17 protein-coding genes (2 of these 17 running past the window's edge) are annotated in these 57,671 nt (G+C 67.0%); 10 read left to right on the forward strand and 7 right to left on the reverse strand.

Going from position 1 to position 57,671, the window contains the following annotated elements; translation table 11 throughout:
• Nucleotides 1–394, forward strand: the 3' portion of a protein-coding gene (locus ACWESM_RS16045; protein ID WP_355079045.1) for a barstar family protein. It extends 101 nt beyond the left edge of the window; only the last 394 of its 495 coding nucleotides appear in the window; the start codon falls outside the window, past its left edge; the stop codon is at nt 392–394.
• Nucleotides 395–403: 9 nt separating this feature from the next.
• Here the strand turns inward: ACWESM_RS16045 and ACWESM_RS16050 are convergent, their stop codons facing one another.
• Nucleotides 404–1,039, reverse strand: coding sequence for a TetR/AcrR family transcriptional regulator (locus ACWESM_RS16050; RefSeq protein WP_452492319.1), 636 nt, complete (start codon nt 1,037–1,039; stop codon nt 404–406).
• 102 nt (nt 1,040–1,141) lie between these two features.
• Here ACWESM_RS16050 and ACWESM_RS16055 point away from each other — a divergent pair, with 102 nt between their 5' ends.
• The 3 genes from ACWESM_RS16055 to yhjD all read left to right on the forward strand — a co-directional run bounded on the left by ACWESM_RS16055 (nt 1,142) and on the right by yhjD (nt 4,271).
• The gene (locus ACWESM_RS16055; protein WP_452492321.1) at nt 1,142–2,110 is read left to right on the forward strand and encodes an oxygenase MpaB family protein; all 969 of its coding nucleotides are present in this window, start codon (nt 1,142–1,144) and stop codon (nt 2,108–2,110) included.
• 21 nt (nt 2,111–2,131) lie between these two features.
• The gene (gene trpS / locus ACWESM_RS16060) at nt 2,132–3,163 is read left to right on the forward strand and encodes a tryptophan--tRNA ligase (protein ID WP_355079051.1); all 1,032 of its coding nucleotides are present in this window, start codon (nt 2,132–2,134) and stop codon (nt 3,161–3,163) included.
• A gap of 79 nt (nt 3,164–3,242) precedes the next feature.
• A complete protein-coding gene (gene yhjD / locus ACWESM_RS16065) occupies nt 3,243–4,271 on the forward strand; it encodes an inner membrane protein YhjD (protein ID WP_355079118.1) in 1,029 nt (342 codons plus the stop codon).
• 5 nt (nt 4,272–4,276) lie between these two features.
• Here the strand turns inward: yhjD and ACWESM_RS16070 are convergent, their stop codons facing one another.
• Nucleotides 4,277–5,578 (reverse strand): D-alanyl-D-alanine carboxypeptidase family protein, encoded by a 1,302-nt coding sequence (locus tag ACWESM_RS16070; protein ID WP_397277190.1) that lies wholly within the window; start codon nt 5,576–5,578, stop codon nt 4,277–4,279.
• A 120-nt stretch (nt 5,579–5,698) separates the two neighbouring features.
• Between ACWESM_RS16070 and ACWESM_RS16075 the strand changes: the two genes are divergently transcribed.
• Nucleotides 5,699–7,213: an MFS transporter gene (locus ACWESM_RS16075; RefSeq protein ID WP_452492323.1), complete on the forward strand. Its 1,515-nt coding sequence runs from the start codon at nt 5,699–5,701 to the stop codon at nt 7,211–7,213.
• Complete coding sequence (locus ACWESM_RS16080) at nt 7,203–7,814, forward strand: TetR family transcriptional regulator (RefSeq protein WP_355079057.1); 612 nt, start codon at nt 7,203–7,205, stop codon at nt 7,812–7,814. The genes ACWESM_RS16075 and ACWESM_RS16080 overlap by 11 nt, the downstream gene beginning before the upstream one ends.
• Before the next feature lie 19 nt (nt 7,815–7,833).
• Here ACWESM_RS16080 and ACWESM_RS16085 read toward each other — a convergent pair whose 3' ends face one another.
• The gene (locus ACWESM_RS16085; RefSeq protein WP_452492324.1) at nt 7,834–8,730 is read right to left on the reverse strand and encodes a phenylalanine 4-monooxygenase; all 897 of its coding nucleotides are present in this window, start codon (nt 8,728–8,730) and stop codon (nt 7,834–7,836) included.
• 128 nt (nt 8,731–8,858) lie between these two features.
• The gene (locus tag ACWESM_RS16090) at nt 8,859–9,380 is read right to left on the reverse strand and encodes a DUF4396 domain-containing protein (RefSeq protein WP_452492326.1); all 522 of its coding nucleotides are present in this window, start codon (nt 9,378–9,380) and stop codon (nt 8,859–8,861) included.
• A gap of 107 nt (nt 9,381–9,487) precedes the next feature.
• On the opposite strand from ACWESM_RS16090, the gene ACWESM_RS16095 reads away from it, so the two are divergent.
• Nucleotides 9,488–9,685: a type II toxin-antitoxin system VapB family antitoxin gene (locus ACWESM_RS16095; protein ID WP_364437770.1), complete on the forward strand. Its 198-nt coding sequence runs from the start codon at nt 9,488–9,490 to the stop codon at nt 9,683–9,685.
• Between the two features lie 23 nt (nt 9,686–9,708).
• On the opposite strand, the gene ACWESM_RS16100 is transcribed toward ACWESM_RS16095, so the two are convergent.
• Nucleotides 9,709–10,008, reverse strand: a complete 300-nt coding sequence (locus ACWESM_RS16100) for a DUF6881 domain-containing protein (RefSeq protein WP_364437767.1) — start codon at nt 10,006–10,008, stop codon at nt 9,709–9,711.
• A 196-nt stretch (nt 10,009–10,204) separates the two neighbouring features.
• Here ACWESM_RS16100 and radC point away from each other — a divergent pair, with 196 nt between their 5' ends.
• From radC to ACWESM_RS16115, 3 genes are read left to right on the forward strand one after another with little or no spacing between them, the layout of a single operon-like run.
• Nucleotides 10,205–10,876: a RadC family protein gene (radC, locus tag ACWESM_RS16105; protein WP_452492328.1), complete on the forward strand. Its 672-nt coding sequence runs from the start codon at nt 10,205–10,207 to the stop codon at nt 10,874–10,876.
• A gap of 38 nt (nt 10,877–10,914) precedes the next feature.
• Nucleotides 10,915–11,601, forward strand: a complete 687-nt coding sequence (locus tag ACWESM_RS16110) for a HEAT repeat domain-containing protein (protein ID WP_452492346.1) — start codon at nt 10,915–10,917, stop codon at nt 11,599–11,601.
• Nucleotides 11,595–12,623, forward strand: a complete 1,029-nt coding sequence (locus tag ACWESM_RS16115) for a HEAT repeat domain-containing protein (RefSeq protein WP_452492330.1) — start codon at nt 11,595–11,597, stop codon at nt 12,621–12,623. Before ACWESM_RS16110 ends, ACWESM_RS16115 begins: the two co-directional genes overlap by 7 nt.
• A gap of 6 nt (nt 12,624–12,629) precedes the next feature.
• Here the strand turns inward: ACWESM_RS16115 and ACWESM_RS16120 are convergent, their stop codons facing one another.
• Both ACWESM_RS16120 and ACWESM_RS16125 read right to left on the reverse strand, forming a co-directional pair.
• Nucleotides 12,630–57,140 carry a sigma-70 family RNA polymerase sigma factor gene (locus ACWESM_RS16120; RefSeq protein ID WP_452492332.1) on the reverse strand — a complete coding sequence of 14,837 codons (44,511 nt, stop codon included), beginning with the start codon at nt 57,138–57,140 and terminating at the stop codon, nt 12,630–12,632.
• Between the two features lie 163 nt (nt 57,141–57,303).
• Nucleotides 57,304–57,671, reverse strand: partial view of a YbaB/EbfC family nucleoid-associated protein gene (locus ACWESM_RS16125; RefSeq protein WP_355079073.1) — the 3' portion only. It continues 67 nt past the right edge of the window; only the last 368 of its 435 coding nucleotides appear in the window; its start codon lies beyond the right edge, outside the window; its stop codon occupies nt 57,304–57,306.

The following is a 57,671-nucleotide window of genomic DNA, read 5'->3' on the forward strand; positions in this document are numbered from 1 at the left end:
GCTCGCGGTGGACGCCGCCGACTTCAGCGGGGTGCGGGACAAAGCGCCTTCGGGCTACCTGGTGCGTGAACTGCGCGGCGCGAAGATGACCACCACCGCGCGCCTGTTCGACGAGTTCGCCGCCGCGTTCCAGTTTCCGTACTACTTCGGGGAGAACAAGGACGCGTTCGACGAGTGCCTGCGTGATCTGGACGATTTCCTCGGCGAAGGGGCCGGATACGTTGCCGTGGTGCGCGACTCGGCCGGATTGCTCGCCGACGAGCCCGTCGAGCGTGACTGGTTCGCCGAGGCCATGCGCGATTGCGCGGCCTACTGGTCGCGGCGGGACGTGCTCTTCCGGGTCGTCCTGCAAGGCGAAGCGCCCGATCTGGAGGACGTGTCCCTGCGGCTGTGACCAGGGCTGTTACCGCAGTTTGCCGGCCATGTCCTCGCCGAGCAGGACGAACACGTCGACTGTCTGCTCGATCAATTCGTCGCGCGTGAGATCCAGGTCGCCTTGGAGCCAGGCGGTCAGCGTCTGCACCAGCCCCCCGACCAGGTAGAGGGCCCGGAACTCGACCACCGCGGCCGGGCCGGAATCCGGAATCCGGTAGAAGTCCGTGCCCTCGGTGGCCACCATCCGCGCGAACGTTCGCACCGTCTCGGTGGTGCGGGCGCGCAGTTCCGGCGTCGCCATGCCCGCGATCAGGGCGGCTTTCGCCTTGCGTGGGTCATCGGTGAGCAGGTGCACGCCCGCGGTGATCGCGGCGTGCGCGGTCGCGCGCGTGTCCGGCGCGGCGGTGCGCACGGCCGTGAGGATGGCCGCCGCCAGTTCCGCGGCGATCCCGTCGATCAGGGCGGTGAGCACGGCGTCGCGGCTGTCGAAGTTCTCGTAGTAGTACCGCTCGTTGAGACCCGCCCGCGCGCACAACCCCGACACGGTCAGTTTCGCCAGCCCCTCCGTGCCGATGATCTCCAGCGCGGCCTCCAGCAACGCCGCACGCCGCTGCGCCCGGCGCTCCTCGGCGGAGATGCCCCCGTAAGTCCGCTGCGCCGTCACCCTTCGATTCTTACAGGTCCGCTTAACACCGTGGTTGTCGCCCGATCGACCCGCGCGCAACATTCTGGCATGGAGTATTGCCAGAAAGGTAGGTTCTGGTGGATGCTATTGCCAGATGTGCTCGATGAGGAGGCGGCGATGTCCGAGCCCGGCTATTTCAGTGACCACTCGATGGTCCGGCGGGTGATGAGCAAGCGGGCGGTGGGACTGACCTACGGCTTGCGCGCCCTGGTGATCGGGGCGGTGCACCCGCTGCTCTTTGTCGGCACGGCGGAGAACACCGAGCACCGCATGACCCCCTACACCCGGCTCGCGCTGACCGGCCGCCTGTTCGAGGCGGTGTTCCTCGGTAGCAGAGCCGAGGCCGACCGCGCGCTGGCGTTCACCAGGAAACGGCACGTCAAGGTGCGTGGGACGCTGCCGGAGGACGCCGGTGACCAGCACCCGGCGGGGACGGGATACTCCGCGCTCGACCCGCACCTCATGTTCATGACCATGGCCTTCACGTTCGACTCGGCCGAGGTGATGTACGACCTGCTGGTGCGCACCATGACCGACGGTGAGCGCGAAGGGCTCTACCAGGACTACGTGCGCTGGGGCGAGCTGTTCGGCATGCCCGCGGACGCGGCGCCCGCCAGTTATCCGGAGTTCCGTGCCTTCTTCGACGGCTACCTCGCCTCCTGCGAACTGTTCCTCACCGACGAGGCGCGGCTGGTCGGCTCCTACCTGGCCGGACAGCGCGTCCCCTACTCGCAGGGTGTGCCGTTGCAGCAGGTCACCTCCGCGTTCTACCTGCTGGTGCAGGGCAGCCTGCCGACACGCATCCGCCGGATGTACGGGATGCGCTGGGGTGTGGCGGAGGAGGTCGCCTACCAGGGACTGTCCCGAGCGGTCCGCACCGCGCACGTGTCGGTTCCGCTGGTGCCCCCGGTGCTGCGTGGCACGCTCGCCGGGCCGAGCGCGCCGGTCTACAAGATGCTGTCCAAGCGGGAACACGAACTGGTCAGCGGCGGACGGCCGAGCATGCCCGGGGTGGACCCGCGCAACTGGGTGCAGCGAAATTCGGCTTGAGCCGCATGCGAAAATCGGAGTATGTCGAGTCCTGCGCCCAGCCCGGCCGCCGAACGCAAACAGCGGGTTCTGTCCGGGATCCAGCCGACCAGCTCCTCGTTCCATCTAGGGAACTACCTTGGCGCGCTGCAGTACTGGGTGACCATGCAGGACGACTACGACGCGCTGTATTTCATCCCGAACATGCACGCGATCACGGTGCCGCAGGACCCCAAGGAACTGAAACTCCGCACCAACGCCGCCGCCGCCCAGTTGCTCGCGCTGGGCATCGACCCCAAGAAGTCGACCCTGTTCGTGCAGAGCCAGGTACCCGAGCACGCGGAGCTGACCTGGGTGCTCAGCTGTCTCACCGGTTTCGGCGAGGCCAGCCGGATGACCCAGTTCAAGGACAAGTCGGTGAAGCAGGGCGCGGAGAACGCGACCGCAGGCCTGTTCACCTACCCGATACTGATGGCCGCGGACATCCTGCTCTATCGCGCCCATCAGGTGCCCGTCGGCGAGGACCAGCGTCAGCACTTGGAACTGACCCGTAACCTTGCCCAGCGCTTCAACTCTCGGTTCAAGAAGACGTTCGTGGTGCCGGAGGCGCACATCGTCAAGGGCACGGCGAAGATCTACGACCTGCAGGACCCGACCGCGAAGATGAGCAAGTCGGCCTCCACCGACGCGGGTCTGATCAACCTGCTCGACGACCCGAAGGTCACCGCAAAGAAGGTGAAATCCGCGGTCACCGACACCGAACGCGAGATCCGCTACGACCCGGAACTCAAGCCGGGCGTCAGCAACCTGTTGGTGATCCTCAGTTCGCTGACCGGTGCGCCGATCGTCACCTTGGAAAAGGATTTCGAGGGTAAGGGTTACGGCGAGCTGAAAGCCGACGTGGCCGACGCGCTGGTCGAATTTGTCACGCCGTTGCAGGCCAAGGTGCAAGAGTACATGTCGGATCAGGGTGAACTCGACCGCGTACTCGCGGCCGGCGCCGAGCGTGCGCGAGAGATCGCGGGCAACACCCTCGCGCAGGTCTACGACCGGGTGGGCTTGCTGAGTCGCTAGGCGGCCGCTCGCCTGGGCGGTTGTCGCGCGCCCGACCGGGTACCACCGGTGTGAGGTCTCTCGGTCGAAGGGGCGAATGGTGCAGGTGATCGACAATGTCAAAGCCGGGATCCAACGCCGGATCCAGGCGCAGCCGTGGCTGGACCATCTGGTTCGCGCGGCGGGGCGCTATCAGCGGCAGCGGGGCGACTACTACGCGGCGGGCATCACGTATTTCACTGTGCTGTCGTTGTTTCCGCTGCTCATGATCGCTTTCGCGGTCGCGGGCGTGATCTTGTCCAGCAATCCGGATCTGCTCGGGGAGTTGCAGGCCAAGATCGTCGAGAACATTCCCGGCTCGTTCGGCACCCAGCTGAACGATTTGATCGAGCAGGCGGTCGACTCCCGGCGCACGGTCGGCGCGCTGGGCCTGATCACCGGCGTCTACAGCGGCCTCGGCTGGATGGCCAATTTGCGCGCCGCGCTCACCGAGCAATGGGACCAGAAGTCTCCGGACGGCAACTGGCTGATGACCAAGCTCTCCGATCTGGGTGCGCTGGTCGGTCTCGGCCTCGCGTTCACGGTCTCGCTGGGCTTGTCGGCCTTGGCGTCGAGTTCGCTCGGCAGTCAACTGCTGGACAATCTGGGCCTCGGCGATTTGCCGGGCGCGGACCTGCTGTTGTCGCTGTTGTCGATCGCGCTCGGGTTCCTCGCCTCCTGGGCGGTGTTCGCCTGGGTCATCGCGCGGTTGCCCCGGGAACCGGTGACGCTGGCCAGTGCCGCCAAGGCGGCCGGTCTGGCCGCGCTGGTCTTCGAGGTGTTCAAGATCGTCGCCTCGATCTACCTGCAATCGGTGCTCAGCAGCCCGGCGGGCGCCACCTTCGGCTCGATCATCGGTCTGATGGTGTTCAGTTACGTCACCTACCGCATCGTCCTGTTCGCCACGGCCTGGGCCGCCACCGCCGCGGAGAACGAGCCGGAAGCCGAGATTCCCGCCCCCGGACCGGCCGTGATCGCGCCGCGGGTCGGTGCGCGTGACGTCTCGATGGGGGTGGGCGCCGCCTTCTTCGGCGCGGGCGCGCTTGCCGCCCTGACTCTTTCCGGATTACGCAGGTCGGACCGGCGGTGATCGATTCAGCGTCGCCGGGTGGCCCGCCGTGCCCCTAGGACGAGCGCGGCGATCACGAGGACACCGCCGATGATCAGTACGGTGCGCGCGCCGGTGCGGCGATCTCCGGTGTGTGGCATGGCGGACGGGTCGCTGCCCGGCGACGAGGACATCGCCGGGTCGTTTCCCGATGTGGGCGGCGCGGCGAGGGTGGCTCCGCTCTGGTCGCGCTGGGGTACCACCGCGCCGGGCAGATTGCCGATCGAGGCGCCGCGGGGCAGCGCGAATCCGTAGTCGAGCAGGCGGGCCGCCTGCTCCCATGGGCGCACCGGCCGCACGTCGGCCTTGAGGAGAGTGACGGCGAGCCTGCGGCCGCCCCGCTGGGCGGCGGCGACGAAGGTCTGGCGCGCGTCATCGGTGAAGCCGGTCTTGCCGCCGAGGGCGCCGTCGTAGTTGTAGAGCAGCTGGTTGTCGTTGCCGATCGGGTAGCCGGGGCGGTCGGTGTCGCCCGGAACGGCAGGGTCGGCGGGGTAGCCGGGGAAGTCGACCTGCTCGGTATGGATCAGCTCGGCGAACAGCGGGACCGTCATGGCCTCGCGGAACAGCACGGCGAGGTCGTAGGCCGAGGTGCTCATGCCCGGGCCGTCCAGCCCGGACGGAGTGGCCGTGCGAGTATCCATGGCGCGCAACGACTTCGCCAGGTCGTTCATCTTCGCGACGGTCGCGGCGTCGCCGCCGAGCTGCGCCGCGATGGCATGCGCCGCGTCGTTGCCCGAAGCCATGATCAACGCCTGCATGAGCTGTCGGTTGGTGTAACGGCCGCCGGGGCCGATGCCGACCCGGGTGCCGTCGGCGTCGGCGTCGGCCTGCGTGCCGACGACCACCTTGTCCAGATTCAGCGTGCGCAGCGCCAGCGTGGCCAGCAGCACCTTGATCGTGCTCGCGGGCCGGTAGCGACCGTGCGGGTCCTTCGCGGCCAGCACCTCTCCGGTATCCAGATCCGCCACCAGCCAGGCCGTCGCCGAAATGTCCTGCGGAGCGGGCGGCGCGGCTTTGGGAAGTACGACTCCGCACTCGCCGAGGCGGGTTCCCCCGATCGGCGGGGAAGGGACCGGCAGCGGCGTGGGGGTCGGCTGTCCGGGCGCGGGCACCTCGGAAGTGTCGATCGGTGCGGGCGGCGATGTCTTCTGCGGGCACCCGTCGGTGTTCGGGGTGGTGAACGGCGTGGTGGTGCTCGGCGCTGCGAGGGACGGCGCGGCCGTCGCTCCGATCACGGCGACGGCGAGGACGGCGCCTGAGCAGAGCAAGGCACGGCGAGTGATCTTCATCGCCGATGAGCCTAGCGAGCGGTCCGGTGATCGGGCAGTTCATCCCCGCGACGGTATTGACAGTATCTACTAAATGAGAGCTACTATCAAAAAGATGTAGCTACCATTTCTGGAGGCGTCATGAAGAACGACTCGTCCCGTCGCTGGCTCGCCCTCGGCGCGCTGGCCGTGGCGATGCTGACGATTGGGCTCGATGTCACCGTGCTGACCGTGGCGCTGCCCACGCTCGCCGTCGACCTGAACGCGAATACCGCCGCGCTGCAATGGTTCAGCAGCGCCTACACGCTGGCGCTGGCCGCCGTGATGCTGCCCGCGGGCGCGCTCGGCGATCGCTACGGCCGCAAGAAGTTCCTGCTCGCCGCGCTGGTGCTGTTCGGCGTGGCGTCCATCGCGTGCGCCGTGGCCACCTCGCCCGGCGAGCTCGTCGCGGCGCGCGTCGTGCTCGGCATCGCGGCCGCGGCGATGATGCCGCTGTCGATGTCGGTGCTGCCCGCGATGTTCCCCGAACCGGCCGAACTCCAGCGGGCGCTCACCATCTGGATCACCTCCACCGCGATCGGCCTACCGCTGGGCCCGATCGTGGGAGGTTGGTTGCTGCGGAACTTCTGGTGGGGTTCGGTGTTCCTGATCAACGTGCCGATGGTCGTGATCGGTGCGTGCGCCGTCGCCGCGTTGGTGCCCGAATCGCGCAGCGCGCAGCACTTCCGGATCGATCTGCCCGGCGTCGCGCTGTCCGCCGCGGGCATGCTGGGGCTCACCTACGGCTTCATCCGGATCGGCGAGAAAGGCTGGGGCGACGGCCCGGCCTGGGCGATCATCGCGGCCGGTGTGCTGCTGTTCGGCGCGTTCCTGCTCTGGCAGCGCAGGACCACGCATCCGCTGGTCGATCTCGGGCTCTACGCCGCCGACGGGTTCCGCTGGGGGACCGCCTTCTCGATCGTGGTGAACTTCGCCATGTTCGGCATGTTCTTCACCGTTCCGCAGTACTTCCAAGCGGTGCTCGGCGTGGACGCGCTCGGCAGCGGCCTGCGATTGCTTCCGTTGATCGCCGGGTTGCTGGTCGGCAGCAGGCTGGTCGACAAAGCGCTGCCGAAACTGGGCGTGCGCGTGGTGGTGGCCGCCGGATTCGCGCTGCTGGCCGGCTCGCTGGCACTGGGGGCGTTGACCACCGTGGACAGCGGTTACGGCTTCGCCGCCCTGTGGTTGACGCTGCTCGGCGCCGGTATGGGGCTGGTGATGCCCGCGGCCATGGGCATGGCGATGGGCGATCTGGATGCCGAGCGCTCCGGGTCCGGCTCCGCGCTGTTGCAGGCGCTGCGCCAGGCAGGCGGCACCATCGGCGTCGCGGTGCTCGGCACCGTGCTGTCCACTCGGTACCGGTCGGAACTGGGCGAGCTGAACCGCGAACCGATCTCCGACGGCGTGAACGCGGGCGTCGCCACGGCGGGCAAGCTGGGCGATCCGTCGATGCTGCACCAGGTGCAGGTGGCCTTCCTCGGCGGCATGGGCGCGATGCTGTGGGCCTGCGCCGCGCTATGCGTGCTGGCGGCGGTGCTCACGGCGACCTTGGTGCGCACACGGCAACCCGCACGGGCGCCGGAGCCGGGTGCGGCAGAATCGATCCATGTCGGTTGAGCTACCCGCGAGCGGGACGGCGCAGGGTCTGCGCGAGCGGAAGAAGGAACGGACCCGCCGGACGATTCGCCTCGAGGCCTTCCGGCTGTTCCGCGAGCAGGGTTACAACGAGACGACGATCGAACAGATCGCCGCTGCCGCCGATGTCTCGCCCAGCACCTTCTTCCGCTACTTCCCGACCAAGGAACAGCTGGTGCTCGCCGACGACCTCGATCCGGCGATGATCGAGGCGTTGCGGCGTCAGCCGCGCGACATCGGGCCGATGGCGGCATTTCGTAACGCGGTGCTGGAGGTCTTCGGCAATCTGGCCGCCGCCGAGCTGGCGTTCGAGCAGGAGCGGCAGGCGCTGCTCTATCACGTGCCGGAGCTGCGCTCGGCCATCGGCCTGGAGATCATCCGCAGCATCGACCTCATCGCGAGCCTGCTGGCCGATCATCTCGGCCGGGCCGCCGACGATTTCGAGGTGCGAGTGGCAGCGGGCGCGATGGCGGGCGCGGCTCTCGGCATGGCGACGATGACGCCGTTGAACGTCGAGAACATCACCCGCACATTGGATTTCCTGGATGCGGGCATGCCGCTCGCGCCGAAGCGCGAGTCCTGAAAGTTCCCCGGCCGTACTATCACGCGCCTGCCGGACTGGCTTGCCGCAAACGGTCGGGCGTGTCGTCGTCCATGGTCGCGAAGAAGCCGCCGATCACGTCCTCGATCTCGGCGATCGAGTCCGCGCAGTAGAGAGTCGGCTGATAGTGGGTGATGTCGTAGGTCGCGGTACCCATCCGGGCGATGTCGAGCGGGCGTAGTTCGGCGTGCCGGAACTCCTCGATCTCGCCGTAGGACGACAGCAGGCCCGCGCCGTAGCACCGAATCTCGCCGCGCTCCCGGACGACGCCGAATTCCATCGAGAACCAGAAGACGTCGGCAAGGAATTTCAACACGCGATCGGTGCTCAGGCGCGCCACCGCCGCGCCGACGGTCGCGTAGATCGCGGCGAAGCGCGGGCTGGCGATCTGGGTGGCATGCCCGATGATCTCGTGGATGGCATCCGGCTCCGGGGTGTACAACGGCGCGGAATGATGCCGGATGTACTGCGTGGAGTGGAAGATCCGATCGGCGAAGGAGCCGAAGAACTGTCGCAGCGGCACCAGTCCGGCGGCCGGTGCGTACCGGAATCCGGTCAGCGGGGCGAGCGCCGCGGACACCTCGTCCAATTGCGGGATGTGATCGGTGGGCAACGACAGCGCTTCGGCGGCCGTCAGCACCTCCGCGCTGGCGTAGGTGCGATGTTTGCGCGCGAGTTCGGCCGACACGATCCGCCACACCTGCTGCTCCTCGTCGGTGTAGGCGATGTGGGGTGTCGGCTTTCCCGGTGCATGGTCCAGTGCCAGCGCGGCGATGGCATTGCGCCGGGCCCGATATTCCGGATCGTGCACACCGGGGTGCTCATCGCTCAGGTGCACGGTCACGTCGCCGTCGCCGGTGCGGGTCACCGGCGAGTACAACTGCGCCTCGCTGAACATGACTCGATGCAAGCACCGCAGGCACCCGCCGACAACAAAAGCCCGTTCAGCTGAGCAATCTGCCTAGCTGAACGGGCTTTCCCGGGGCCATCCTGACAACCGAAGGCCGGGATCGGACGGCGTGCTGATCAGTGCGCGCCGTGCAACGAATGCACCACCGCGTGGCCTTTACCGCGTCCGATCATCCACTTGTTGACCGGCGTGGTCAGCACGAAGGCCACCGCCAAGGCGAAGCCGAGGGTGGTCCAGAACAGCACCGTGTCCAAGTGGGCGTCCATCGCGCCGGGAACGGCGAGGATCACGGCGTTGTCCACGATCTCCATCACCGTGATGGACACCGTGTCGGCGGCAAGCGCGGTGCCGACGGCGGCCGCCAACGGGAGGCCCGCGCGCAGCACGCCGCGCATGGTCAACGCATAGCCGAACACGAACGCCAGCACGATGGCCAGCACCATCGTCGAGGTGTTGTTCCAGCCCAGCGCGGTGCCGATCACCATGCCGAGGATTTCGCCGATGGCGCAGCCGGTGAGGCAGTGCAGGGTCGCCATCGCCGCCATCCGCCAGGTAGCGGGGCCGTGGTGCGCGCTGTGTTGTCCGGCGGGTGCGGCGTGCGAGACGTGTTCGGCCGACGGGTGGTGCCTGTGTTCCATGACTGGAACTATACCCCCGTAGGGTATTTGCGCAAGGCCGAGTTCTCGATTTGCCGGACATGAACGGGCGTTATGCCGCAAGATGGCGAAAGTATGAAGGAGGGCGCATGAAATCCGTGCGGATCGATCTCGACCAGGACCTGCTCGCCGCGGCCGCCGCCATCATGGGCACGTCGACCAGTGACGCCACCGTCAACGAGGCCTTGCGCCGGATCGTCGTGCACGAGCGCCAGCTGCACAATCTGCAGCGGCTCGCCGCTAAGGCGTTCGTCGGGCTACCGGACGTCGCGGTGATGGACCGCTAGCGGTATCGCGGCCGGTCTCTCGGTTATCTGGGAGAGGCGGGCCGTTGCTCGTCCAGAGCGCGCTGCCAGACCTCGTCGAACTCCCTGGCGTCGATCTGGAGTGCGGTGAACTCGGTCTCGGCGTTCAGTTCGTCCGGCGTGGGAACCGGGATCTGCCCGAGTTCGGTGGTGCCTGTGCCGCGACCGGAATCGGCCCAGTCGCGGTGGCCGTCCCGGAACACCTCGACCTTGCGCACCTCGAAACCGTCGTCGCCGATCTCGCTGAACAGCTCCACCGGCTCGTCGTCGAAATCGTGGTGCCATTGCGCCTTCAGGTACCACATCGCCCATCAACTCCCCAGTTCGTGACCGACTCGGTTGCCGAACCGCATATCAGCCAGCATATGGGTGTCGCGGGTCGGCGTCCCGCTGCTGAGCTGACGGGGTGCGTGAGGTGAGGGTCGGTCGAGTTCTGGCCTGAGTGTCGGTGGCCCCTGGCAGAATCCCTGGCACTGTTGGCGTGACCGAGGGGTGGGAGTCATGGCGGTCTCTCTAGTCGACGTGCCGGTGACGCAGCGGCCGCGTGAACGGTTGCTGGCGCTCGGGCCGCACGCGCTGAGCGATGCGGAGTTGCTGGCTCTGCTGTTACGCCAGGGCAGGCGCGGTGCGAGCGCGCTGGACCTGGCGGTGGAGTTGCTGGTCGAGCACGGCGGTCTCGCCGGGCTGGCGTCCGCGCGGCCGGAGGAGTTGTCGCGCCGGGCGGGCATCGGCGTCGCGAAGGCCGCCGCGATCATCGCCGCCTTCCACCTCGGCGCACGAGCACGTGGCAGGCCGGACACGTCGATCCGACTCACCAGCCCCGCCGACGTGGCCGCCGCCGCCCTCCCGCTGTTCGCGGGCGCCAGGGTGGAGCGTCTTCTCGTCCTGATCTGCGACGCCCAGAATCGCCTCCGTCAGAAGGTCTTCGTCGCCGAAGGCGCTGTCGACCAGGTCGCCGTCCCCGTCCGGGAAATCCTGAACACCGTCCTTCGCCACGACGGCCGAGCCTTCGCCATTGTGCACAACCACCCTTCCGGCGACCTCACCCCCAGCCCCGACGACCGCCACACCACAACCCTCCTCACCGAAGCCGCCCACACCGTAGGCCTCCGCTTCCTCGACCACGTGGTCATCGCGGGGGAGAGGTGGACGAGCGCACCGAAGTTCGCTTGACCTTCTCACTGTGTGAAGGCTTTCACTGGCTGTCGGAGGTGGTCCCCATCAATTCGACACACAGAAATACACAGCACACCCGGCTGCTCGACGCATTGGCGGCCGCGAATTCGTCGACGCGGCTGCAGGCGGCGCTGGCGGTAGGCACGCATCCCGAACCCGGTTTCATCGAGGCGCTGGTAGAGCGGTCCGCGATCGAGCCGGACTTCTTCGTGCGCGACATGCTCACGTGGGCCCTGACTCGGCTCCCGGCGGAGCTCACGGTGCCGAGACTGCTCACGGAGGTGCGTTCCGAGCGTGCGCAGGCCCGGAGCCAAGCGTTGCACACGTTGTCCAAGATCGGCGATCCGAGCGCGTGGCCGGCGATCACGAGCTCGTTGCTCCAGGATGCCGACGTTGAAGTCGCGCGAAGTGCCTGGCGTGCTGCCGTCGTTCTCGTGCCCCACGAAGCGACGGAATGGCTGGGCGCGGAGCTGGCCAGGCAATTCGGCCGGGGAGACCGGGAGGTACGGTTGAGCTTGAGCCGCGCTCTGGTCGCGCTCGGGGAGGTGGTCGAGCCGGTCCTCCGGACCGCGATGGCTGATCCCGATCCAACGGTGCGGGCGCATGCGCGCGCCACGGAGCGGCTCCTGCGCGATCCGGACGCCGGATTCGACCTCGCCGTCGACGAGGCACGGCGGGTCGTCGCGCTCGGCCCGGATCGGGAGGAGACGACTGCGTGCTGATCGGTGAGGTGGCGCGCCGCTCGGGAGTGAGCGCCCGCATGCTCAGGCACTACGACTCACTCGGGCTGGTCCGACCGACCGGCCGCACCGTGGGCGGTTACCGGGAATACTCGCCGGAAGACATCCGGCGGATCTTCCATGTCGAGGGCCTGCGCTCCCTGGGGCTGTCACTGAGCCAGATCGGGCGCGCTCTCGATGATGCCGCATTCACCCCGTCCGCGCTGGTCGGAGACCTCATTCGGAAAACCGGAGAACGACTGGACCGGGAGCGAGAACTCCTGGAGCGGCTTCGTACGGTCGATTCCACCGAGCCCTCCCGCTGGCAAGACGTCCTGCGCATCATCGAACTGCTGCACGGACTCGGTTCGCAGAGCCCCGCCCGGCGGCAGCAGGCCGTCTTGGCGCCGGCCGAGGACGTAGCGGTGCCTGCCGAACTGCTGGCCGAGGCGTTGCTCACCGAATCCGATCCGTATGTGGCCGGGGCTTTGCGGTGGGCGCTGGCACGGGCCGGCGGTGACGGGGTGGCGAGCGTGGCGTCCGGCCTGGGCTCCGAGGACGTCGACGTCCGGCGGCGCGCGGTCCTCGCGCTCGCCGAGCTGCCGGGCGACGAGGCGACCGCGGCGCTCACGGACGCCCTCGAGGACCCGGACACGACGGTCCGCAGACACGCTGCTCTCGCCCTGGGTGGGCGCGGCGTGACCCGGGCCGTGCCCGCGCTTGTCGACACGGTGGTCGAAGGCCCGAACGACGTCGAGGCGGCCGAACTCTTGGGAACGCTGGCGCAGGACGCGGAGTGGGCGGATCGGATCATCAGTGCGCTGGTGGAACAGCTCACCGCATATGCGGCGGACTCGGCGGTGCGAATCCGACTGACCCAGGCGCTCGCTGAAATGCCGGGGACCATCGCGCTGGATACCCTGCGGCAACTGTCCTGCGATGAGGATCGCGCTGTGGCGGCCATAGCCTCGGCCCTCGTGGAAACCCTCGTAGCACGACCGGGCGAGGAGCCGGGGCAACCCTGACAGCTCTCACGGCGTGGTGTGGCCGATCCAGTGGAATCCCTTCAAGAAGTCGGCCGCGTGCATTCCCCTCGGCAGGTGGCGGTCGATTTCGGCGAGGGTGGGGTAGCGGTCGTTCGGTGAGGCGTCGTTGGGTGGGTAATCCAGTTCGTCGAGGAGTTGTCGCAACTCCCGGGTGATCACAGCGTCCGGTTCCAGGGCGAGATCCGCACGGATGCGGCTGCTCAGCGCCCGCATGCCTGCGGCGAGATGGTCGGGATCGGTGACGCCGTTCCAGTCGAGGTCGTGCCTGATCGCGGCGCGAGCCCCGCGGCGACCGTGCACCGTGAAGGTCACATCTTCCACCTCGGACCGACGGAGGTAAGCGCGGAGTGGGGAGACGACCTGGTCACCGGCTCTGGTGTGGGCTTGCCACGGTTCTATCCACAGCTTGTCGAATCGTGCGGTGAGCCAGCCGTTTTCGTCGAACTCGATGGAGAGATCCAGATCGCCCGCCTCGGCCGGATTCTCGCCACGGCTGACGAACACGCCGCGGATCCGTATCCCGGAGATGGACTCGTCGTCGGCGCGCAGATAGTTGACACGGGTCAGCCGGAGCTCGAGCTCGAGGCCGTACTCCCGTTGCAGGCCGGACAATCTCGGTAGCAACTCGCTTTCGGCCGGGGGTTCGGCGAGCAGATCCGGTATGGCCGGCACCTCCGACAGATTCGGGTCCGGTGCGACGGTGGTCCGCCGAGTCGAGTGCGTTGTGGTGTCGAGACCGGTGCTGGGCAGGTCGGGGCGGGGCCGGCTCGGGTCGGCTGCATGCAGCATGAGGTCGCGGACCTGCTGATAGGTCAGTTGCGTTCCCCGTGACGGCCACTGCCCGGTCGTCTCGGCGTAGCTCCACAGGGCGAGGTAGTCGGAGTAGAAGCGACGTGTCAGGGGGCCGGCTGTGGCGGGGTCGATGCTGATCTTGCGCACGAAGTATCGGGAGTCGGTGTACAGCGAGTCGAGGGCGGCCATGGCGCGCAGCCGCTGGAACTCCCGAACTCCGGATTCACCGTGCTGGTCGCGAATTTCGTCCTCCACCATGATCGTCACCCGGGCCAGGGCCTCCGGCGGCCATGAGTTCCAGAAGACGGTCACGTAGTCCCACAACCGGTGCCGGACGCCGGTGAGATTCCAGTTGTCGAGGCGTACTTCGCCGTCGGGCCGGACCCACAGGTTGCGGAAGGTGGCGTTGCCGTGGCTCAGCCCGGCCGTCCAGGTGGTGTCGCCCGGCACCCAGATCTCGTGCGGCAGCGGTACTCGCATGCTGTGCAGGAACGGATGAGATTGTTCCTGCTTGATCCGCTGCATGCTCAGGTACAGCTGTTCCTGGTCGGCTACGGTGCGGACCGACAGATCGTCGGGCAGCTCGACCGCCTGCAACCGCCGCAACTGTCGGAGCAGGGCGCGCAAAGTCCGTGGCCAGTCCGGGTCACCGGTCGTGGGGACGCGGCCGGGGCCCATTTCGCGGAACGAGTAGTCGTCGGAGTGGGCCATCGTCGTCGGTACGTCGACACCTGCCTGCCGGGCCAGACCTTCCGCGCGTTCGTCGTCCAGGGCGACCTGGTCGACGAGCCGGTCTCCGGCGAGCAGTTTCGGATGCGTGGGATTGGCGGCCAGATCCTTGTCTCCAGGCGTGGCGACGATGCGCCGCACCTTCACCGGCTTTCCGCCGCCGTCGGTGACGCACCAGACCTCCGTGTAATGGCCGGCGACATCGGGGGAATTCGTCACGACGGTGATCAGCATGCGGGCCGCATCGTCGAGCTGCAAGCCGCCGTCGTGGACCGGTTCGGCGATGTCGAGCAGGTAATCGGTGCCCTGCGGGCGGCGCAGGGCAGGGCGGAATGTGATCGGGGTGGTCGGCAGCGCCGGATCGGTGAGGTCCTTGTACGCCCATCGCCGGGCGAACCACGCACTCGGCCCGGCCTGCCCGCCGGGCTCGGCGACCCAGCTGTAACCGCACCGCGCCGCTCGGACGCCGTCTTTGCGCGAAACCTCGACCTCGATCGCATCGGCGCCCATCCGCCGGGCCAGGTCTTCGGCCGGTCCGAGGAGGTACGGGCCGCCGTAGTCGGCGGCGAGGCGATCGAGGTCGGCGCCGATGGGTTCCGGACGTGCGGTGACTCGTCCGTACTCGTCGAGGTCGAAACGCACAGTGACTTCGCCGTATTCGCGGGTGCCGTCCATCAGCACGGTGCGCAGCCGAATGCGGCTCACCACGCCCGGGTCAGCGTCATCGAGCGGCTCGTATTCCGCCGCGAGAGCTTCCAGCCTGGCAGGTCCGTCGGCACACCGCAGGGTGGCGATGGCTTCGGACAGGCCGGCCTCCGCTGCGGCGCGGTCGTGCCCGATCGTGGCCCGCATCAGCAACTCGCGCACCGACAGCCGCGGCAGCCAGGACGTGTCCGGATCCGTCGCCTGGGTAACCGGTTCGACGGCTGCCGATCGGTCGGTAGCCGAATCCGACGCCGTCAGGTGGTTTTCGCGTTGCCGTACGAATTGGCGAGACCATCGCTGCAAGAGGCTACGCACCTGGGTCTCATCCGGTGCCCGTCGACCCGCGGCCGCGAACACGACCTTCAGGTTGCGGTGCAACGCATCCGTCGCGTCGGCGAGGAAACTCGGGTCGCGGGCGATCAGCAGCGGCAACCGGAAGCTGTCTCCGGCAACGGATTTCCATGCTTCCAGCACCAGATATCGGTCGAAGTCCGCAGCAGCGTCCGCGCCGTGGTCGCGCCGCAGCCGCGCCCGGCACCAGTTCATGACCTTGTTCCGGACGGTGGGGGTACGCCACGGGTTCCTTGTCGCGAACGCCACGTAATCCCACACCGGCGATCCCGGCTGGGTCAGTTCCAGGTCGAGCAGCCCGGCCCCATCGGGGCCCAGCTTCATATTGAGGAAGGTCGGATCGCCGTGCAGTACACCGAGCTGGATATCGTCGTTCGTCGCGGGCCGCACGGCGAAGATCTCGTACAGGCCGGGCAGACCCAGTTCGCCGTGCAGCCGATCATCGGTGTCGAACTCCAGGGGGATCCGTGCCACCTCGCGAACCAGTCGCTGCTCCCATTCGACGCGGGTGGTGGGTACTTGTTGCTCGGGTTCGGCCTCGGCCCAGTGCTCGGCGTGCAAGGCGTGCAGGCGATCGAGCGCCGGGAACACGGTCTCCGCGACGTCTTGCCACGGATCATCCGGTGTGGGGTGTTCCCCGTCGAGGTACTCGTGGAACAGGTAATGCTCGGGATAGGACTCCTGGGCACCGACGTGATACAGCGCCGGTACCCGGACACCGGCCTTCCGGCACAGCTGGACCGCGGCGGATTCCCCGAACGTGAGGCCGATCCGGGGATCGAAATTGGGATTCGGCGTATTGATCGACGCCCGGATGACAACCTTCCTGCCGTTCAGCTCGAAGATCCAGACCCCGTGATGATTCCCGGCGAAGTGGGCTCGGTTGCGGAACAGCGTGGTGAGAAGTTCGATGTCGGTTCCGGTCAACGCGGGATCCTCGGTCTCGGCACCGATGGACGCCATCCGGGCTGTCGGTCGCGGAGCCGCACCGGGGAGTGGATCGGAAACGTCCGTGGACGCACTGTCCAGCACGCCCCACCACCTGCGGTCCTGCGGCCACTGCTGTGATGACGGCTCGAGATACGCGGCCAGCTCCGTGAAGGTCGGTCGTGCCTCGGCGGGCCGGTCGAACCGGTCGAGCATCGGGTCGGCGATGAGTTCCCGCGGGTCGGTGCTCAGCAGGTGCGCCGTGCTCTCCCGCGATTCGGCCAGATGGTCCGGATCGGAATCCAGCCGAAGACCGTGCTGTGCCGCAATCGTGAAGCCGGTCGGGCCGTTGACGGGCACGATGACCCGGCCATCCGTGCCGACACACTGGCGCAGTTGCGGAACGAAGTGCTGCGCGAAGTGTCCGCCCGCGAAGGCCGGGTCGACCACCAGGTGGTCGAAAGTCACCGTGACCCGGCCATTTTCGTCTCGGCGAACATGGAAACGCATATCGCCCGCTTCATCGACGCCCGGTAGGCCCTCGGCGGCTCCGCCCTGGCTGACATGGAAACGCATGTCGCCCGATTCGCCGACGCGCCACGTGCCCCCGGCGACAATGGTGGCTGATACGGTCAAGCACCGATTCCCGGCGTTGTCGGTGTACCGTGCGGCGGTCGGTGTCACGGCGTAGTCGCGAGGACCGTACCGTCGATCCAGCAGACCGTTCACGACAGCCAGGAGTTCGGTGTCGCCTGCGACCTCGGCGGCCGGCAGAGCCGGATGCGGACGTGCCGTGGGCGCGACGGCCTCCGGACGTTCCGCGGATGATGGTGCCTGCCGGATCGGCTGCGCCGCAGGCTCATTCGGCAGCGTCGGCAGCCCCTGCCTCGTGCACACCTCGTTCACTGCTTCCAGCATCAGCGTGCGAACGACATTCGGCGACTCCGGCTCCCATCCGCGCAGGCGGCACAGCCGTCGATAGTCGGAGTAGAACCGTCCGGTGAGCCGGTCGGCCTTGCCGGCATCCTCCGCGATCTGCTGGACGAAATTGCGCGAATCGGCGTAGAGCGAGTCGAGGCAACCCATTGTCAGCAGCCGATCCAGTTCCGCTTCGGCGCCCGGTCCGACCAGCCCGTTGGCCTCGAGGTCGCGAACCTCGGTTCTGATCTTGTTCTCGACCTGTTCGGAGATCTCCGGCGGCCAGTTCGACCACAGCATCGTCACGTAATCCCACAGCGGGTGGGTGACGGCGGCATTGTCCCAATCGATCAGCGTCGCGGTGTCGTTCTCGTCGTCGATTCGCAGGTTGCTGAGCGTCATGTCGTTGTGATTGAGGCTCGGCCGCCAAATCGCGTCGTCGGTATCCGGCGACCAGGCCTGATGCGGGGCGAGGCGGAACAGCCGATCCAGCCAGGGCGCGCGGCGACGGTAGTTGCGGCGCTGCTGATCCAGGTAGAGGTGGAGGTGTTCGGTCACAGGCCGCACCTGCAGATGCGGGGGTAGCCGCATATCCAGCAGACGTCGCTTCGCCTCGAACATCTTGTTCAAGATCAGATCCCAGTTCGGATCATCCGGCTCCGGGGTGCGTCCGTCGGCATACTCCTCCACGTAGTAATCGCGCCACCGGTATACCCGTGCGGGAACATCGGTCACAGTTCCGGCAAGCTGCACGGCATCGGGTGCATCGAACAGAAGCCAATGGAACCAGCGGACATTCCGATGCGACGGATCGGGATTGCGGGTGAGGTCTTTTTCACCTGTGGTCGTCGGCAGTACCTGGTGCACGACTATCCGGTTGCCGTTGTCGTCTCGATAACGCCACGCCCGCTTGTTGTTTCCCTCGTAGTCGGGTGCTCGGAGTCGGGCCCGCAGGATCTGCCTGGCGGCAACCTTCGAGTCCAGGGTGCCGCGGCCTTCTCGTTTGATGTTGTCCAGCAACGTTTCCTGTGCGGGCGGGTCCGTGGGGATGGCTACGACCGGCCGCGCTTCGGGTTGGCTCCATTCGATATCCGCGGCAGTAGGTGCGTCGGCCATGTCGATGCACGCGGCCCACGGTACGAGGATCTCCTCGAGCGGAACACCGGCGTCGACCAGCCCGGCATCCCACAGTTCCCTCAGCGTAGGGAGGTCACCTGCTCGCAACCTTCGGCCTATTTCTGCGACGCCGGGCGGGACGGTCGGCACGCGCTGTTCGAGGTCGTCTATGGCGTCGCACAAGGCCTCGCGGATTGCTTCTCTCTCACCGGGATGCTCCCTGTTCAAGTCGAATCCGGCCCGAGCCGCCGCCGCCCAGTCGCTGATCAACGTCACCCGGAGCCGGTCCGCGCCCGCGTCACGAACGAAGTCGAGCACGAGAGGTTCGACCTTCTGGGCTTCCACGTCGCCGACGCAATCTGCGACCATCCGGCCGGAGGCATCCGTGACAAAGGTGAAATAGACCTCGCCGCTGATGCGTGTGCCTTCCACGACCGCAGCCGTGACGACGGCGGTGAGGAAGCCCTCCGGGGAGCCCAGCCACCGCAGCCTGACCGGCTCCAGCCGTCGCGGTCCGTCCCAGCGTTGGACGGCGGCCAGTGCCGCCGACTTGTCCACATCGTGGTGACCGGCACCGAGCTCCCTGTCGGCCGCGTTCAGCAACCGCCGCATCCACCGGCGTGGTTCCGTCGCGTGAGCCGGCGGAATCTCCCAGGCAGTCGTCGCGGCGGCGGACGTGTCCAGCAGTTCCAGCTCACGTAGCGCCCATTCCGCCAGCAGATCGTGAACCGCTTCCTCGGAGATTGGGTCCTGCCCGGCAGCGCGGCGGATGAGGGCGACGTTCCGGTAGAAGTCCGGAAGCACCTCCTCGATGGTCGCGAATCCGGTGGCGATCTTCTTGGGTAGCCGGTAGGCGTCGCCGATGATCGACTTGCGTGCCTCCAGCAGCACGTAGCGCTCGAAGTCCGCTACCAGTTCGTCACCGACACCGTCTCCGTATCGGTATTGCAGAATCGTGCGGATTTCGGAGTGCACAGCACGTCGTTCGGCGTCGTCGGCCCAGTCGTTCACGAGGTAATACCGGGCCCAATCCCATGCGATCGGCGCGTATTGCGCGAGTTTCGAATCGGTGAACCCGATGCGGCCGTCGGCGCCGCGCCGCATCTTGCGGCGGATCGGGTTGCCGTGCGTGAAGCCCATCAGCTCGCTGCCCTCGTTGAGGAGCGTCGGCTGCCACAAGACGAAGAGCGGGACGCCGCCGATCAGCGTGTCCAGCCTGTGGTCGAAGTCGCCGTGCTCCAGTGCCAGCACCCGGTGTTCTTGCTCCCGGTCCCATAGATGCTTCGTGTGGGGAGTGGAGGACAGGCCGTGTAGTCGAGACAACTCGAGGAAGACGTCCTCGGTTGTGCGGTCCCAACCCTCGTCCGGCAGGACTTCATCGCCCGCGATGTGCTCGTGAATCGTCACGCGGGTCTTGAAATCCAGTGCCATCGGCGACGATTCGGAGTCATAGAGCAGCCGCGGGCCGCGCACCCCGGCCTGGTGGAACAGGTCCGACGCTTCCGCCGCCGGCACGGCCAGCGAGTCGAGATCGAAGCCCAAACGCTCCGCCTCGTCCAGGTACACCCGGACCGTCACCATCGGTGCCGAGGTCGCGCCCGGTCCGGCGGGCAGCGGCAGATGCCAGACACCGCATTGGTTTTCGGACTCGTGCGGCGAGGTCACGCGGACCTGTTCCATCAATCCGAGCACCTGCTCGCGAGTGAGTCGTCGGTCCAGGCCCGAAGGGGCGGGCTCGGCCGCGACCGCCGGTGGTGCACAGCGTTCGCTCAGCCACTGCGGCGCGTTCTCGACCGGTGCGAGGCCCGCGCGCGACAGCAGGTCGCGACCGGACAGTTCCGCGGCGCCCGCGTCGTCGGCTACCTTCACCCGCAGCACATCGGCGCCGATGCCGCGCACGAAGTGCCGAACCAAGTCGAGGAACGACCCTCGTCCTGTGCCGCCCCGAGCGGACCGATACTCCGGTAGGAAGTCGCCGGCCGGGCCGGGCTCGACGTAAGCCGTGACGATTCCGGAGGCATCGAGCTCGAAAATCAGGTCTGTATCGCCGAATTCAGCTTGATCGATCATCACCGCGGCGCGCATGCGGAGGCGTACCGCCCCCTCGCGGGCGGGGTCCGGCTCGTAGGCGGCGCCAGTCACGTTCAGTCTGTGTGTTCTGCGCTGTGTCTGTGTCGCCGGAGGCTGGATAGCGATGCTCAACTCGACCTGCCGTCGGTTCTCCAGCAATCTTCGAATCGAAGACCCGAGCCGCGGTGGGAGCGGCTCATCGAGTGCCGGTGTCATATAGGCGTCGAGGTTCGACGGCCCTCCCCGGGACAGGTGCCTCGTGAAGGCTTCGAGCACACGCTGACCTTCGTCCTCGGGTACCGGTCGATGTTCCGTTTCCCGACGCAGGCCGGCCACGTACTCGGACCCGGCGCTGAGCTTCCCACGATTCAGGAGGGCCCGGCCGATGGCCGCTTCGCGGCGCACGAAGGTGAGGTTCGTGGAAAACGCCGACACCAGATCGGTGTACCGGCCCGGGTCGGTAGCGATGTCCGTGGGCGCCTGGAGTGCCTGGCGGATGGCCGCGATTCGTGCTTCGACCGCGAGGTAGCGGTGGAAGTCGGCTTCCCCGGCGCCGTAGTGCCGTTGCCGAATCTGCTGCATGCACCAGTTGAGCACCTGCGGCCGTACCTCGGGCGGCCAGGGATTGCGGACGGCGAATGCCGCGTACACCCAGGCGGGTGGGCCGAATGCGGTGTGATTCTCATGCGATCCCGCCTGTGCGCTGTCCCGGACGAGGCCGTCGAGTATCGGCGGGCTGTGCAGGCCGACAGGCTGCGCGCCGTCGTCCTCCGGATCTTCTCGTGACCAGAACATCTCGGACAACGGCGGCAGGCCGAGCAAGCCCGATCCCGATTCCGTCCCCGGGCCGGGGCGTAGGCCCGCGAGCCTCGCCTCCGCACCGCGCACCGCACGGCGGACATCCCGCTCCCAGGCGGCGCGAGTCGTCGTCACCGGCGGCTCGCCCTCCGGGATGTGCTGTGCGAAAAGCTGTTCGGCGACATCGCCGCGAAACGACAGATCCTCGCCCACCAGCTCGGCAACCCCCGCCGGGGTACCGGTGGCGTGCCCGGGAACGACGACATCGCGGCCCTCGGCGTCGTCGTCGTAGGGGCCGAGGTCGATCGCGACGGGGTCCTGGGGGGTGCCGGGAGTCGTCCCAGTATCGGTGGGGCCGTCCGGCAAGTATCCGGGGTTGGGGCGCCAATACTGCGGTAATTCGTCGGCAAGTGCGGCGAAATTGCCCCGCCAAATCTGCGCGGGGATCTCGAAACAGCCCATGACGCGATCGCTACGCAGGCCTCCCGGCCAGTGCACGGAGACGACACCGCCGTTCTCGTCCACCACTCCGAATCCGCCGGGCGCGTCGACGACGTAGATCTGATGGACGAGGGTCCACTCCGAGATCTCGTCGTCCACCAGCACCGATTCGCCGTAATCGGCGGCTCGATTCACCCGCACCGTCGTGTAGACAACCCTGCCGTCGCGCTGTGACAGCGGGACGAACCCGTCCGCCCACAGGTCGCTGCGCGGACGTGTGTCGCCACGGAACAACAGCCCTCCGCCGATACGCCACCCCGATTCCGGATACTCCTCCTGGAGCTCTTCCCACCTCCGACGGATCGCGTCCAGGTCGACATCCTGCTCGACGGCCGCGGCGAGCAGCACACTGTCCGGCAGCTGCGCGGCCGGTTGCCATTGCACGGGTACCGACGGGCCGTCGAGGATCAGCCGTACCACCTGAGCGCCGTCGAGCGGATGCACAGGAGTGTCGGCCTGCGGACCTTCGGCAGAATTATCGTCCTCGGCGTCTTCGTCGTCGAGGTCGATCGCGACGGAGTCGACGCTGTTGCCGGGGGTTTTTGTGTTACCGCGGGTGCTCGACGTGCCTGGGAAAATTCCGGATTCCGGCGAACTTTGCGGGTCCCGGTCGGAGTCCCCAGGCCCGCGGGCGGGCTCATCAACCGTGGGCGGGCCAGGGACGGGCCTCGCTACACCCGGTGCGCCGGGGCGGGATCCGGTGTAGTGGCCGTCGGTGCGGAGGAAGTGGGCGTCGATATCCGGAGGTCGGTTGCGGTGGCTCGCGGGTACCGTGAGTCGGTTGGTCAGTGCGTGGATGCTCTTGGTGACGTCTCGGCCGGATTGCCCGTCGACGTAGCGGATGCTGCCGTGGTAGTTGACGACGTTGACGGTGTGGCCTTGCGAACCTCCGAAGGGTTGATGGCGGTAGGCGATGATGCCGCGTGCCAGGTGGCCGGCGTCGAGGAGTTGCTGTTCGAGCTCGGTCCAGCTCTCGACGTGCTGGAACGTCGTGTCGTAGTGGGCCTGGATGAACCGGACGTGGGATCGACTGTCGTCACCGGGTACTCGTCCTGTTTCCGACGGTTCGGCGACGATGTCGGGTCGCCCGCTGAGCCGGAGGTCGGCGGCGAGGGTGCACTCGGCGCTGATGTCCCGGTTGTGCAGTGGGTTGATGCCGCGGATCCGCTCGAGCAGCGGGTCGTCGGGCGCGGGCTCCACCGGGGTGGGTGACGGTTGCGCCGCGCCGCTGTCCACGGCCGGTCGATCGGTGTCACCATCGGGGGATTGCGTGGGTTCGGCGTCGAGCGACGGTTGTGCTGCGACATCGGTCGTCTCCGTACTCGCACCGGGGCTGGAGAGGAAACGGCCATGCAGGTGGGCGGCGAGCTTCTGGATCAGTACTCGGCCCTGGCTGCCAACTATGCCGAGCAGGTACTGGTCGATCACCTCGAGCATGTACTCGTCGACCGACCGGCTTCCGATCATCGAATAGAGTCGGGCCGCGAGATATCTGGTGCGCAGATACTCCGGCGACTCGCGGTCGAAACCGCGGCAGCCGGGGAAGTGCAGTGCCGACCACAGGTCGTTCTTGCGGTGCTGCTCCCAGAATTCGTATTCCTCGGGTGTGAGTACTTTCCGCATCTGGACACGGTCGCCGTCGAGCATCGGTCTGCCCGCCAGGTAGGACATGGTTCCCGTCGCGATCGACAGCAGTTGCGGCAGCTCATCGAGCGATGTGTCACGCAGGTACCGCTGGAACGGCATGGCCCGGTCGACGGCGGCGCTGCTGGTGGGTCCTTCCGGCTCGTCCTCCGGCATGGTCCGGAACTTCCAGACGGTGATCGTCTCGTTCCCCTGTATCCTCTTCTCCTGTTTGAACAACAGCGGTCCGCGGTCGGAAATACCCAGTAGCTGTTCGGCTTTCAAACCGGTTGCGACGACCAGCGCGAGTGTCAGGTAGATGGGGGAGCGTCGCAGCAAGCGCTTCAGTTCGAAGGCATCCTTGGCGGTGAGTTCAACGGTTCGCAGCGTGGCGCGGTCGCCCTCGCGCAGCGCCCGGAACCACTCGCTGCGGTTGGCGACCCAATCAGGCCCGGATGGTTCGGTGGCGCTGGGAATCGGCATGTTCTCGAGGTAGGCGAACGGACGATTGCCGTCCTTGTCGCGGTAGGTCAGCAGTTCGGCGATGAGCTGCTCGATTTCGGCGGCCTCCGCCGGAGCGAAGCCATCGTTCAGTGCGCGGGTGCGGGCGGCCCGACCGCGTTCCGGATCGGTGAAATGAAGCGCCGGACCGCGGCCCCCTCGGGCCGGTCGATGTTCGGCTCGGGTGGCCTCGGCGCCACGACCCGCGGTGATCAGGCCAATATTGTCCAGCGACTCGGTCGGCACCCGGGCCTCGATATCGGCATACGAGTTGTAACCCTGATGGACCTGCGTGCGCTTGCGGAACTCCGGTGTCTTCGGTGGCTCCGCGGTGACCCGCACCGCTCCCCAGGACTCGCCGGCCGGATCCGGTCCCAGACCGCGGTTGAGGAATCGGCCGCGCCGGTCGGGAGCGGTGGCGCCGAGCCAGGCGATGGGATCACGGGTCGCCGTCAGCACGTAGACGTTCTCGGCCCCGATACCGAAGTCGGTAGCCCGAGTCATCGGACCCGCGCCCGGGGAGGCCGTCAGAACCACCTGGTCGATCTCGCCGGCCAGCCGGGCGTCCCGGCCCGCGTAGCACACGGTCGTGGAGCCGTAGCTGTGTCCGAGGAGAGTGTGCAACCGCGGCAGCGCTGTGCCCCGATGCTCGGCCAAAGCCTCGCGAGTGCTGTTGTAGGACACGGTATCTCGCGCTACGACATAGCCACCGACTTCCGCGAACCGGTGATAGAGGGGATCGAACGGGAGAACCGGCACCGTTCCCTTCAGCAGTTTGGTCGGATGTTCGTAGCCGATATCGATGATGGCCGCCACGGTCTCATCGGGTGCATACCGTGAGGTCATCTCGTATTGCGCACCCGCGAACCCGTATCGGTACAGCAGTGACCGCAGCGTGGTCCCGAAGCCGCCGACATGGCGGGTGACGTTCGTCGCTTCATCGGCGTCTCCGATGGAGACGGAGATCCGGCCGTTGCCGTCGTATTTCTCGGCGTCGTAGGCGAGCAGTTGCACCGGCGGCGACCCGAAGTCCTCGACGCGGCGTTCGATTTCGGCCAGTTGATCCCGGGTGGTCTCCAGGTTGAGCAGATGCGCCTTCTCGGCGGCGGTGAGTCCGCGGTGCCCGATGATCCGGCGCAGCTGCGTGAGCTGCCGGGTGATCGACCGGCGATTGGCGTAATCGCGCACGGTGTACGGGATGCCGTCGGTATTGCCGATCAGGGCGGGGTGTACCGCCACCATCCCCGCCCGCTGTTCGGTGGACAGCGAGAACCACCAGTGCGCATTCCTTCTGGCGCGTGCTCGGGCGGCATCGACTACCTCATCGGGGTCGACGCGCTCGACCAGCGACCGCAGTGTCGCGTGCTCGCCGAACTGATGGCGCAGTGCGGCGATTGCGCGCGCCGCGTGCTCGTTCTCCGGTCGGGTGGGGTGTGGATCAGCTGGAAGCGTTGATCCTTCCTCGCGCTCGGCGGTGCCGAAGGCCCAGCGGGAGTAGGGAGTTGGTTCGACTGTGGCGGGCGGGAATTCCGTCGGATACGGGCGTGGTTGGGGCGCATCCTTATGGAACCCGGTGACGAGTTCGGCTTCGAGTCTTATTTTGCCGTCGACTTCGGTCGGCTCGGTGAGCAATACGAGAGTCGATCCCCGTGGGGCGATGATTTCTCGTTCGCGGTACTCACTCTCGTCCGCGGTGTCCATTGCCGAAACCGACTCCACGGCGATCAGCGCCGATCCGGCATCCGCGTAGACGACGACCTCGACATCCTGGTCCGCGAACACCTCATCCGACAGTGAAAGCGACGTGTAACCGGAGTCGGTCGATCGGTGACCGAGCAAGTTGTCGGTGCGACCGAAGACCCGCACGAGATCGTCCAGCTTTCGAATCATCGTGACCGGTCCGGTGGATGGAAGGGCGTTCCGGAATGCCCAGTCCATCCGGTTGATCTGGGCGGCAATGATGTCGGCTTCTTCTCGGAACCGAGCTTCCGGCCAGCCGAGGCTTGCTCCGGCCGCGAGGACCTCCTCCCGAGTCACCTCCCGTCGTGCTAGTTCGATTCGCTGATGCGGAGTAAGGTTTCGGCCCATTGCGCGTAGTGGCATGTTGGGCCCGGCGAATTTGGTGTATTCCCGGAACGCGTCGATGATCTCGTCCGCGCGATTTCCCGTCGGGTCATGTGCCAAATGCGCCCGGCCCATGCCGTTCCGGATGCGCGCGAGGGCCGCATCGCCTTCGACGGCATTCCTCCGGAACCACTCCAGCCTCGCTCGGAGTGCATTCGCGTCGGCTCGATGCCCGTCGACCGCCGGGTCGTTCGGCTGTGGCTCGGGGAGCAGGTCGATTGCGACTGGGTCGATGCGGTTGCCGACCGGTCGGTTGTTCGTCGGTGTGGACCGGTTCTGTTCCGGGCCGGAAAGGCTGTCGGATTCCGCTGAGCTGAGGTTCTCGGCTCCGGTCCGTGGCTGCGGCGTAGCGGGTTTGCGGCCTGGTCGTCCCGCCTGGGTGATATCCGGGATTGGGCCGAGAGTTTCGTCCGCCGATTGCAGTGCCTCGGCCAGCCCTGTGTTCTGGTCCGGGTGAGGCTTGCGCAGTTCGAACCATACGGCTTGGTGCCAGCCGTCCTCATGGCGTTTGAACAGCTCGATGCCGGAGCGCATCGGCGTCGAAGCATCCACTGCGGCAGCTGGCCCGGGGAGGACAGCGAGACCGGAGCGGGTCGGGATACCGCCTCGCGCGTTCCGCGGCACCGAGGCGGCGTGCGTGTCGAGCAGCGTCACGCGCAGCCGGTCATCCGTTGTCTCCGCCATGAGGTGGACTCTGCCGCGGCGGTGTTCGGCGGCGTCGGTCACCATGGCCGTGAGTTCGGCGCACCCGAGGCTGACTTGTTCGGCGGGCCAGCCGCCGAGCTGTTCGGCCAGCCAGGACGCGGCTTCCGACGCCGCGTTCTGGTTGTATTCGCCCTCGGGCTCGGCACGAATGATTCGCTCGGACCGTTGGGCCGACTCCGCCACCGTCGCGGGCCGGTCGGCCGCGACGAAAATGTCCTCGGTCGGCGCCGTTTCGCTGCCCATCGCCCAAGACGCGCCGGAATCGGTGAGCCAGGAGGTGAGTTGGTCGTGCACGGCCGACCACGCGAGAGATGCTCGCGTTCGATCCTGTCCGAACCGGACGGCGGTGTAATGCGCTTCGACAGAGCCACCGTCTGCGCGCACGGTGATCGTGCCCTCGGCAAATTCACTTCGTGCCGCGTTGACCCGGATGGTGAACGACTGGCCCTCGGCGGTCGATTCCCAGGCGACAAGGTCGGTCCAGAAGATCACGCGGTTCCCCGCGCCGTCTTCGGCGGACGCGTAGCCGGACAGCAGCTTGTATGCGTCGCCTTCGTGGCTGAGTATCTGTCCGACAGGCATCTCGGCTGCCGCGCCTCGCCACATCAGTCCCTGGTGCTCGGAACCGAACTGTGCGTCGAATTCACACCCGCTGAGATCGGCTCCGCTGTTCTCCAAGGCGTCGAGGATCTGCGCGGGGTTCATCGGATCCCCGTTCCATTCCTCGAAACCTTGGCTGAACGCGTCGAGGCCCTTCACCCGGCCGCTGATCCGCCACCATCCGAAACCACTGATCTCGTCCAGCGATACGCCCTGCGCGAGGAGTGCGCTGAGCAGATCCTCGTGCGAGGCGTCGGCGGTGACGAACTTTCCGTGGGCCAGCAGGATGAAAGGATCGCCGATTTCGGGGTCGCTGGTGTGATAAGGCTGCTTATCGGGCCCCGTCCCGGGCACCACGAACCAGCCGCGCGAATCCACCTCAGGCCACACCAGTTCGATGTCGTCCGCGGGCTCGAGCAGGGATTCCGGCAGTGGCACCGTCTCGTAGGTGGTCCGGCTCGGCCCTGTGGACGAGGCTGTCGTTCGCTTGGACTCATCGCTATCGCCGAGGTGGATGGCGACGGGGTCGACGCGGCTACCGGATGATGTCGGCTTTGCGGGTTCGTGGGGGGTGCTATGCGGCTGGGGCGCTGGGTCGCCGCCCCCGTTCGGCCCCTCACGCAGCGATCGGTCGACTATTGCCAGTACCTGCTCGTCGGTTTCGGGCAGCGGCGCGTCCGACAGCAGCGTGGCCAGCAGTCGCTTGCAGGCGAGGGCATCGTGCTGTTCTCCCGGCACGAACGGCGCGGGCCTTCCACCCATGCGGCGGTAGCGCTCTCGCGCACCGAAGAGACCGAGCAGTGCCACCGGATCCGCGATACCCGCGGATTGTTCCACCTGGGCTGCGAGCAGTCGGTACCGCAGGCTTCCCGCCTTGACCGTGTCCACCCAGTCGTCCCGCAGGGTGAGGAGATCTTCGTCGAACTCCGGAATGGCGCTGGCGGGCTTCCCTTGCTTTTCGAGCGCCCAATTCAGCAGGATCCTGGACAGCGGACGGTGATAGTCGCCCTCCCCGTGACGCCCGGAAATGCTCCACAGCTCGAGGTCTGTGGCTACTTCGTAGGGATCCTTGTCGGGGTTGCTCACTGCGGCGTTGAACCAGTCGCACATCGCTGCGACGTCCGCGGCCGTCCGCTCGGGTGCCATCCGCCGCCCGAGCAGCTCATGCAATTTCAGGATGAACTCCACGCTCAGCTCATCGCCGAGATGCTGTTCGGCGTAGTGGCGAGCTTCCAGCCAGCTCAGCCACTCCTTACGTCCGAAAAGCAACTCGGGCCGAGACACACCCGCCGCGATGGCGACGTTCCGGAATTTGTCGTCCATATACAACGTCAGCTCGAGTGTGCGCTCGGCATCGGTCTCGATGCCGAGCGCACGCTCCAGCTCACGTATTTCGTCGTCGAGCGCCGCGTCTTCTTCGGAGATCACGGGCGGCGCGGTCGCGTCGGCGGTCTTGTCCTGCTCGGCCGCCTGACTCCGCGCTGTCTTCTGCGGAGCCTGCAGCCAAGCGCGTGAACCGGGCGGCAGCATCTCGGACAAGCTCGCCATGGCGCGGCGCTGGGCCATGGTGACGGCCCCGCGGCTCTTGCCCAGAAGGCTGGCCACCGCAGCGGTCGTGTGCTCCTCGACGAGCTTCTGGCGCAGGCATTCTCGCTGCAGATCGGGGAGCCTGTCGACACGCCGGGCCAACGCTCGCCGGTTATCACCTACAGCGGCCCTGACCTCGATCGGCAGCCAGTCGGCGTGCTCCAGGGCGGCCACGATCTCGGTTGCCGTCCTACTCGTCCGCGCGGCCGACGGGTCAGGCGACTCGGCGTTGTCGATCAGTGGTGTCGGTCCGTCGCCGTCGCCGTCGCCGAGGTCGAGGTCGAGGTCGATGGCGACAGGGTCGAGGCCGGGAGTGGTGTCGCGAACATCGCGCTGGGTGGGGCCGGCCTCGGTCGATTGCTGAGCGGCGCCTCGGTCGTCGTGATCTTCGAGGCCGTGTGTACCCGCAACCTCCATCATTTCGATAACCCATTTCCCCTTCTCCCAGGTCCGGCGCAGGACCTGGAAATGGGAGCCTGGGGCGAAAATTACTTCGGCTTCGCTCGAGATCTTCGAGATCTTCGAGATATCGCGACCGGTGAACGAGTGGATGATGAACTTCACATTTCCACCGATCTTGTCGGGTTCCACGCTGGTACTGACGAACGCGGGCTCCGTGATGACCTTCCCGCGCCGGTACTTCGCCAAGAGCCGGACGAGCTCTCCGGGTGACACGGAGATTTGCCGTTCTACCACGCCGTTGTACCGAGGAAGTGTGTGCAGCGCGGTAGTGATGCCTTGGATCAGGTGGTGGTATTTGCTGATCCGGGCAGGATCGCCGGACCGGAGGGCGGCGTTCATCTCGAAGTAGTAGAGATTGCCGGTATATGTGCGGATCGCGACGTATCCGGGAAGCAACCGCTCGTCCAGACCCGGGTGGTTCCTTCTCACCATCTCCGCGTGGTCGAAGTAGTCGTCGCCGATTGCGTCATACACGTTCCGGAACGCGGCGAGTGGACTCCAGGGTTGCCGAGGTGGATGAGAATCCAGACGATCGAAGAGAGCGGGAAGTTGCGCGGTGAGTGCGGAATGGACTTCACCCCGGGCCGCCAGCGCCTCCAGCTCGTCGCGGGTGAGCCATGCGGCATCTTCGGTCTCGACCCCATAGGTGACGACGCGGAACCGTTCGGGTGTATCGGCGAGGAAGATGGTGTAGGTCCAGTTCTTGGGCCTTCCCCGGGCCGCGCGGGCAACCGAGGTATCGACTAGTCGCAGGTTCCGAGCGTCGTTTTCGCGCACGCCGAGTTCTTCGATGAGTTCACGGGTGGCACCCTGGACAGGAGTTTCCTTGGAATACAACGCGCCGCCCGGAAGGAGCCAGTTTCCCTGGGAATAGTGCGGCGTCGACTTCGCGACCAGGTACCTGGCGGTCCCGGTGCTGTCGACATGCCTGATCAATACGCCCGCCGCTCCGAATTTTCCCCAGACCCCGCGGGCGACTTCCCCATCACCCGGAACCCCGCGGTCGACGGCAAGCCGGAACGGGTGTTCGAGTTCGTAGGTGGTTTCTATCCAGTTCAACAAGCGTGGCGGCACCGGTTCACCGTTGCCGTCGAGGAAGAGGGCCCGGGCAGGTCGACCCTGAGCGTCCGCGTGGAACGGAATCACGCCGTCGCTCGCGCCGGGGTCGATCCGTACGACCTTGTTGTCGTAGCAGTGCAGGACGAACGGCCGCGCATGCTCGTCTCCGCTGTCGACGACCACCGATGCGTCGTCTCCGAGTTGCCTGAGTATGGCATCGATGCGGTGCGAGGTGAACGGTTCTGTGAACCTGCCTCCCGACCTGGCTTCGAAGTCCGCCATGGTGATCTCGGTTGAGGCGCTCGACCGCTCGGGCTGCGATATCACCTCCGCTCGATACAGATCGTTGATGATGCGGGCAGCCGATGCGCGGCCGTCGTAGGGGATGGACCGAGCCGTGCTGCCGCTGAGTACGCTCTCGCTGCCGCTGCTTTCTCGCAGGATCCCCGTTACCCGAGCTGTCTCTCTGTGGGCGCTTCCGCCATACAGCGCCGCGTGCACCTGGGCGTGCAGCAGGTCGGTCGCGGCGCCGTTCAAGCGGCGGATCTGGTCTTCGGCGATCATGTGTCGCTCGATGTCGCCGATCAGTTCTTTGCCGCGGGGGCCGGTGCGCAGGGCGTAGGCCTCGTCGAACGGATGGGTGGCCGCGATCTCGCGCAGCGATGCGCTGTCACTCGTCTCGGGGGCCAATTTCAGTAGCTGGGCGGCGAGATCACGTTTTTCGCGCAGTCTGACGAGCGCTGCCTCCGCGAGTCGTCTGGTGTGCGCCAAGCTCGTCTCTTCCGTCGGCGTCGTCTCGTCCGGATCGCCGAGGTCGATCGCGACCGGGTCGATGCGATCAGCGGTCGAGGTCGGCTGCGTATCGGAGGTAGTGGTTCGCGTCGTCGGCGTCACGTTCGCTGGTTGGATCGGCTCGACACCCGTCTCGGTCACGACCACGATGCCGCGCCGCTGCTGCGTCCAGCCGAGCTCGGTAGCGGCCGACCGCACCCGGTTCGTCGTCTCGGGATTCGTTCCGCCGCGACCGTTGAGCACGCGATCCGCCTGAGCCTTGCTCACCTGCGCCCGAGTGGCCACATCGTCGAGCGTCACTCGTCGGAGTTGGCCTCGGCTCAGCACCCGCGACACCAGCTCTGGCGGGAGTTCCCCGGCCAGCACGTGCGCGATCCGATACAGCGCGCCCTTGACGGTGCTCTGGCTGCGGCCCGTCGCTCGAGCGACTTCGGGTTGCGAGAGACCCTGCACCAGATACAGCTCGGCGTATTCCCACTCGGTGCCCGAGAGCTGCGAGTAGCACGGCCCCAGCACATCCGGGTAGTGCGCCGCGATCGCCTCGATCAGGAACATCGCCGAGCCGTCGGTCAGCAACACACCGACGGACAGCAATGTCGCCAGCCGTGGCGCGGCGGCCTGCCGCAGCGCGGCGACCCGCGCCGGCGACAAATCCAGTGCCTTCGACTTCTCCTCGATGGTCAGCTCGTCGGAGTACAACAGGGCGCCGCCTGTTCGCAGGTCCCGCGGAAGTCGATTGATGCATTCCGTCAGCACTTCCGTTGGCGCTGATCGGATGATCCGAAACGCCCTGCCGCGGCGCGGATAGTCGGCGGTGCCCTCGTGGACCGCCGGGACCGGTGACCTCTCGTCTGGATTGTCCACCACGACGCCGGGACGTCTACTTGCCCATCCGAGCCGAGCGGCTTCCGTCCGAATCCGCTGCTCCGTCTTCGGATCGGCGTGTCCGCCCGCGAGTACCCGGCGCGCCGTCCCCTCGGCCACTCCGGCCCGAATGGCGATGTCCGCCAGAGTCACTCGACGAAGTGGGCCAGCCCTCAGATAGCGCCGCACCAATGTGGGCGGTAGTTCTCTCGCCAGTATGTGGGCAATTCGTCGCAGCAGCTTGTTGACGGTCGTCTGCTGGATACCCCGGGTCCTCGATATGTCAAGTGTCGAAAGGCCCTGTGTCAGGTACTGATCGGCATACTGCTGCTGGAGACGGGTGAGTCGCGGAAAACAGGCTGCCAATATCGCCGGCTCGTGCGCGTGGACCGCCTCGACCAGCAGTAGTTCCCAATTCTCTGACAACAGCATTGCCGCCAGCAGGTCGGCGATGTCATGTTGGCGTTGTTGCACCGAGGTAGCCGGGCGGCCCAATCGTTCCGCCGTGACGGAGACGGACAGCCCCTCCAGGAGCAGCAGCGTTGCGACGTTCTGGTCTCCCTCGGAAAGGAACGGGATCAGGCGCCGCAACTCATCCTTCGACGTCCCGCGGACGAGCTGCAACTCCCTACCCCGCTGGTGGTACGGCACTCGATCGTGATCGATGCGTACAAGGGGAACCGGCGAATTCGACGTCTGTTCGTCGCCATCGGCGACGATGGCGGTCCGTCCACGTCGCACACCGAGACGGCGCGCGGCCGCCTGGACCCGCTCGATCGTCTCCGGTCCGGCATCCGGATGCCCAGCGAGAATTCGTTTCACAGTTATCGTGCTGACTCCCGCTTCCCGGGCGACATCGACCTGGGTGGCCCGCCGGAGGGGTCCGCCACTCAGGTACCGCTCCACGACCTCCGGCGAGAGGGTCGAGGCCATGCGCCGTGCGATGCGGTGCAGCATGCGGCGAACTCGCTTCGGCCTCCAGGCCAGCGCCGTCGCGATTTCGGGCACTGTCCGACCCTGCCGGAAGTATGACTCGAAAACTGTCTGCTCGGCCTCGGTTACCGGCCCCGTGACCGGTTCCAGCAGATCTCGGTCGTGAGCCCAGACCGCCTCGACAAGCAGCAGCATCTCCTCATCGGTGCGTCCGCTGGGATGCGGTTCCGAGCCCTGCAGAGCGGGAGAATTGACGTGGGACAACGCCGTCGACACGATGCGAACCGCGTTGTGCAGCCGCTTGCGCACGAGGTACTTATCGCGCCCCGTGGCGGCCGCGATGTCGGCCACCGTCTGCCCCATGAACCAGCGGACGAAGTATTCCCGCGGTCCGGGGCGAAGGCGTCGAACTACGCTGCCGAGCAGTTCGGGTCGCTCGTGCTGGGCTGTTCGAATCACGGCCACATCCGTGGCCAGGCGTTCGTCATCCATCGCAAGCGCTTCGCCGCCCTCGGCGAGCACCGAGGCGAGGCCTTCGTTGTCGGCCGCGAGCGCGGCCAATGCCCTGATCAGCGGGCCGTGTTGCGGCATTTCCGCCGCGAACTTCCGGCCCAGCTCGGCACGTGCGCGAGCGATCAGGTTGTTCACTTCACTCGGCGCAGCCCCCAGGTGGTCGGCTACCTCCTCCGGGGAATAGCCTTCGACCGCGGTGAGCCAGAGCACCGTGCGAAATTCTTCGGGCATCGATTCGAACGCCAGACCGATAGGGGTCTCCTCGGAGATCTCCGGTGCTCGATCGCCGCCCAGCTGGATTCGATCGAGTTTGGCCATATCGTCGGTGGGGACCTGCCTGCTGGCGCGAGCGCTGGCGTCAGACGCCTGGTAACGAACGGCCGCACGCAGGTAGGCGCCGAAACTGGCGTCCGGACCGTCACCTCGGCGGATCCTCACGAGCAGGTCGGCGAAACAGTCGGCCACGATGTCCTCGGCGTCGGATCGGTCGCCGACAATCTTCATGGCGATACCGAGACCCCATCCGTAGTACCGCTCGTACAGCTCGTCGTAAGCACCGGGGTCGCCCGCGCGAACTGCGGCGATCCGCTCTTGATCCCAGGCACGTTCCCGACGCCACCGCTCGGGGATGTTCGCGTCGTCCCGGCCCTCGTGCGTGTTCGGCTGCGCGGGTGCGGGGTGCTCGGACTCGGTGTCATCGCCGAGGTCGATCGCGACAGGGTCGATGCCCCCGGGGCGGCGCGCTGATTTGTCGGCTTGCGATGTCTCATCGGTGATCTCGGTCGGCGCCGCGGAATTGCGCGAGGTGGCCGCGGCGGTGCTGTCGGCGTGACGGGCGCGGATTGCTGCTTCCAGCCCGCTGCGCGCCTCGATGCCGAATTTGGCGTAGATCGATGTGACGTACTTCCGCACCGCCCACGGCGTTACTTCGAGCTCCGTCGCGATTTCTTTGTAGTCCCTGCCTTCCACGAGTCGCGTGAACACCCGGAACTCTTGTCGGGTCGACCCGACTCGGGCGAGTTCGAGCGACCCGGCCACGTTCTGGTAGGCGATGCGTACGTTGTCAGGTATTTCTTGCTCGACGATGTGTCCCATCGCCGATGTCTCGATGATTCCTCGCACCTCGTTCGCGACGGCGGACACGAGTTCCCGTCTGGTCATGCCCGGCAGGCCGTACCGGAGGAAATCGGGCATGGACACGGGTGCGGTAGCCATGCCGATGTCCGGGAACTCATCCATGAGCTCCTGAATTCTCTTCCCGAACGTCGCGTGGACTTTCGGGTCGAGGCGCACGTAGTCCCAGATTTCCGTCAGGTCCGACATCATCTGTTCGGTGTCGATTCCCAGGTCTCGAAGTTCCCGGGTCCATTCGTCGAACGAATCGATGCGCGCGGTGGTCGGCGGTGCCTGCAGCTCCGACCGAGAGTGTGGCACGACCTCTTTCCGAATGCTGCCTGCGTTCCGCGCGGCCTCGGTGAGGGACGCTCTGTCCTTCCAGGGTGTCCAGCCGCCTGCTCGAGGCTCCGATGCGGTGGGATCGGGCCGTGAAAGGCGCACCTCGAGCCCAGCGGTTTTCGGCGGCGTCTCGCTCTGTGCGGGTCGAGACCACGGGGTGGCGCCGGGCGTCGCGGTGCCCCGAGCTGATTGCTCCGCCGGTGTGTCGGGTTCGTCGGCGTCGCCGAGATCGATGGCGACAGGATCCGGACCCCGATCAGTTGGGGGTGCGTGCTCGTCGTCGTCCGCTGCCGTGGCAATTTCGCGATCGAACCGGGCCTGCCATTGTTCGTCGGACTCACCGAGGAGAAGCGTGGGGGTGGAGTCCTGCTCCAGCTCGGTGAGCCATTGCGACAGGTTGTCCAGATAGTTGGTGACCACGTCTGGTCGACCGGCGCCGAGATCCTCAGCGGTCACGACGTTCAATTGCGCGTGCAGATGCAGTTTGACCAGCCCGTCCAAGGTGTTGACATAACGCCGGACGAGCGGATCGATATGGTCGGCATACTGCTGTTTCAGATCGGTGACCGCACGGCGCCACTCCGACGGAGTCCAGTCGGCGCGCTCACCAACGAGTTCGAACTTGTCGGCGAGCTCATCACGCATCCGCGCCAGAATGTGCAGTACGTCAGAAGGGCCGACGTGCGGTACTCCCGGATCCACCGCGTTCTCTTCGATTTTGGCGAGGATTTCGAGAACATCCGGATAGGCGGATTCGTGCTCCAGCCGCGTGAATTCCGATTCCGCGTCGATGATCTTTCGCCGCATTTCTTGAATCCTGGCGCGCGGGTAATTGTGCCGGACCCATGTCGGCGTGCCATTGATCGCCTTGACGAAATGGTTGACGAATCCCTCTTTCATCCAGTCGGTATCGGTGAATCCGTCTTTCGTCCACGGAATTACGAATCCGTTGCTGTTGTCGATGGGGCGCAGATGTATACCGCGCTCGAGTAGCCAATTTCCGCCCTCGTGTCGATCCCACGGGCGGATCGCGGTGTCGCCGAGGCCCTGCCGCTGCGCGGCGGGTGTGTGGAAGAATCGTGCCCACTCATCTCTGCCGCTGGCGGTGATCTTATCGGCTTCGACCCCCGGCACGTACTCGACCAAGAACACGCGATCCTTGCGGCGCAAGAATCCTGGTGGTCGTGCGCCGGCGGCTTGAAGGATGATTGTCGAAAGCTCTTCGGCGTTGGCTTGAGTCTTGTCCCTCACATGCTTCTCGATGACCCGGAAGCCGTTGTTGTAAGTGACTTTGAAAACAAAGATCGAAGTCGTGTAATCATCCGTGTAGTCCTTGAGTAATTCTGGGGGGGACTTCCTGCCGGACCGCTCCGCTTCCTCGACCTTTTCTTTGAAGGATCGTTCGTCGATGAGCCCGTTCATCCACGCTGCATCCTCGTGGTTTCGATAGAAGCGGAGTCCCGTTTCCAGCTCGTCGTGAACACCCGACACGGGTTCGACTGTTACCTGGTCGTCCGCCCCGATCAATACCCGCTGGTACTCGATCGTCACGTTCTCGCGCGCTGCCCATTCCCGCAGGCCCGGAACCTGCAGATCCAGCAGGTTCTGCTGGCCGAGCAGCGGTGACGCCACCACGATCCGGCGTCCCGGCAGAACCCCGATCCCGTCGACCAACCTTCCTTGATCGTCGTGAACGGGTTGCAGGCCCTGCGCACGGAGCACCTCACGGGCGGCGAGGACCGCCGATGCGGTGCGGACCTCGGCCGCGTACCGGTGAACGTTGTCGATATGGGGCTTCAGAAAGCGGAAATGCTCGCGAACTTCGCGCATCAACTGCACTTCGGTCAGCAGCTGAGCCGACTCCGCATCGAGCACCTGTCGGCGCAGCATCGTGGCGAACCGTAGGCGCTGTCCGGCGCGAAGTTCGTTGATTGCCCGTGCGATCTCCTCGGCTTCCTCAGCGTGGAGGTGCGTGGTGTCTTTCCCGGAGTCCCGGACCGGCCGCAGTGCTTCTTCCGCCACTTCCTCCAGTTCGTGCCGGGTTGCCTCGAGCAGGCGACGTATGCTGCGAGGCAACTCGATCGGCGCACCGGCGGGAGATCCGGTCACGTCGCCCGTCCATCCCTCCGGTGCGGGGCCGGGTGCGTCAGGTTCGTCGGGGTTGCCGAGATCGATGGCGACGGTGTCCGGTCTGCGGGGTGCGCTCGGCGTGGTGTCTTCGCTCGCAGGTTCGTCGAAGGCTCCCAGCCGCACGGCTTTCATCAGCATCGGAGTTCGCTTCGTCTCGCCGAGTACGGCGCCGATCCGGGCCCGGCGGCGCTTGACGGTGAGCTTGGCCACGCCCAGCACCTCGGCGATGGCCTGATCCGTGAGGCCATCGGCCATCAACTGGAGAAGTTGTCGTTGCTCGCGGTCCAGGCGGACCGTACCGGCCGGTGGTCGATTTCCGTCGTGGACGAAACCCTGCCGCTTGGCCGCCAGGACCGTCCGGATCGCGCCGGTGGTACCGAACTTCTTGGCCGCACTCTTCTGGTAGTTCGTGACCGCCTTCGGGTCGACGTCCAGCCGTCGCCCGATCTCCGCAGGGGTCAAACCCTGGTAGATCAGGTTGAGCACCTCGAGTTCCCTGCTGGTGAGCCAGGGCGAGGACGTCGTCGCGGTGGAGCTGCTGAATCGGCCGATCCGAGGTGCGCCGCTGGCGGCCCGAACCGGTAGCTGGGCAGGATAGTTCGCCGCGGCCGCCACCGCTGTGACCAATTGGCGCGCTGCGACCCAGAGCGCATCACGATCGGATTCGGTGCCGTCGGGCGCGGTAGGTGATGTGCCCGGACCCGTGGGCCAGAAGGCGCGGATCAAACGGTCACGCCGGTGGCTCGGCAACCCCTCCAGGATACGCCGCACGTCCGTGGTTCGGGCTTCGGCCAGCACCCGGACCAGTGGATCGGTTTGCTCGAGTCGTGCGCATTCGGCAACGAACTCCCGGATGCTGTACCAGGGGTCCGAGATACTGCGATGGTTCCAGATGACCTCTCGCGCGATGTTGTTCAACCACAGCTCGAGATTCCGGTTACCGAGCTGCCCGAGGCGTGCGATCGCCGTCGCGCACACCTCGTCGGCAATGTGGTGCGCTTCCTGCTGCCCGAAATCGGTTGCGAGCCCAGGCATCGCGGTCTCGAATCGTTGCCGGAGCAGGGCGCTCGCGAGTTCCGGTCGTCCGCTCGCGACATGCTGCTCGAGGACCTGCCGCAGCCGCAGTGCGCTGTCCCACGGGGTGCCGACTCTGCCAGCGGTGTTCGCCTCGCCAGTCGTGCCGTGCTGTGGGCCCGGCTGTGCCCCAGCGTTATCCGGCGAGTTCCGCGGCGCGGTGGTGCCGGGTTGTCGTGACCCGACCGGCGTAGCATCGGCTTCGTCCGGATCGAGGTCGATCGCGACGGGATCGGCGCCGCGATCGGTCGGGGTCGCGGGCCCGTCCTGGTCTGTCGCCGTATTCGCGGAGGTGTCGATGTTCGCGGCCGACAGGAATCCCGCGGCGGCGGTGACGTCGTCGGTTGTGCCCGCTTCGATGCCTGCCCGTACCAGTGCGCGCGTGACGGCGCCGAGATCGCCCGGGGACTCGGCGAGCGACCGCCGGACGATGGCCGCGACGGGTTCGGGGTCGTCGGGGCTGATCGGTTCCCACACGCCGTCCGTCAGCGCCAGGACGACACCGTCGCCGCGTATGTCTCGGGCCTTCTCGCGCGGTTTCAGCCCGTCCAGGGAGCGGCCCAGGTTGTGGGTGAGACCCGGACCGCCGATCGCCGAGTGTTCGGCTTCTTCACGAGTGGTGTCGTCGAAGACGTCCAGCACATCCTGGACCTTCGAGTCGTCCCTGGTCAGCTGAATCGGCGGGCCGCCGTCCAGCGGAATCCAGTACGCGCGGCTGTCGCCCACCCAGTCGATGGTGAGCCGTCCCGACTCCATCAACGCGACCACGATCGTGGTGGCGGGCGGCTCGGCCGCAGGAGACTCCGGGGGCAAAGCGAGTACCGCCTCCTGGGCGGCGGCCACGGCGCCCTCGACTACGGCCACCGGATCGATCCGGCCGTCGCGGTCGGCCCGCCGCAGCGCCGCCACCACGAAATCGTGGGCGGCTGCCTTGGCGGCGGCGGAGGCGCGGCGACCGCCCTTCGGCCGGGAGAGACCGTCGTTCACGATCAGTGCGGTGGCCTCTTCGCCACCGACATTCGCTCGGATCAGGGCGAAGGCGTCCTCGTTGTGCGCGTGCGCGCCTCGATCGCTCGCTGCCGCGACCGCACCCAGATCCTCCACCGTCAGGTTCTGCTCGACGTAGCGCCGCGGTGCGGTTTCCTCGGAGCCGCGGGGTTCCTCGACATGGTCTCCCCGTGGGTGTTCCGATCCGGACTGCGCTGCGCGGTCCTCGGGGGTTCGATCAGGCGACGCTGACTCGCCGGGACCGGGCTCGGTGGGATCGTGCTGCCGGGGCTGCGTCTGCGCGATGAAGTCGGGTTGTCCGTCCGCGCCGGGCCAGACGACGGGTGCGCCGGGTTGCGCCGCCGGGGGAGTGGTCGTCGCGCGATGCCGCGGTTCGCCCAGCATCTCCGCGATAGCGCGGACCCCGCGGTCGGCTATGCCATAGTTCTCAGCGGCTTGCGCGAGTCGTCGTTGTCGATCGGTCGCAGCGGCCAGGGCGGCGGCCGCAGTGTCGCGCATCTGGGTTGCTGCCAATAGCTCCGAGATCGCGCGGAAGTGGTCGAGCAGGAACGAGAGGCGCTCCCGGCCGATCCGTGTCGTATCCAATTGCTCCGCGAAGGTCAGCAGTTCCTCCAGCCACTGCGACATATCCCACAGCGCGTTATAGCGTCGCGTGGCCTCGGCGAGCTGTTGGCGGTCAGCGGTGTTCACGGCATCGAGCGGTGCCCCCGCGGCCACCATCTCCCCGAAGATCGTTTCGGCCACCTCGCGCAGCCGTTTTGTCTCTTTTGGCCGGAGGTGGTCCGCGGGCCGGGTCACGATAGGCGTGTCTGTTCGGGGGCCGGTCTGTGCCCACACCTCCGCGACGGCGGCGAGAGCCGATCCGAGCCGTATCTCCGCGGCGTCCTGCCGAGCCCGCAGGACGGCAGGTGTCCCTTCCCGCAGCCCCTGCTCGTAGGCGGCGTTTTCCTCGGCGGCTTCGTCCGCGCAGGCCAGCCATGTCGACATCTGATGCGCGAACTGCTCCAGCAACCGCAGCCGTTCCGCCGGGACCTGCGCATCCGGCTGGCGCCGCAAGGCCACCAGTTCATCGATCAGAGCGGGTGCTCGATTCAGCACGGAATCGTTCGAAACCTCGACTGCGCCGGAGAGTCTCGCGGCGACCGCATCACGGAGTGCCCGCAACTGCGCGGTTTCACGGGATTCCGCGTTGTCGGGCTGACGGCCTGCGGGAGGGCTTTCATCGGGACCGGTGGCTGCGTGCTCGCTCGAATTCACCGGCTGGTGGGGGTGGATCCGTGGAGCGCCGGGTGGAGGCGTGCTCGATGTCTCTGGTTCGTCGGGGTCGAGATCGATGGCGACGGGATCCGGTCCACGCGATTCCGTCGGCCGAATGCCTTCCGGCTGATCCGTCTGGTGAGCGGCATTCGCCTTGTGTTCCCGGTATTGGCCGCGGACTCGTTCGGCGTCGTCGAGGAGACCGGACTTCTCGCGATACTCCTCGACCAGCGGGAGTGCGCGGGCCTGGCGGGGGTTCAGCTTGCCTTCTCGCCCGAGTTGCAGCAGCGCCCCCAGCAACCTGTCCACCGCTGCCGCGCTCGACAGATCCGCGCGTCCGTTGCTGAGCTCGAGGAGTTGCCGCCGCAGTGCGTCGACTTCCTGCCGCAACGTCTTCAGTTTTTCCGGATCCGCGACCAGTTCCTGGGTTGTGGGCAGTGCAGCCGGATCGTGTTCGTTCGGGTTCGTCGACGCTCGTTGGGTGGAAGCCGGCTGTTCGGGCGGTTCCGGTGTGGCGGGTTCCGGCGCATTGGGTTCGTCGGGGTCGAGGGCGAGGGCGACCGGGTCGATTCGGGTGCCGGGCGTGGGCTGGCGCCGACTGTCGGTGTCCGTGGGTGGGGTGGACCGGTTCTGCGTCTCGTCGTTCGCGTCGGTGGGATCGGGGTTCGAGCTGGCGGTCGAAGGGTCCAGGCCGAGTCCGGTCAGGTCGATGCCGATCGATCCGGGAGTGTTCGGATCGGATGCGGGTGTGTTCGGTGGTTGATCGGTGGGAGTGCCGGACGCCGTAGGTGGCGGCATCGGCACTTCGAACCAGATGGTTTTGCCGCCGGCGCGTTCCAGGATCACACCCCAGACCGAGGCCATTGATTCGAGCATGCCGAGGAAGAAACCGTGGGTGTCGGCGACGATCCCGGTTCCGTCCCATTCGGCGGCTTGGTCATCGGTGAAAGCGGCGGCGCTGACGGTGCCCTGGGTGGTTGCCTCTTGTCGCGCGGGTAGGCCACGGCTGGTATCGGTGATTCCGACGCGAATCGTGCTTCCGTCGATCCGGATTCGTACCCTGGCGTCGCCTTGGTCGGCGTAGCGGTAGACGTTTTGGACGAGGTCGGATACGAGTACCGTCAGGTCGTAGGGATCAGGGTGACCGGCCTGTCGCAAGCGCTGTCGTACTGCTCGCCGCGCGAGGCCCGGGCCCTGTTGCAAGGAGCCCTGCGGTATGGACAGGTCGAGAATGAGTTCGTGGGGTGGTTGCGAGGGGTCGTTGGTGTCGGCCGTTTCGAAAAGCTTGAACCAGACTTGTTTTCCGCTGTCGCGGGGCAGCGCCCATCCCCATGTTTCGGTGTGTGTGTCGAGAAGGTCGACGGCGCGCCACCCGGGGCGGTCGGCGCTCTCGCGCGCCGGCAGGGTGCGGCTGTCGTCGCCGACGTGGATCTCGATCCAGCGTTGACCTGATTGTCCGTGGATGGCAGCGGAGATTTCGGGTGTCCCGCCGCCGTCGTCGCGGGCTTGCAGCGCGAGCTCCCAGGCGATCGCGGCGGCCCGGTCGGTGTGTTCGGCGATGGGCCAGTCGGCCAGCGACTGGTGCAGCGGTTCGACGGCCGCGGCGATGTCCTGCAGATTCAGGCATCGGGTGGCGGTGTCGACCAGGTGAAGGAGTTCGGCGGGCGCGTCCGGGCGGCGCGTGAGGGCGCGGAGGTGGTGCAGCGGGTCGCTGCTGATGCGGTCGGTCCATCCGGTTCCTGGCTGGGGCAGGCCGAGGATGTGAGCGAGTTCGTGGTCGAATTGTTCTGCCCGGTGCTGCCATTCGGCGCGCTGCTCGGGGGTGGTGGTTTCGCGGGCGAGCTCCTGAGCCTTGGCTTCATGGGCGAGGCGGTCGACCACCCAGCCGGGGAGCCGGGTGAGGTCGGCTCGGTCGACGGCGTCGCGGCGCTCGGCGTCGGTCATCGATCGCAGTTCGACATCGATATGGTCGAGTACCTGCTTGACCGCGCCGGGCAGGCTGTTCTGCAGGGCCGCAGCGACACCTGCGGGGGTATGCGTGGCGGCCGTCGCATTTTCGTCGATTACTCTTGCCGAATCCCAGCTCGACCGTTGCGTGGATAATTCGGTGATGCCGTCCCCGCCTGTCCGGGATTCCGCCGATTCCGAGTCGAGTCCGTCTGGGTCGCCGAGGTCGATGGCTACAGGGTCGGGACCGGACGCACGACCGGTGGTGGGCGAGAGTTGATCCAGGCGGCGCAGAAGCTGGTTGAGCAGGTCGATTTCAGCTTCGCTGATGCCTGAGGCGGCGGCCCTTCGTTCCTCCTCGGCCTCACGACGACCGCGCTCGAAGGCGGTTTCGCCAGGTGGTGGGTGGGCGACTGTGCTGCGTCCAGCCATATGTTGCGCATGCCCGAATGGCATTGTGCCACTCGACTGTGCGTCACTCAGCCGTACCGAGACGGGTATTCCGGCCAGGTGCTGTCCGACTTGCCGGACTGTGTTCATCACGAACGACTTGGCTGTGGCTTCATCCCGATAGCCGAGACCGGACACCATGGTCTCGAGGGACAGCCTGCGCGTGAAGACAGCGCGGATGATCTTCCGTTGCTGGTCCGTGAGCGTGCCGAGCGCTTCCTCCAGTTGGTCGGGGGTAGCTTCAGCCAGCGCCCGTGCCAGCCGGACATCCGATCTGTGTTGCTCGGCAACGAGAATCGAAGCCAGACGTCGAGCGGCGGCGACGGCCGGCCGGGCGGATGTGTCCCGCAGAATAGGTTGCCTTGCAGACAGGTTCGCCAGAGCTTGTCGCTCGGCGGATGATAGTTGTTTACTGGCCTCCGCGATCTGTCCGGAGGTAGCCTCGGCCAGCACTGCGGCAGAACCCAACTCCCCGGTCCTTGCCGCCAAGGCATTTGCCAGTGCGGAGCGGTAGGCGTTGAATCGTGCCGCACCATCGTCTCGGGGCCGGTCGCGCCCGGAAGTAGCCGGGCTGCCGACATTCAGATCGATCCCCCTGCACCGCGCCACCTCCAGCATTTCCGCCCAGTGAGCGGTTCCCAACTTCGCCGCCGCCGAATGCATGGCGGCGCCGACCTCACGGCTCGAAAGTGCCAGCATGGTGGCGATCTCGCGGTGCGAATGACCCTTCGCAACGAGTGCGAGCATGTCGATTTCGCGAGTGGCCATTTCGTAATCCGCTGTTCCAGAACGGATTCGGTCGGTGTCAGCCGCTGGATCGGGTTCCTCTCGTCCGGTTCGCGAGGCTCCGGAGGCGATGTGTGGCGAGGCGTCCGGCAGCGGCGGCGAGACTCGCTCCGCGCGTGGTATATCCGCTATCCGCAGCACACTGTTCTTTTCCTGCCGCGACAACGAACCTATGTCTCGGCCGCGATGCAGACTGTCCGCCAGCTCGAGAAACACCCAGCGCGTGGTGACACCGATCTCGTCGAGGTACCCACGGAGTTCGGTGACGGTCAATTCGGCGAGGCGGCCGTACCTGGGGTCCGATTCGGTGACGCCATCGGCGCGCAGCACTGCCAGCATCTTCGCGCGGAGCGGGTGGAACCATCTGTGCTCCAGTATTTCGCGCGCAGATTCGCGCAATCGTTGAGCGACGTCGCCGCCCGAGCTGGAGGCCGAGCGCCGGAATACATCGTCATTGATCTCCAATGCCAGTTGCACGGCGCGCGCAAGCCGTTCGCTTCGCCGGCCGCCTTTCGCTGATACTCCGAGCAGCGATAGCACGTATCCGAACGTGTCGATCCCATGCTGTTCCCTCAGTTCGGCCGGGTTTGCGGGAGGAGCCGCTTCGACCGTATCGGTGCCGGGCAGGATGCCGGCACGGATAGCCACTGCTACTGTCTGCGGCCGGTTGTGGGTGCCGAGTTTCTCGCGAATACGGGCGAGCGCCTTGTCGACCGCGCTCGACGAAATCTGGAGATCCTCCGCGATATCGGCGTTCGTGTCGCCGTTCGCGACCCGCGTGAGCAGATCGGTTTCGGCGGTGGTCAACTCGGGACCTTCCACAGCGGTTCGGGTGGTCCCCGGCAGGAGTCCGGAGCGGATGGCGACGGCTATCATCGCCGCCCGGTTGTGCACGCGGAGTTTTCGGCAGACCCGCATCAGGTAGTCGTCCACGGTGAGCGGGGAAAGGCCCAGCGTCTGCGCGATATCTTTGCTGGTCTCACCGGTCGCGATCCGAGTGACCACGTTGGTTTCGTAATCGGCCAGCCATATTCGGCCGGTGCCCGGAACGGCGTCGGCAGGGTCGGCGAGCGGGAGGCCGCCGGTTCTTGCCGCGGCAGCCACGATTCCAGGACGGTTGCGAGCGCCCAGTTTCCGGCCGACTCGACCCACCAACTGGTCCACGCTTCTCGGAGAGATCTCGAGGTCTTGAGCGATGTCGTCGCTGGTGTCTCCGTTCGCGATCCGCCCGAGTACGTGGATTTCGCGACTGGTCAGTTGGAGATCTTCGCGACCGGGTGTCTCGCCGTCGGCGCGGGGACTGCCGGGGAGTATACCTGTGCTCAGTGCGATGTACACCGCTTCCGCCCGGGTACGGGCACCGAGTTTCTGGCGAACCTGGGTCGCGTAGATGCTCACGGTCCCCGGGGACAGCCCCAGCTCCTCCGCGATCTCAGGGCTCGTCATATCCGCAGCCATCAACCGGAGCACTGTGAACTGGCGGTTTGTGAGCCCACTATCCGTCTGCTGTGACGAGTCGGTCGCATGCGTTTCGGCGTCTGTTATCACCTGCTCGCCGGCGTCGACCAATCTGTTCAGCGCGCCTCTTTGCACCAAGCTGATCGCTGCACCACGCCGCATCCCGTCCACCGCCTCGGTGACGTGTTTGCGCTGCGTGGCATTCAGCCCGAACCAGCCGTCTACTAGGCCTCGCACGATGCCGTCCAGCCATTCGCTGGAATTCGTGCCCACATCGGCACGCCATCGGTGCGCCTCCGCGATCCGAAAGGCCATGCGGTTGAGCTCCTGTGCCACCTGCAGGAGCGGCCGCAAGTCGCGGCCGACTGGCGAGGCCGGAAGCCCGAGTCGGGCAAGCGCTTCCCGGAGTGAGGCCCGGCCGTATCGCTCGCGCAGCTCGTTGAACGCCGTTGCATCCCCCTGCCGCGCGCGCTGCAAAGCGGTGTCCGGCTCGTCGGAATCGCCGAGGTCGATCGCGACAGGATCGATGCGCGTGCCGGATGTCGCCTCACGGTCACTGGCCGATTGCTGTTCGCTGGCCGCTTGTGATTGCTCTGCCTGTTGCGCCGCCTGCACGGTGGGACGCAGGCCGTCGGTATGCAGCTTGATTTCCGCGCGCGCGATGTACCCGTTCACCGTGTTGCGGGACAACCCGAGCCTGGCCGCGATCTGTCCGGAAGTCAGGCCCTCGGCGAGTAGCGCGAGTACTTCCCTTTCCCTGCCAGTGAGTGCGGTGGGGTGCTGCTCCGCGAGGGCGGAACGGAACGCCTGGACGGTGTCCGCGGGGACCGTGCCCGTGATGGGGGTATACGGCAAGTCCGCCACCACCAGTCGCAGAGTCTGGAGCTGCTGAGGTGACAGATCGGTGCGCTTCGGGGACGACGGCACGGTGCCGTCGGGAAAACCGCTCGATTGTGCGTTCGTGGGCATACGGACGGGCCCCTCGAATCCCACCCGCTCGGCCAGTCGGACGAGCAGCCGGTTCGACTGGTCCGGCGTCATCCCGAGCACGGCGGCGAGGGAATCTTCGGTGATGCCGTCGGCGATCAGGCGCAGGACGTGGAATTCGCTCTCCGACAGTGCGATCGCGTCGACCGTCCCCATCGGCCCGTCCGGGTGATACCAGAACCCGATCTCGTCGGCCGCACTGCGCACCAGCCGCATGTCATCGTGCGTGCCCGAGCCTTTCACCACATCACGGACCGTGGCCTTGGCCGCACCCGCTGCCTCGGCCAATGTGTCGCGAGGCGGCTGCGGCTTGATCCGCGCGGGGACGAACTCGTCGCCGATCCAGCGCGCCGGACGAACGCGACGCGTCACGAAGTTCGGATCGGTGAGGGCCGCGATGTCCGCGCGGTCCGGCGGTACACCCAACCGGTGAGCCGCGGCCAGGACGCGTTGCGTAGTCTCGCCGTGCCACGGCTGCTTGACGCCGAATCGTCCGTTGAACACGCTGCTGACATACGACTCGCCCACACCCGCCAGCCGGGCGATATCGGCTCGTGTCGGTTTCTGCTCGGTTTGGCTCGGGCGCAGGGTGAGGTAGCGCTCCGCCAGACGGCGCGTCTGTGGCGCGACGGTCTCGTCGGCGGCCAGCACTTCGGCGTGCGTGCGGGTCAGTTCGTCGTCGGCGACGCCCACCTGCTGCGCCAGCTGGCTGCGCAGCGTGTGGATCTGGACCGGATCCAGCGGGACTGCCGCCAGCGGTTCGAGAGTGGCACACAGGAAGGTCTCACTCGCGGCGACAAGGTGTTCCACCTCCGGCGAGTCCGTCAGGCTCGTGATCCAGTACAGCTCGGCCAGCACCTCGCCCGTGGTCATCGGCCGGGGCGGGCTCAGGTCTTGCAACCCCAGCAGTGCCCGCAACTCTTGGTCGAGGGTCCGACGCCGATTGTCGAAACCGTTCTGGTCCAGTGGATCAGCCTCAGGGTCGGCCGCATCCAGCGGTCCGGATTCTTCGTCGTCGCGCCGCTCCAGCTCCGCAAGCGCGCCCTCGTGAGTGGCCGCTTCCTGATCCGCGTGCAGTTCGAGCTGGGACCGGATCCATCGACTCAGTTCCTGACCGTCGATGCCGGTCGCGGCGGTGGGCATGGCTCGTGTCTGTTCCGCGACGAGGGTGAGGGCGAGGCGTACAGCTCCCCGCGTCACCGCAGCGGGTGGCAGCCGGAGTTGCTCGGCCAGCGCGCTCTGGGCCGGGTCCGAGGCCACTTCGGCGGGCTGGGCCGATGGTGACTCGCCGGATCGGTCGATGTCGGCGGGGATGGACGAGGCCTCGTGGGAGTCGGGTGTCGACTCTCGGTCGGTATCCGTCGCCGTTGCCCGCCGCAGCGCGTCCGTGACGCGTGCCTGCAACTCCTGGTCCGGGGCGTCCGCGCGATCGTCGACGGCGATACCGCTGTGCAGTGCCCAGGCGACCAGCCCGGCGGTGTCGTCGATACCGAGTTTGGTGCGTAGGCCGCGCCGGATGTATTTCACCAACGGCACCGAGAGGCCCAGCTCTGCCGAAATAGCCGGGTTCGTGAACCGCCGGGCCACTAGGCGCAGGACACTGGTCTCCTGCGGTGTCAGACCGACGTCGGCCGTCGGTTCGGGTATCGGTTCCGGGTGTTCGGCCGACCATGCCCGCTGCGCCGCCATCAGTAGCACGGCCCGATCAGGGGTTCCGAGCTTCACCGCGATGCTGTCGAGTTCGTTGATCACGGTGGCGTGTGATCCGCCCAACGTGCGAGCGATCGCTTTGAGTGACAGGCCTTGCGCGGCCAGCCGCAGCACCTCGGGTTCACGCCCTGTCAGTTCGGACGGGTGGGTGGCGATCCGAGATCGGAAGGCGCGCAACGTGGCCCAGGACACCGCTGCCGGATCACGGCTCGTGCCCGGCAGCGACTCGGCCAGCGCCTCGAGCCTCTCGTGCTGCGATGACGGTTCTCGTCGCTGCGCCGACACCCGGATCCTGCCGCGCGTACCGATCTTGTCGGCCAGTTGCACCAGCAAGGGATCCAACTGGCTCCGCGGCATGCCGAGTGCGGTTGCGAGGGCCTCGGGTGGCGCTCCCTTGGTGACCAGATGGAGCAGGAGCGCCTCGACTTCGCTCAGTTCGACGGTCCGCGCCTCTGCGGGAGGCGACTGGAGGCTACGCGCCCGGTCTGCGAGTTCCTCGTGATCCGAGGTGCCCAGCTTGGCCTGGATTTGGACCCGATAGCCCCGTGCCGTAGCTGCCGTAACTCCCAGCTGGTCACCGATCGCCTGATCTGTGAGATCGGCCGCAACCAGGTCGAGAACCTCGCGTTCGCGCGGAGACAGGTCGACGTGCTTCCGCGTTGCCGCGGAGTGGGGATCGCCGGGCTGGAACGCCCCCTGCCGCTGTGCCGCCAGCAGCCCGGGCAGCCTGCCCTCGACACCCAACCGGCCGGGGAGCGCGGCCATGAACGTCCGCACCCGATACCGCGTCGTCGCCAGCTCGGTAGCGATTTCACGATTGTCCAGGCCGTTCGCCGCCAGCTGGAGGATGGCGACCTCGTCCGGAGAGAATTCGACGTCGACGTGCGGGCCGGATGGTTCGTCCAGCCATCCCTCCCGATCTGCCGCGAGGACCGCGGGAATCACACTCGGGCAGCGGAGTTTGGCGCACGCATGCCGGGCGTAACTCTGGACGGTTTTGTGCGAGATCCCCATCAGCGGACCGATTTCGGGGTATGACAGGCCGCGCGCACTCAGGCGCAACACCTCGAGCTCCCGGGGGGTCAGCCCGCCTCTGTCGGGGATCGCAGCGTCGGATTCGGTCCGATCTGGTTCCGCAACCACCTGTGCGGGAGATTCTCCGGCTGCCCGGACGCGAGCGACTGCCGAGGCGAATTTGCGAATCGGAGCCCACAGCAGAGGGTCCATGTCCTCGCCGGGAGCCGGTAGCACCGCTGCGGCCGTCCGGTCCGACTGGCCCGGCCAGAACTGGCGCAGTACCCGCTGCTGGTTCGGTTCGAGCCCGGCCTCGCGGAGAGCGCGCCGCAGATCCTCGGGGTCGGCATCGGCCAGGGCGCGGGCTACCGCATCGCTCCGTTCGATCGACGGGCCGGCGACGTAGATCGCCAAGATCTGTCGCCGGAAACTGTCGAAAGCAGCACGCCTGGACGCCTGGACTGAGCGAGGCAAGTTCGGGACGGGCCGTGTCGGGTCCGGCTGCGCATCGTCGGGGGCGCCGAGGTGGATCGGGGCCGGGACAGCTGCCTGCGCGTGGGACCGACTGTGCTGCTGCCAGAACTCAGGTGGGAATGCCGACCTGTCGTCAGGTCGCCCGGTCGCCGCACGCGATGAATGGCTCTGAGGCGTTCGCGTTTCGGGCGTCTGTGCGGTGCGGTCCGGGGTCGGCGCGACCGTGGCGCGGTGCTCCGCCTGGAGCCGGGCCAACTCGTCGAGCACGAAACCGGTGTCGGGATTCAGGTATGCGATTTGCTGTTCCGCGTAGTCGGCGCGAGCGGTGGGGGACATAGCGCGCCATTTCGCGGCCAGGGAAGCGGACGGGCCGTTCGAGGCGATGCTCGTGCCGGATTCCGACGCAGTCGGGACCGGACCGCGATAGTCCGCCTGCACCAAAGCATTGCGCTGTTCGGCTTCCCGCAACACCTGGAAATACGGAATGTCGCGAAGCAGGGCTTGCAGGACGTAGGCGGGATGTGTGCGATCGGCCGGTGCGGTCCTGCCGAACGCATTGTTCGCCTCGGCCAGGGCTTCCGCCGGATTGAATACCGCGAGGTCACCCATTTTGGGCTCGTAGGTGCCCATTTCCGTACCCTGTGGCTCTTCGCCCGCAAGTCTTCGGTTGTCTTCCTCTGCCTCCTTCAGCTTTTTCCTGCTGCTGCTGTACGAATCGAGCTGCCCCAGCCAATCGTCGAAATCGAGGTCCGGTGCCAGCATGCCGGCCTTCTTGAACTCGGCGAAATGCGTGTACAGGAATCCGAATGCCCGGGCCTCTTTGGAGTCTTCGTAGTCCTTCCCCTGGACCGCTCCGTCTCGTAGGTGGGCAATCGGCTTTTTGTCGTAGAGCCCCTTCCGTGCGGCTCGATCCTGCAGATGGCCCATCTCGTGACTGACGGCGTCGTACGCGGGATCGCCGGTCGGAGCCATCAGGTGGCCTCTCTGCACCGCCTTCCGCATGGTATTCCGGAATCTCTCCGGGTCACCGAAGAGGTTCTCGTTCAAGACCATGAAGGTCGGGGCGTCCTTTTCAATGCCTTGGGGAGTCCAGATGCAGGCACCGGTATTGCCGACCATGGGGGCGACCAGTATGACGTCGAGCTTGATCTCCTGCCCTGCCGCGAAACCGTCGACAATCGCATTCCTGATCGACAGAGCTGTGTCGACGGAGATTTCCGGTTTGTCCAGTCCGAGTACCTCGATGTCGAACTTCTCGAACAATTTCCGGGCGATGGCCTGCTTGGTTTTTCGATCGGCCTCGGCCCTCCTCGCGGAGTTCGCACGGTCGCGATTCTCGGCCGAGGGTTCCCGTTGCCGGGCCGTCGAATCGGCTGCCGGCCCTGCGACCTCCTGCGCGACCCACCCGAACAGGGTGATCTGAGCGTCGGTGAGGTCGTCGCTGCGGGATCTGGGATCGAGCGCTTCGCTGACGAGTCGGCGTACGGCGGGATTCAGGTGATTAAGGCTGTCGAGCCACGTGTTTCGCGCTTGGCTGAGCAGCCAGTCGCCGATGTCGATGCCCGGGGGGACTTGCCAGCCACCGGCGTCGGCGGCGCCGAGCGTGGCCCGGGCGACGGCGTGCGCCAGGAGCTGGATCCGCGTGGGTGGGGTACCGTGCTCCGAATCCCCGCTGAGTACGGCACACATGGCCTGGGCGGTGGCTGGGCCGAAATGGCGGTCCAAGGCCTGCGCGGCGGACCGATCGCCCTGCTGCGCCCGCTGCAGTGTCTCGGTGCGGTCGCCGGTAGGCAGCTGGTCGAACGGGACGGTGGTGCCCGCAGCGGCCGCCAGTTCCGGCTGGGCGGTCGGCACCTGCGCAATCAACTGGGCGACGGCTGCGGTGTGCGCGTCCTCGAGCCGGTGTCCTTGCTGCAGCACCGTCCCGGCGTCGGTGACGAGTTGACGCTGCGCCGGATCGAGTTGATTCAGGCTGGTGTGCAAAAGATTTCGTGCGGTCTCGCGCACGTGGTCGGCGACGTCGGTGCCGATGGGGATCCCGTGCGACTCGACCTGATCGAATGTCGCGTCGCGGACGGCCTGCGCGACCGGCAGCAACGGTGCGGCCGCCTGTCCGCCGGGTGCGTCCAGCACCCGCAGGAGGTGGCGGAGGGTGCTGTCGCCGTGCTCGTCACGCAGGTTGGCTGCGACCGGTGGGTTACCGGAAGCCAGGTTGGATGCTGCCCCGGCGGCGAGGCCTGCGGCGGTCGGGACGGGGGTGCCGTTGTGGGTGGCGGCAGGCGCGTGCGAGGTCGCATCTGGACCGGTCGCATGCGGAGCCGCGGTCCCCGCGGATCGGGGAGGGGGTTGCTGGGGTTGCTGGGTCGCGGTGCCATGTGCGTCCGTGGGTGGGGCGTTGGCTTGGTTGGCGCTCGCGTACTTGGAGGCGAGCTGATTCTGCTCGACGGCGTCCTTCATCGCCGGGACGGCATGCTTCCACAGGTCGGACTCTGCGTTTCGCAGCGCCGTTTCGGTCCTGTTCAGTTCGATGCGCGTCGCCTCGGTGTTGAGGGCTTCGTGCTGTTCCTGGGCGGCCCGGTGGGCCTTGACGGCTTCCGTGTACTGGACGACCTGCTGCGTGACGCCGTGGTCGGTGACCCTGCCGAGAAAGTCCTCGGGGGAGACGTAGTGCACCGCCGAACCCGGGGTGCCACCGTGCTCCCGGTCGTCGCCGGATCCGCCACGGGCGCCACGACCGTCGACCTGGTCGTTCACCCGCTCGGAGTACGACGGCCCGCCGCTGACCTTGACGTCGACACCGCCGAGATCGATCACCTCCTGCGACGGTGTCGGGTCGGCGCCGCGGCCTCCGTCCTTGTTGGTGATATAGATGGTGCCCTTGTCCCCGAATTCCTCGATCTTCTGCCTGACCAGGGCCTCGGCGTCGGCATTGCTACCGCCGTGCTCGGCGTAGAAATCCGCATCGACCACCTCGAACTTCAGCTCGAATGCCTCGCCGTGTTCTTCCTTCGCCGCTGTGCGGAGCAGGTCGATCAGTCCGATCCGCCCGGCATCCGGGTCGCCCCGGATTTCGCCGTTGTCCATGCACACGACCCACTGCGCACGGCCCGTTTGCTCCCCGTCGACAACATGTGCGTCCCTGACGATGTCGCGGGCCAGCTGAGTAAGTTTCGAATGCGTGTTCTCGTAGAACTTCGGCGGTTCCACGACCCGTTGCGATGTATAGAATGTCGGAAGCTCCGGCACCGGCCCCACGCCGTACAGGTCGTAGGTGATGCCCTCGACGCCCTTCATGGTCCCGGACAAACCAGACGGCTCGAACAGCAATTTGCTGCCGATCAACTGCTGATCCGACATGCGCAGCGAATGTTCCTGATTCGCCCGGACCGGCAGCCCTTCCTTGAGGTCGACGAACTGACCGACGTCCTGCCAGCGCACCTCGGTCGACTTCGTCCTGTCCCACATCGCCTTGTCGTTGGTTTCGTGAGCGAGGATGCCGATCTTCGCGCCCTCGCCTTCGTCCGCCCGGGTGATGTAGTGCGTGCCCTTCTCCAGCCCCCAGCGGGCGTTGGCGGCATCGGCGTACAGCTTCAGCTCCGAGGCGGTGACCGGTCCACCCGCCACCCTCTCCAGCTTGGCGACCGCTGCCGGGGTCGTTTCCGCGGCCCACATTCCCCGGGTGTTCTCCGGCCTCTTGAAATCCGCTGCCGTCAAGCCGTGTTCGCGCTCTGCTGTCGTCAGCCGATCCCAGATCCCCTGCAGTTCGGCGACCACCTCGGGTGGGGCCTCCTCCGCCGCCCCGGGGGAAAGTACGCATTCGGAGTTGCCGTCGAAGATGGTGTCGAATTCGTCGATGGTGAGCTTGCCCGCCGGGAAAGGGTCGTACCGGAGGTCCAGGCCGTGGTCGGATGCCGCGGCATCCAGCCTCTCCTTGATCAGATCGATCGACGGTTTCGTGTTGAGGAAGTCCCGCAGTGCCGTCACCTCTTGGGGCGACATGCCACTGGCCGCGAGCTCGTTCATCATCGAATCCGCGACCTTCAACGCCCGGAACAGGTAGTCCTCCTTCGTGCCCACGATGATCCGGCTACGGCCGGGCACCGGATCCGGCAACGGACCGTCCTGATCCATCCGGACCACATCGATCCCGATATCCGCCTCCGGCCGCGCCACGAACGCCTCGAACTCAGCGGCCAGCTCACCGGCGAGCAGGTCACTGCTGGTCCATGCATGTGCGGTGCCGTGATCGATGGCATCGGCCAGCTTCTTCATCGTCATCACGATGGTCTTGCCCTCGCCTGTCTTCATATCGACCGGGCCGTGCTTCAGCAGCAGAAACGCTGCAACCTGTGTCTCTCGCACCAGCCGATGCCGGTCGTCGCCCCGGCGAATCCACTCGGTCATCGCCGCGATGCGCTCCTCGATGGATCCCCGCACCATCGCGTCGATCAACGACTCCGGTGCGGCGTTCGCCATCGGGCTCGTACCGTCAGCCGTGCTGCCCGGCTCTCGCAACGCCCCGTTGGCGCGACCGGCATCCAAGGCCGCGCGAACTCGCTCCTGCGCAACGACGTCGAACACAGCGTCGCGATCGGTGAGCACCCCAGCCTTGTAGTCGTTCATCAGCGAAACGCCCGCGTTGTCCGAGATTTCGACGAGGTCACGGGCTCTGGCATGAGCTGCGGCGTCATGCTGGGCTACCGCCGCCTCGTACGCATCCCGGCACTCGGCCAACCTCGCCCGAGCCTGGCGGAGTTGTTCCTGAGCGGCCCGCGCGGCTTCGACGGCCACTCGATCCTCCGCCGTGCCCCGCCCGAACAGATCGCGTATCTCGTCGCCGAAGCCGACGCCGGTGGCCCGCTCATGCTGCTCCGCCACCCGTACGGCCTTCTCCTGCCGTTGCAGCTCGGCATGGGCGGCCCGCTCGCGCTCGGCCGCCACTTCGACACGCTGCCGGTGGTGTTCGCGCACCAGCTCGTTCTGCTGCCGCTCGGCCGCATTACGCTGCTCTACCTCGGCTCTCGCCCTCGCACGCGCGTCCGCGGCAGGGTCTTCGTTGCGAGCGGTGGGCGGAGCATCCGAATCTCCCTGTGCGCGAGCGGATTCGGACTCGGGTGGTGGCGCCTCCGTGTCGTCGGGGATATCGGATCCAGTCTTCGCTTGCTGCTCACTCGCACTGTCGTCGGCCGCTCGACCGCCGGGGATATCGTCTCCGCTGGTATCGGACTCGCCGGGCTTCGGTTTCGATGGTCCCGCCTCGTCGACTACATCGGGATGACCTTTGGCCTGTTGCCCTTTCGCGCTGTCGTCGGCCGGGAGTGCGTGCTCCGGTGCGTTCGCCTCGTCCGGATGCGTGGCTCGCGCGGTCTCGTCGCCTGTGGTGCCGTCAGCCGTGCGACCGTGCTCCGACTCCGGTTCGGCGGCCGAGGGTGGTGTGTTCCGGTTGTCATTGTCGGTGGCGTGAGCGGTTGCCGACCCTGAGGGGGCATGGCCGTCCTCGGCCGGCCCGCGCGCTCCTCGGACCGGTTCGACGGCGGGAGGGCGCTCCGCGGCAGCAGCCTTCGGGGCCGACACACGTGGCGGCCGATTGCCTCCGGCAGCACCCGGCGAACCGGCAGCGGGTGTGCCGGGCTGGGCGCCTGCGGCAGGTCGCGCCGGGCCGCCCAACGGCTGCGCGGTCTGCCGCTGCTGCCCGCCCGCGTCCACGAACCTGTCCCCGCCGGGGGAGCGCGGACCGGAATCACCGCGTTGTGGAGCGGGCGACTGGTCGATGGTGATCGTCATACTCGGGGACACGTCGTGGTCCGAAGACAGGCCGTCGGCCGATTCCTTGTGCGCCGCCGGTACCAGCTCGGGCACGGCCGGCTCGGGATCGGTGGCCACGCCAGGAACCCGTTGTGCCCCTCGGCGCTCGGTCGCAGGCACGGTCGTGCTCTGTTGCGCCGATGCGTCGTGCGGGTCGGCCGTGACGGTGCGCGGAGCGGCTTCCTCGTCCGCTGCGACACCTCGTTGCCGTGCCGATGACGATGGCCCGGCCGCCGGATCGTCGCCTCGGGCATCCGCGACGGCGCGGCCTCTCCCGGCCGGCCCCTCGCCCGCCGGATCGTCGCCTCGGGCATCCGCGACGGCGCGGCCTCTCCCGGCCGGCCCCTCGCCCGCCGTGTCCCGGCCGCCGGGATGCGGTCGGGCCGTGGCGGCGGCGTTGTCCGGCACCGCGGCGTGCTCCGGCGAATGCGGTGCCGCCGGCGATTTCTCGGAGCCGACCCGGTTGCCGTGAGCCGACCCGGGCGCGACGTCTGCCGGTCGAGCACTGTCTTCGCCGGTGTCCGCGGGGTGTGGTCGCCCCGAGTGGTCCGGCCCGGCTGCAGGGCGATCATGTTCGGTGGTCTGCCGTGCTGTGCCCGCGTTCTCGGCGGTGCTGTTATTCGAGTCGTGCGGTGCTGGAGGCAGTTCCCCGTCGACAGGAGCTTCAGCGGCGCCCACGGTGTCGGAATCCGGTCGTGCGGCGGGAGCGTTCCGTGACCCGGGCGCCTCCGCCGATGTCGGATCCGTCCCGATGCTCGGCACGCCGACCGGGTTGATGGTGGACGCGATGGCGGCCGCGGGGAAGGTGACGGTCTTGACGGGATTGACGTTGTCGATCAGGGCGCCGGGCATGCCCGCGGGTGCTTCCCAGTCCATGCTGTTGTTCGGCACGGAGAACGGCTGCTCCGGACGCGGCTTGTACTCTTTCGGCGGCGACACATCGGGTTGTGGATTGCCTCCGTCAGCTTTCGGCGTTGTCCCTGCGGGGGCCGGATCAGCAGGTGTGGCAACAGCGTCGGAGGGCGGCTTGACAGACTTGACCGGGTTGAGGTTGTCGGGCGACACATTCGGCACATTCGCGGGCTGCCAGTCGGCATTGTTCAACGGGAGTGTGGGACGGGCTGGTGCGTCCGCGGTTGCCCCGGCTTGGCGCAGCAGCGCCACAAGATTGTCGATCTGTTGTTGCTGATGGGTGTGGGAGGGGTTGTTCGGATCGAAGTCAGCGGTGACGATGCCATGCGAGCGCAGTGCGTCGACGAGCGAACCAGGCGACGGCTCGGCCCTGGTGACCTCCGGTGCGGCAGCGGGGTCGGCAGTCGTGTCGGGAAGTGGTGCCCGGCTGCGCATCCCCTGTGCCGCGAAGGCTGCCGCGCCGATAAATCCGCTACCCATACCGGGGATCAGGCCCTCGGTGAAGGCCTTGCGGCTGAACGGCTGGTCGGACAGCACAAGCGAGACGGCGGTGCCGCCGAGAGCGCCGACGGCTCCGGCTCCGGCGCCGACCATGGTGGTGCCGGCGAGCTGCAGGGCCACCCGCCCCGCGGTGCTGTTGGCGTTCGCGCCGATGGTGGCGACCTTCGGCCCCGCCCAGAGTCCGAACAGCATGCCGAGGGCGCCACCGACACCGCCGGCGGCCGTTGCCACGCCGATGGATTTCCAATCCATCTGTTCGCGGTCGCCCTTGGCAACCTGGATCGCCTGGGCGCCGGCTTGGGTGCCGCCGCCCAGCGCTACTCCCATCACGACTCCGTTGCGCAGCAGCACCATCGAGCCGCGTTCCGCCGCCAGTTCCGCACCGCGTCCGGAAAGGAACGCCACGAACCTCATCCACGCGCGCTGCGCCGCGGTCCGGGTCGCCATCTGTGCAATGGCGGCCTGGATCGGACCACCGGCCGCGAACATCAGGGCGCACCGGGCCAGCTGGATGGCCAGGATCACGGCCATGCTGATGATGACCATCTTCTGCAGCTCGGTGGCGTTGGCGCTCTCGTAGAGCTGTCTGGCGAGGCTGTCGCAATTGGTGGCCTGCTGTCGGAAGCGCTCGGCCGCGCGCCGGTGCTTGTCGGCGATCGCGGCGACGGTCTCGCCGTGTGAGCCCTCGGGCGGCTTTGCCTTGGCTTCGTGGTATTCAGCCTGCTCACGACACCATTCGGCCTTATCCGACCAAGCGTCGGCGGCGCGTCGTTCCGCGTCCTCGTCGCCCAGAGGGAAGTGCCCGGCGACACACATCACTACGACCGGGGGGAGCCAGGCCGGCAACCGCAGCGTCATGTGGGCACGCGTTCATCGATGCGTGTCCGGCAAGCGGCTCCGGGAACGCTACTGCCGCCGCCATCGCACGGTCGCACCCGAATCCCGTGTCCTTCCGCCTGCGGGAGGTTCCTCTCCGGTCGTCGGCAGGTACGCAGCATCATCTGCACTACGCGGCCCCGTATTATCTCGGGGAACCTTCGTTGTCCCTGCGGAAGAAAGCGCGAATCTCGTTGAGGCTGGGGGCGCCCGGGGAGATATCGGGCAGGTCGGGCAGGTCGTCGAGGTCGTCGTCGATGGGTGCGGCGAGCGCCTCGGCCTGCTGCTTCGCCCGGTGCGCCGCGGCCAGGGTGACCTCCACGATCGCCCTGCTCAACTGCTCCGGTGTCTGGCGCATCGCCGCGGCCGTGAGGCGCAGGTCCGTCAGCACGCCGGCGGCGTCCACCGTCACCTCTACCGATTGGTCGGGAGAACTCGCCTGCGTGCGAGCATTCTCCAGTTCTCGGAACACATCGGCGAGCCGACCCTGCTGACGTTCGAAGGAGTCGAGGA

Source organism: Nocardia sp. NPDC003999 (assembly GCF_053604885.1).

What these genes read in the sequence shown, in the direction of transcription:
- ACWESM_RS16055 (WP_452492321.1), top strand. Translation starts at nt 1,142, where the DNA reads ATGCTATTGCCAGATGTGCTCGATGAGGAGGCGGCGATGTCCGAGCCC.
- trpS (WP_355079051.1), top strand. Translation starts at nt 2,132, where the DNA reads ATGTCGAGTCCTGCGCCCAGCCCGGCCGCCGAACGCAAACAGCGGGTT.
- ACWESM_RS16070 (WP_397277190.1), bottom strand. Translation starts at nt 5,578, where the DNA reads ATGAAGATCACTCGCCGTGCCTTGCTCTGCTCAGGCGCCGTCCTCGCC.
- ACWESM_RS16075 (WP_452492323.1), top strand. Translation starts at nt 5,699, where the DNA reads ATGAAGAACGACTCGTCCCGTCGCTGGCTCGCCCTCGGCGCGCTGGCC.
- ACWESM_RS16080 (WP_355079057.1), top strand. Translation starts at nt 7,203, where the DNA reads ATGTCGGTTGAGCTACCCGCGAGCGGGACGGCGCAGGGTCTGCGCGAG.
- ACWESM_RS16085 (WP_452492324.1), bottom strand. Translation starts at nt 8,730, where the DNA reads ATGTTCAGCGAGGCGCAGTTGTACTCGCCGGTGACCCGCACCGGCGAC.
- ACWESM_RS16090 (WP_452492326.1), bottom strand. Translation starts at nt 9,380, where the DNA reads ATGGAACACAGGCACCACCCGTCGGCCGAACACGTCTCGCACGCCGCA.
- ACWESM_RS16095 (WP_364437770.1), top strand. Translation starts at nt 9,488, where the DNA reads ATGAAATCCGTGCGGATCGATCTCGACCAGGACCTGCTCGCCGCGGCC.
- ACWESM_RS16100 (WP_364437767.1), bottom strand. Translation starts at nt 10,008, where the DNA reads ATGTGGTACCTGAAGGCGCAATGGCACCACGATTTCGACGACGAGCCG.
- radC (WP_452492328.1), top strand. Translation starts at nt 10,205, where the DNA reads ATGGCGGTCTCTCTAGTCGACGTGCCGGTGACGCAGCGGCCGCGTGAA.
- ACWESM_RS16120 (WP_452492332.1), bottom strand. Translation starts at nt 57,140, where the DNA reads ATGACGCTGCGGTTGCCGGCCTGGCTCCCCCCGGTCGTAGTGATGTGT.